The sequence below is a fragment of the Pseudooceanicola atlanticus genome, assembly GCF_000768315.1.
Taxonomy (GTDB): domain Bacteria; phylum Pseudomonadota; class Alphaproteobacteria; order Rhodobacterales; family Rhodobacteraceae; genus Pseudooceanicola; species Pseudooceanicola atlanticus.
Genome location: NZ_AQQX01000018.1, coordinates 1 through 49,341 on the forward strand (window position 1 = coordinate 1; position 49,341 = coordinate 49,341).

Genomic DNA, 49,341 nt, shown 5'->3' on the forward strand with positions numbered 1-49,341 from the left:
TTGGCGCAGACTCTACATTAAGGTGAGGGATTTCGCGGGGGGCAGGTCACTCGCAATAAACGGTGTAGATATCTACGCCGTCGAACCGTTCCGGATAGTTTTCTGACAGCATCCGTTCATATTGGGTCAGATCAGTTGGGCGGCGGGTTCCATCGATAATCCAAATCACTTGACCGTAGAAATCTGTGCGCTTTCTTACCTCATCCGACTTGATAGCAGAGTGCTGGAACTCGATCACAAGGTCATAGGGTGTTTTGATATCCGCAATATGAAGCTCGCCAGTTTCATCGCGAGCTGGCACCTCTTGCCAGTCGGTAAAAAACCGGTTCTTCCAGTCGCGATGCCACTCGGTTTCGTTTTCCCACCAATGATCACAATGATGGCGGCCTTTGTGCGCCCAATGCCAGACCTTCTTGGTACCGCATCGAGCTAGCATGGCGGCATTGCAGCCTGGGCAGTAGCCCAAGGCACCAGGCGTCGCCTCAACTCGTTGACCATTCAAAAGTGCAAAACGCATTCCGATCACGCCTAGTTCAAATCTGACTTTACGTTCTGGTACAACGTCACTAACTCGGCCATGCCCATGTCTAAGATTGGCTCATACATAAAGGAATTGAGATGTATGTTTGCTGGCGTGATTAGATTGACCCGGCGTAGAAGGCCTATTTTTTCAGCTTCGTTATTAAACAAGTCTTTGAATTTCTGAAATATTTTCCCTGTTTGTTTATTCGAAACATCATATTCAGCCTCCGCAGAACGGATCTTTGCGACCATGTATCGCTCGGCTCGCATTCTGATCGCGATTGACAGAGCGATCTTGTGCTCAAGATTGATGCCATCGGCAACTTTTTCACACTCATCGGCGGTCGCGAAAAGATGCTCAATAACTGGCTGCGTCAGATCAACATCGGGGAATGTACACCCGGCCAAATGGCGTTCGAACACGTCCTTGTAATCCTCGATGGTGAGGGCTTCCGTTTCATCTTTGAAGTGGAGCATCCTGGTAAGCTGCAGGTAGTCAGCATTAGGATTCCCATCGGCATCTTTGGGGCCAAGCGTGTATTCGATTAAATTACGTAAGAACGGTATATAGGCAATTAGAACTGACGGTTCGGCCAACCTGCCTTGCCACTTACGAAACGGACTCTGGATGTCCGTCCGCTCGAATGGCTCAAGCTTGATCCCGTCATCAGATCGAAACGCCAGCCGACACTGATGTGCTGGACAGATATCTCTGCTTGAAACTGTTCGAAGGAAATCGAAGTTGTGAGTCAGAACGATGGCAAGGAAATTAGTGTCTTCGGTCTTGGTCACATCCTCTAAGAAATCAATGATCGCGAACTTGTTTTTGTAGTCAAACGAGTCAGAAATGTCGTCAAAGACAAAGAGGGTCTTGGTGCGGTTCTTCCATCGCACGAACACCTCATACATGATATCAAGGATGTAGAGTGCGCGACTTTCACCTGTGCTTAGCGCTCGGAGCAGCTCTTGCTTTTCGGATGAAGCGTAACGCCTCTCTTCACCTGAATCTTTGATGATGAAAGCAATCGAAGGAGCACTTCCTTTGAGGATCGCATCGGCCTTATTTTCAACGGAAAGTTCAAACGGCAGGTAGAGAAAGCGACGATTGAAGTCTGCCACTACAGCGTCCCAATCACCTCTGCTGCTGTCCGCGTCTGCGATGATTTCAGCGAGAGCACTTTGACCAGCTCGATACTCGGATACGAGCGCTTTGTATTCATCAAGTGCAGCCCGAAGATATTGCATCCAAAGGTCACGTTTCAGGCCCTCCCGGTCGTTGAGCATGGGCAGAAGGTGTTTGTTATCTGTGATATAATCTCGGAAAGCCTGCAGCTCCTTGTTTTTGAGCTTTGAATTGAATGTGTCAAATTTCTTCGCCACCGCCTTATCGTTCAAGACGCGAAGCTTCTCCTCTTCGATTCGCTCGCGAAGAGATTGGTCCGATGAAACCTCTTCCTTCTGATCCGTTTTTTCATCCGCCAAGCTGATGCTGTGTCCAGCGTTAAAAAAGTTGTTCGCTTCGAGCTGCTGCTGAACCTGGGCGACATTGTGATACTGAAAATCCCTTCGAAGGATTGGCGATTGTTCGGTTATCTCGTCATACTTTTGCGCAAAGTCTTCGACCGCAGCCGCCACATCTTCACTGGCAAGGAATTGCTGAACTTTTGGGTCATACAGGATTCTGTAGTCGGCTTTGCCGAGGTCCGATTGATGAAGTTCGTTGAGCTCGTCCTCAATCGCAGAAAGTGCCTCATAGTAGCTGCGGCCAAATACATCCTCTATAATCGGGTCTAAGTTTTCCCGTGATCTTTCTCCAAACCCCGCAGCGTTCCTGAGAGCTTTGTCCAAAGCCTTCTTTGCTTCGCCAATCGACTGATGGATTCCCTCGTACTTCGCTCTGAGTTCGGCGTTCGCAAGAAGAGTGGACACCTGACTTGAAGAGAATTTGTCATCGTAGGATTTAACGACGAAAATTTCCTCTTTCTTAATGGCTTCGCCATTCAGGGTGATCTCACAAGTAGGTTCGCGATTCGGGAAGTGCAGGTCCTTCGGCGAATTGCCTTCCGAAAGGTCCATCATTGTCTTCGCAAGCGATGTTTTCATAACACCGTTTGGAGCGTAGATCGCGTAGCCTTTGTGCTTAAACTCCAGCTCTGCCTCGAGTTTTCCAATTCCATAGCAATATCTTAAATTTATGTTCAGCTTGTCAGCCACGACATTCTCCAAATGATCTCTGCGCCCCAAAAGGCCATTGCATTTGGCCCTAGCGGCTCAGAGCATGCAAGGAAACAACCTCTGCTTCCCACCGCTCATGCCTGAATTATCCTTTCAACCAACGTTGGAAGAATTTGAGGAACAAGCTTCGAACTGGCTGCATCCAACTCCAAGAGCGGCTTCGACAGGTACGGATGAAACTTCTCAGACATGAAGTTACCTGCTCCCGCGAACAGATCAACGGGTTCGCCAGATCGAATATCTGCCAGCACTGAGCGTAGATCTGGTGTTTCGTCCCCGGTCTGCACCATCAGAAACCCGTCATGCTGTTCGACCAAGAACCCCATACTTCTGAGCGCTAGCGCCAAGGTTGACGTCTTAACCGTCCCAGCCCGGGTTGCAATGATCGATGCATGCTCGCCAAGACTGTGGATGTTCTTGGTCCGGAACCCGAGTCGCTCATAGTGGGCGCGCGCTTCGTCAAGCATCGCTAGCGAAACCGGCTCCATGTAGGGTGGACTGATATCCCCCTCCAGCACGGTGAACATCCGGTCTATCACCTCGTCATGAATGTCCCCCGCATCTCCGCCGAAGACAGGAGGCACACCGGCCTTCGCGGGTTTGACCACGATGACCTTTTCAAGATCATGGATCTCTTGAACCACCCAACGCCGCCCAGAAAATATCAGCAGCATCCCAGGCGCAAGAACATTGTCGATCGGCAGGGTTCCAAGATCCCGCCCCTCTGCAACCAAACGGAATTCCTCAGGTGTCTGGAACACCGCATAGAAGCTGTAATGCTCAACCAGCTTTTCGCCTGTCGGTCCCAGAAGTAACAGCCCGCTCCCGGACTGTTCGATCAAGCCGGTTTCTGGATGTCCAATTGCACGCAACACATCTGCGAAGACTCCGGTCGTGACCTTTCGGAAGGGGCCTTCGCGGCAGAGCACGTTGTATACCACACTTGCGGACGCACCGCCGCGCTGCGCGATGACTGACAGTATCTGATGGACGAGCGTCGAGAGATGAAGCGCCTGCGGTTTTGGTGGTTCGCACCAGCCTTCAAGCAACAGGTCTATCATCGCGATGGACCTAATCAGGCCGAGGCGAAGACGATCCACGAAACTGCTCTCCGGCGTCAATTTGGCTTCGACAGCGTACTGCCTGAGAATGGCCGGTTGTCCTTCACGCCGGCCTGACCGGCCAAGCCGTTGTCGCAAAGCCGCAACGCTGAATGGCGCACCGATTTGAGCCACGCAGGTCACGTCACCGATGTCGATTCCAAGCTCAAGCGTTGACGTGCATACTGCGGTTGTCGGTCTCGCAGGGTCCTTCAAGCGCCGCTCAACGAAGTCACGGTGTTCTCTGGAGAGGCTCGCGTGGTGGGGATAGAATTCCTGTGGCAGGTGCTCCCGTTCGCAAAGCTCCCGCAACCGATCTGCGTAAATCTCGACCCGTTGGCGCGCCCCGGCGAAGACCAGGTTGTCACTGCCTCGAAGATGCTTGAACAGATGGGCTGCTATGGCGTCAGTTGCGGATGGACTATTGTCATCTTCATCGCCTGAGAGGTAGCCGCGAAGCTGAAGCTTCAATTCAGCTTCGCCGCCATTTGCTTCGATCAGCTGGACAGAGCTTGCTGCGTCAGGGCGAAGATAGGCCTTGGCGAGGTCCATGTCCCCCAGCGTCGCTGACAGACCTATCCGACGGACTGGACGCTTTATCGCAAGCTCGAGCCTTGTGAGCAGTGAACGAAGCTGAACACCGCGTTCGCTGTCCAGGACTGTGTGCAGTTCGTCGATAACGACCGCCCGCGTGGCCCCAAACAGGCGAGGGATTTCCAAACCGCGACGAATTAAAAGCGCCTCAAGGGACTCTGGGGTTATCAGCAGGATCCCTTTCGGAGATTTCAACGCCCGCGTCTTGACGGATTGCGAGACATCCCCGTGCCAGGGAATAACCGGAAGCTCTGCTTCTTGGCACATGCCCTCCAGCCGCATGGCCTGGTCCGTGATCAAGGCTTTCAGCGGACCGATGTAGAGCAGGTCGAAGCCGGTGCCGTCGGACGGCTCGTCAAGCACCTGTGAAATCAACGGCAGGAACGCCGCCTCGGTCTTTCCGCCCGCCGTGGACGCCGCAACGATCAAATCGGTATTGGTCTCGCAGATCGTCCGGATGGATCGCGCCTGGATGTCGCGAAGTTCGCGCCATCCTTGCTGGCGTATCCATTTCTGCACAGGTCTCGCCAGTTTGTCGAACGCACTGCTCATCGGCGTCAGAGCTTGAAGCTGATCAGATCATCGTCACCGGGGTCTTGGGCACCAGTCGACTCGTCTACCTCGGTCATGTCTTCGCCGAGGTCTTCGGAGACTTCGATCTTTTCGATCAGATCGCTCCACTCGACACCGGGGTTTTGCTCGAGCACGGAAAGCAGGTTCACGAAGGCCGTCACCGTATTGCGCGGGGTGCGGAAGTAAGCTTCACCGATCCGGTCCGAGCAATGCGCCATGAATGCCTCGAGTGCGGCGTCCGGCAGAACACTGGCATCGTCCTGCATGATCCGCCGGACATTGGCCAGAAGTACGAAAAGGTCTTCAGGGGTCAGGCTGGCGAGCCGGACAACCGGTCCTGAAAGGTCGACCAATCCGTCTCGCGCGAAGGTATTTTCGGCCAAACGCGACTGAAGGGCTTCGTAGCTATAGAGCCCACGACGGGTGTTCATCAGAAACTCCGGGGTTCCACCCATGAGAAATCCGAGGTTCTCGGCGCTACCCTGCAGCACATCGTTCAGGATCCGGAGGATCTGTTCATAGTTTGCATTGCGGGCCTGCGACGAGGTGAGCTTGTAGAGGTTCACCATCTCGTCGAGGCCGACGAGCAAGCCTTTGTAACCGGCCTCGCCCACAAATGCCGACATAAGCTTCAGATGGTCATAGACACTGGCGTCGTCGATGATCGTTCGCACACCAAGCGCTTTGCGCGCGTCGGTGCGTGTCGCGAACTCGCCGCGCAGCCATCTCAGGGCTGCGGATTTCAACTCGTCGTCGCCGGTCTCATGGCCTTCCCAATATCGACGGATGACTTCGGCGAACTCAAACCCTCCGGTAAGTTCTTCAAAGTGGCCAAGGCGTTCACGAATGACGGTCCCAGTGGGCAAATCCCGTTCTTCAGCATCTCGGTGAGCTTGGCTGACAAACCGTTCCACCACGCTGGCCAATGCCCCGCCATCGGGCTTTGTCCGCGTCGAGAGGTTTCGGGCCATCTCCGCATAAAGCCCCCGAGCTTGTCCGCCGGTCGCGTGAATGCGGCGATCCGGCGCCAGATCCGCGAACATCACGACCAGGCCTTTCTCCAAGGCCACGAGGCGAATCAGGTTCATGAAGAACGTCTTGCCCGATCCGTATTCCCCGATGATGAACCGGATCGCCGATCCGCCATCTGATATCCGGTCCATGTCCTTGACGAGCTCTTCAATCTCCCGGACGCGGCCGACCTGAATATGGCGCAAACCGAGCTTGGGCACGACCCCGGCCCGAAGCGCCTGTACGATTGCATCGCGTTCACGTGGTTTCAACTTAGACATCCCTGCCCTCCGCACTCATCTTTTCTTTTACCGCCTCCGCAATCTCCGGAGACACGTCATATCCATCATACTCGTCGAGAAGCGCTTCATCGTAGGTCTCAAAAGCCCATTCATTCACGACTTCCAGTGCCCCGGACGCCATCAAGCCATGCGAGGCGCAGATCGTCTCGAACTCCGTTTCAGACCAATGCTCACGAGTAACTAGTTCGAGGACAAGGGCGCCGTGTTTCGAGTCAAGCCCCGCCAGCTGGCTTTGGCTGGCGGGCCCGGACGCACCACTTTCTTCCTCTTCGACGTCGAAAATCTGCCCAAGGACAGACGACACGCGCTCAGTGTCCGAACGGATTGCTGCGATCCGCGACGCGTCGAGTTTGGGTCCGCTGGCTTTTTCAAGCTCGGGTATCGCTTCGCCCGGGCGACCTGGTTGCGACGCACGAACAGTGCGGGGACCATCCGAAACTTCGCCAGCATGCAGGTCCGAGTAGGCCAGCGCAGGATCAAGGCCCAAAGCCTTGTAGACTTTCTCGATGCTTGCGACTTCGTCGGAGTGAATAATGCCATCGGCATGTGCTGCACCAACCAGCGCTGCCCGCATGGCGGCCTGGTTGTCTTGGCCCACCTCCTTCAGTTTCCGTCGCAGAAGCGCCATGTCCGGTGGCACGGCTAGGAACCATTCAAGGTTTGCACGCAGCCTGCGGCGTTCCTGATCGCTGAGGGTCGCGGCAGAAACCTGATCTTCCAACGCCCTGCGTTCAGGCTCCGCGATGCGACCATCCGCATGGACGACGAACGACCCAAGTGCCAATTCGATCAAGGCGCTTCGATAGCTGTCGGAAACTTCCTCCAGTCTTTCGATGGGTTCACCCAGACTAAAAAGCACAACGGGCTCCTCCGCCTTGGGCGACCGGAGAGCAAACCGAGGGTCGGGTGCCAGACCGAAACCGAGGCGCGCGAGCGCGTCGGCGGCTCCAGTCATTTGCCGTTTCCCGATCTTCTCGTTCGTTTCTCCCTCCAGACGCCCGATCACCTCCTCAAGCGGCACCAATCCCCCCCGATCGACAATATCGCTTGCCCAAGATTTCAAGTGGTCCATTTCCTCTGATGGGAAGGCATCCCACAGTTCAGAAGGCAGCAAGGCATGCGCTTCAACGCTTCCGCGACCATCAGGATTTCGGCCCAAGAAGCGACTGAGCTTGTCGAGATCGTTCATCACCTCGTCAGCCAACTCCTGGGCAATCTCGACCGGTTTGCGCAGGCCGGAAATATCCGGGACCGGCTTGCCATCAACGGTTGGGTTGGCAGATCCCTGAAACTCGCTGGAGGCGGCGCGATAGGATGCCGTGAGTGATTTCCGGGGTTTTGTCACTTTGAGCCCATCAGGAAAACGCCGATCAAACCGCATACGGAAAAGAGCGGCGAACTCGTCACGGCACCGCGTCGCGGGAGTTCTCAGATTTGTTTCCGGATGGCAGATGAACCAACTCAGCAACCAGTCAGCCGTCAGGTTCTCGCCTTTGTCGATCTGGGCTCCGATTGCGTATTTGAGTGAGAACGGAAGTTCCCAGCCCTGCTTCTCGAAAATCGGCTCGATAGCGTCAAGGTCGGTTTCGGCAATCATTGCGATATCGAGGAACTCGCCCAAATACCGCCTGACGGAATGGTTATCAGGGTAGAGTGACTGCAGCCGCCGAACTTCCTGGACGATCTCCTTTGCATCTTCGTTCGACTGATCGACGAAGAAGCGACGCTCCAGCCCGTAGAAGTACAGGAACATGTAGCCGGGGTTATAGGAGGCGTCGCTTCGCCCAGTTGCCAACCACTCCAAGTAGGTTGCTCGACACTGGGGTGAGATATCCGAGTATCCGGGCCAATACGGCATGCCATCGCCAGCCTTGTCCCTGCCCGAGCGCGCGACCGGCAGGGATGGATCGATATAGGCTCGGCATTTGTCGCGATACCCGTAAGAGTTCAGCAAGGGAGGCGTGCCAACATAGACCATCCCGCCGATGTTGCGACCGGCGACGCTAGCTGTTTCGCTAGAGGGGACCCACCCGCTTTTCTTTGTTCGGGACGACCTGCTCGATGCAACTCGCCCAGATTGTTTTCTTTCAGCGGCTGCCGCAAGAGCTGGCGCCGCAGACTTTCCAGCGCGAACGATCTCAGCGTAGTCCTGCTTCGGTGGGGAATAGGCTTGAGTCGCAGCCGATGCTCTGGAAACATTGGCTTCGCGAGTTCGTTCGCGTTCACGCTCGACACGTTTTTCATATGCATTTGGAGGCGCTACCAGCGCTGAATTCGTTTCTGTTGTTTCCGAACTCTTTGCGCCGCCATTTGTAGCGGCAATTTTTCTAGATCGCCGCCTTTCTTGCCACCAAACCAAAAAGATGGGCGCTCCCAATGCAAAAAGAACTTGGCTGCCGTCCGACCATGACTGCAATGCAAGTGCAATAATTAACAAAGCAGCAAAGAAATAAATCGCTAAAAAAAATGTAACGCGAAAAACCTTCCATACAAGACTCATCAATAAAATCTCCTAACTGGCCAGTTCGATCTCAAGAGAACGGCGCCCGCCTCTCAACCTCTAGGCGATTTTTCTCTGCTAGAACAATCGAATCCCCAGTGGGGGTGCACATTTCACCAGTTTTCGAAGAGGTCAGGCGTGTTCGTGTCACGCACTCGGCTCAAACCTTCGCCAACATGCAAACATGGGTGCTTGATCCTATACAATCCCTTCGCGCCCTCAAAATGAGCGCTGCCACCATTGGGCATACGGACCGTGACCACGTCTGCACCGCATATGGGGCACTGATGCCGGAAACTGCGCTGGCGCTTTGCATTCGAAGAAGACAGTAAGACCCAGCTTTCTCGAACGTCGGTAGTGCCACCATTTGGCAAGCGCCGCGAATGAGCTCGCCGTCGAAACCAACGAGGAACCATCAGACCACTCCCCTTTCCTCAATACTACTCCCAGACATCCCTTTTCTGACATAGAAGCCGTTTGGGATCGCCTCCTGGACGAGCGGTACATGCGAAATCAGACCCACCGCACGGTTCTGTCGGACGATAGAGTTGAGGACCTGTAGGACTTGGTCGAGCGTGCCGGACCCGTTTTCGGTGTCGAGGCTTCCAAACCCTTCGTCGATAAAAATCGTGTCGAGCCGGACCTTGCCGCTCGCCGCTTCGACCACGTCGGCAAGACCCAGTGCGAGAGCGAGTGCTGCAATGAACGTCTCGCCGCCTGAGAGTGTGCTTGTAGCGCGTGATTTCCCGGTGTGCGCGTCAAACACCTGTGTTCCAAGGCCTCGCTTACCTCGCCCTCCATTCTCCATCTCGCGCTCAAGACTATACTGATAGTTTGTCATTGGGCCGAAGCGTAAGTTTGCCGCTTCCAGAATCTGGTCGAACATCGCGCCTATCGCGAATGTCTCCAGGGTCAGTCTTTGCGAGTTCTGCCCGTTCACCAGCGCAGCTAGTCCGCGCAGCGGGCCTGATGCCGCTTCGGCTTCGTCAAGCTTGCGCAGCGTCTCTTCAATCCCCTTTCTAAGCCGATCCAAATGATCGACACGGGTCTGGGCGGCGATGCGTTCTTCGGTCACCCTGCCGAGTGCCTCAGCATGGGTCTGGTGCGTTTCCCGCAGCGCTTCGATGTCAGGCCGGGGCATGCCTTCAATCGCAGAGGTAGCATCTGTGACTGCATCAGACGCACTCTTGTGCTCACGCCGGTAGGTCTCGACCGTTTCTCTATCTTCATTGAGAGTTTCGATGGCTGACTTGAGAGACTGAAAGGCCTCTGCTGTGAGGCCAGCTCCAGCCAGTCTCGTCCGGAAGACCTCAACCGCCTTTTGATGGCGCGCCTTACAGTCCACGAGCGCCTTATTTGCGCTTTCAATATCCTTATCCGCGCCGAGTGCCATTTCGCGCGCGGATTTCAGCGCTTTGTCTGCCGCGATCCGCGCCGCCTGAAGTGACTCCAGCGACTCGGTCACCTTCTTCAGTGTGGCCGCGAGCGCCGTGACATCGCGCAGGTCCTCAGGCACCTCGGCAAGCTTGCCGTCGCGAGTCGCCTTGGCCTCAGTAGCCTTGTTCCGCCGCTCATCGAAGCTGTCCCGCAACTCATCGCGTTTCCGCTCCAGTTCCTCGACCTGCCGTCCCAGTTCCTCAATCCCGGCCTCCGCGGCAAGGATGTCGACCCGGGGACCAAGCGCTGCGAGTGCTGCGTCCTCACGACCGATCTGCGCCGCGATGACGTCCGCACGCGCCTCTGGCGGCTCAAGGGTGGACAAGCGTTTCCGTCGCTCGTCAAGCGTCGCTTGCACGCCGACCAGTGCTTCGCCGGCTTGCCGGGCTTCGCGATCGGCGGCCAGCCATGCTTCTCGTGACTCTCGGAATGCCTTGTCCAGGCCGGCACTACCGATCTCGCCAGTCGCCGGCGCAGGATGTTCGGTTGCGCCGCAGACCGGACATGGCGACCCTGCTTCCAATCTCGTCGCGAGGTGAAGCGCCTGTGCTGCCGCTAGATCCCGTTCGGCCGTCTCATAATCATCTCGCGCCTTCTCGGCCTTTCCGGTCGCAGCTTCCGACGTCCGCAGTTGTTCTGCGACAGCGTCCTGAGCCGTTGCGACATCCTGCAAAGCGCCCTCGTAGGACTTGGCTGCCAGATGCCGTTTTTCGAGTTCTGCGCGCCGATCCGCGATCTCGGCGCGCTTCGCCTCCGTTTCGCGCGCAGCTTTTAGCTCTGCGCTTTTCGAGGTGCGCTTCTCCTGCAGTTCGGTCAGTTGTGCCTTTGCTGCCTGAAAAGCGTTGTCGGCGTCTCGCTGCTCTTTCAGCGCGGTTTCGACTGCCTTATTGCTATCGGCCGCTGCCTCGAGGATTCGACCATACCTCTCCAGTTCATCACTTCTCCGGCGCAGGGTTTCGACCTCATCGGCACGATCGTCCTCGCGCCGGAGCGCCTCTGCCGCCTTTTCTGCTTCTCTGGAAGCAAGCTCGCTGGCCTCGTCAGCCTTCTTGCGCGCACCCTCGGCTTCACCAACCTCACGTTCGGCATCCCCTACTCGTTCCTCGACATCGATCAGACCGCGTGCGCGCTCGGCTTGTCGGACCTGCTCAGAAAGCGTCTCGACATCGCCCTTCTGCGCCTCAAGTGCGCGAAGCCGTTCGTTCATCTTTTCGGCCGTCGCGAATTTTTCTTCGATCGCCTCCGCCTGACGCACTGCTTTCTCGGCAGCTTCCGCCGTCGCCTTCCCGGTTTCTTCGTTCGCGCGTAGCTCTGCGCATTTCCCAGTTGCGGCTTCGATGCCCGAAATCAGTGCATCAGTGCTTTCGAATCCTTCTGCGGCGAGCTGTCTGGCGCATAGCGCACGTTCATCCCGCACCTGCCGTTCAGCCTCATCGGCTGCCGACTTGAGATCGGCCATGAGCTTCTCGTACAGCGAGACATCGAAGAGTTCTCGCAGGATTTCGAGGCGCTCTTTCGTCTTGGCCGAAAGGAATTTCTCGAAGCGCCCTTGCGGCAGGAGGACGATCTGGCGAAATTGCTCGGAGCCATATCCAAGCATCTCAACAACAGCCGCGTCGACGTCGCGCACCTTCTTCTCGGCCAAGATCTTGCCCCGTGCCGCATCTGTGATTGCGTCCAGCGCCATTCCGGTCGCATCGAACAGGTAAGCTTCGTGTGCGCTCCGCGTCTCGCCTTCACCGCGTGCCTTGGGCCGCATCTGGTCGGGTCGGCGAAGCACAACATATCGCCGCTCACCAATGTCGAACACGAACTCCGCCTCGGTTATTATATCCGGATCTGCGTGATCCGAGCGCAACGAAGGAGCGTCTTGCTCTGCCTTCGCCGCTTCGCCAAAGAGCGCAAAGGTCATCGCGCTGAAGATGGTCGATTTACCTGATCCTGTTTGTCCGTAGATGCCGAAAAGACCCGCCTCGACGGCATCCCGAAAGTCGATAACCACCCGACCTGGATAGGGACCGAACGCCTGAAGTGTTAGCCGAACCGGTCTCATTGGACATCCTCCGCCTCACACAGGCGACCGAGTGCCGACGCTACGACCTCCAGTTCCTTCTCTGAGAACCCTTCGTCCCGCACGTGTTCAACGAAGTCGCCAATGACTTCGACAGGGTTCGCGACCGCCAGGGCACGTCCCGTTAAAGACTTTACTTCTTGCGCCTGTTCATCCCGCTCGTAGATAAGTTCACAGGCGTTCGGGAACACGTCGCGGATGCGCTTCATTCCATCGATCACAGGCGCATCATCGGTAAGCACGGCTTTGATAAAATCGTCAGATCGATCTGCGAGGAGAAGTTCTGCGTGACGTCCCTTCAAGACGCGCACTTGGCGAATGGGTGTGAAAGGAATGATCTCAATCGTGGTTTGCCCGACTGCATCGATCTCGACGAGGCTCATCGACTTCTGGCAGTCAGATTCATCAAACCCGAAAGCTAATGGCGATCCCGAGTACCGGATATGAGGGGCACCAACCGATTGCGGCCGGTGCAGATGGCCAAGAGCCACATAGTGGGCACCCTCGAACACGGCCGAACTGACGGTCTCGATGCCGCCGACCCTAGTGAGAGGTCGTTCACTTTCGCTGCTCGAAGCCCCGGCTACGAAAGCATGCGAAACGACGACCCAACGCGTACCATCGGGAATGTTACGCCGACCGCAAGCCACCTGAGCGGCGAGAACGTCCTCGGGCGCGTGGAGAGCTTCGTCGGAAAAACATTCACGGGCGGCATACTCGTAGGCGAACGGCAACCCCGTGAACGCCACAGGTCCGTGGGCGTCCGTAAGTAACAGCGGCTTCTCGTCCGCACTGATAGCCCCACGTATCAAAGCGCGTCGTGTGTCTGTCATGATCGCCATGGATGCGATTCGATCACCAGAGTCGTGATTGCCGGCGATCATCACCACGGCCGCGTCGGTCTCTGAGGCAACGCGCGCCAAGAACCCATTGAACTGTCGCACGGCAGACGTCGGCGGGGCAGCCCGGTCAAAAATATCTCCTGCAATTACAAGAACATCAACGTCGCGAGAGGTGATCGCCGAAACGATCTGGTCGAGAATTGCTGCGTGATCGGCATCAAGAGGAATCCCGTTGAACTGACGCCCGAGATGGAGGTCGGCGGTGTGGAGAATCCTCATGGCAATAACTCGTATATTTTTTATTCGTATATTTTCTAGATGGACATACAGGCCAGAGTCAAGGTAGGGATGCGCACATGAAGCTCGACGACCTCAAACATGCGCAGAGAGAGCGCCTGATCTTTCTGGACCGCTGCCTGACTTGGCGGGGTATGGCAAACCGCAAGGATCTGATCGACCACTTCGGTATTTCGACCGCGCAGGCAGCGCTGGACTTCCGTGTCTATCTTGGTCTCGCGCACAGTTCACCGCCGACCTATGATCCGGTGCGAAAGACATACATAGCTGCGAGCGAGCACGAGGCATTGGCACCATCCGGCCTGACCGAAGCATTCGATATCTTGGCGGGCGTCGATGAAGACACGCCTTCGTCCGCGTTGCCGCGACCGGAACGGAAGGCAGATCAAAGGACCATCGCGTTTCTTCATCAAGCAATCAGGTCGGGGAACGCCGTCCACGTCCGATACACATCAATGTCGTCCGGTGCCGACGAAGGGCAGTGGATCGCACCGACCCGCTTCACGTCCGATGGTGAAAGCGTGCACTTGCGTGCCCACAGTTTCAAACGCGGTGAATATCGGAACTACCTCCCGATCCGCATCGATCCTGACAGCTCGTTCGAGGAGAAACCCATAGACAAGCCTCTGCCGGAGGACGTGGACTGGAATACTCGAGCAATCATTTGGCTGCGACCAAAAACAGGACTTTCAGATGAGCAAGCAAAGGTCGTCAGACGTGAATTCGGCTTTGAAGGCGAATGGCTCCGTGTCGAAACCAGAAAAGCGCTGGAATTCTTTTTTGATCGTCGATGGGGGTTGGATACCGTAGGTGCACGGCTTGAGCGCGCGAAAACGGACTACGAACCAATATGATAACTAGATCCCTTCTCGTACGCCGTTCTTGCTCCGCTCCATAGTTGCCTCTAACATATCGAGACCATCGACGGCGGAACGCATCTGCGCCTCACCCACGACGCTCGTGGTCTCGGCATCCGCGACCGGGCCCTCAAAATCCATCTCCATCTGCCGCTGTTCCTCAGCGATGACGGCTTGAACGACGGGCGCGGTCTTCTTTGGCACGACATGCGCTGACGGCTGACCTGCAGCAGCCTGGTCTGCTGCCTCGATATCGGCCTCGGATCCGCCTGACCCTTTCGCTGGCGGCGTCATCGGCATGGCGCGCATACTCAGCGGCAGCGTACCCTGTGATCCGCCTCCCCCCGGCTCCGGAAACGGCAACTCGCCTGTCTGCGCCGCGTAGATCGCCTTGAACAGCCGGTCGTCGAAATACTGGATCCGCTTCGCCCGGACCGGCATTTGCGCATCGATCACCATGACGATCTCGTCGAGCGGCAGGCGGCGGGCCTCATCTTCGGGTAGCAGAGAGCTCTCTTCGGTCCGTGTGGACTGGCTGCGCCCTTCGAAGGGGTTCTTGCCGATAGACTGAGAGCGCGTGATGACGGTTTTGGTGGTCTTGCCGACCGCCTTGCTCAGCTCCTCGACGGTTTTTTCATCCGAGGGCGTAAGGTAGAGCTTCACGCCGGCGTTGCCTTGCAGAGCGCGGCGGGTGTTCTCGCCGTAGATTTCATCGAGGGCGGGGATGGTCTGGGTGACGACGGCCAAATGTCCGCGATAGGTCCGCAAGGTCTCGATACTCTCGACCACAATGGGCATCTTGCCGAGGCGGTTGAACTCGTCCAGCATGATCATCACGGGCCAGGGTTCGTCAGGTCCGGGGTCTTTCTCCTGCATGGCGGAGAGGAGATCGGAAAAGAACAGCCGGATCAGCGGCGCGAGCGGCTTCACCATCAGCGGCTGGACCACAAGATAGACCGAGAAGGGTTTCTTGCGGATCGTGCGGAAATCAAAGTCCGACACCGCCGTCGCCTCATCGATGGCCGGGTTCTGCCATTGATCGAGCCCCGAGGTCATCAGGAGCGAGACGTAGGACGTCAGCGTGTCGTTGTTGGTCGAGGCGAGCCGCGTGAAGATCAGCTTGGCGGCCCTGTTATCGACCTCATGCCCCCGCGCGGAATACTCCTTCTGCTTGTTCCCGCCCGAGGCAGCGATGCGGTAGATTTCGCCCAAGGTCGGGCGCTTGCGCTGGAACGCCAAGAGCCCTGCCGCGACGAAGAGATCGATCCCGCCTTTGAGGAGGCCCTGCACCCGGTCGTTGTCGCTTTGCAGGAAGAGCGTCGCAAGAAGCTGCAATTCCATCTGCTGGCGCGCGGGATCTTTCAGTTGATAGATGCGCAGGAGCGGGTTGTAGCGATGCGTGCGCTTGCCCTCCCAATCGGTGGGGGCAAAGCGATAGACCTTGTCGCCTTGGGCTGCGCGGTGCCGGGCCGTGGCCTCGAAACACTCGCCCTTCACATCGAGCGTCACGGCGGAGCCCTGCCAGGTCAGCAGGTTCGGAATGACGAAGCCCGTGGTCTTGCCGCGGCCCGTGGGCGCCACGATCAGCGCATGCGGGAAAACCTTCGAGCAAATGTAATTGGCGCGAGAGCCAGGCGTCCCCAGCTTGCCGAGGATGAACCCGGTCCCGGGCGCCCCGAAAAACCCATTGGCCTTCATCTCGCGCGCACTCTGCCAATGCGTCTGGCCAAACCGTGTGAGGGCCGATCCCGAGAGGGCGAGGCTCAGCATCAGGCCGGCGGCGGCAAAGCTGCCGATGATCAGGTGAATGAGTTGGGCATCCTCCGGGCGGCGGTCCAGGATCGCCATGTAGTTCTGCGCGATATAGGCAAAGTCGATCTCGGCCCCGAAGCCGAGATCCTGGTAGGTCAGCACCGCCGAGGCGATGGTATAGCCCATGGCCCCACTCACAAGCGTCACCAGAAGGACGCCCGTGGCGATCCGCGCTTTTCCCATGGCGGCGCTCAATGGACCTGTCCCCGCTCGGTCTCGCCATCCACGTCTGTCGCGCGGTGTTTTTCGTATTCGGCATCGGCGAGTTCATCGACCACCTGGCGCAAGGCCTCCGTGTTGGCCGTGGCGGCATCGGATTGCAGATAGACCTTGGCGACATAGAGCCGGTCGAGACGATCCTCGAGAACCTTGTCCAGCGCATCGGCATCGCCGGATGTGAGCCGGTCGAGTTGGCGCACGTCCAGCACCCGCGCGATCTCCTCGCGGAAGGCGTCCCGCTCCGCCTCGGTTTCGAAGGGCGCGGACAACTCCCCTGCCCGCTCATGGTCCAGAACACGCGCGATTTCGTCTGAGAGGCGGCCGGATCGGTCAGACAGCGGTGCAGTTTCATCGCGGGCCGCGAGGATGTCGTCGCGCGTGCCAACCCCAAGTCCGTCGCGCAACTCGCTTTCGCGGCGGACCTGATTGATGGCCTCCGTGTCCCGTATCTCGACGACAGCGGCATAGGTCGCGCCGAGCCCGCGGGCGAGGTGGGACGGCATGTCCGGATAGCGCTCCCTGAATTCATCCGTGACAGCATCTGCAACGGGCGTGCGGATATCGCGTCCCTCCATGATCCGGTCGACCTCGCGGGTGATCTCGCTGGCGCGGGCCGCATCGGTAATGGTCTCCCTGTAAGGCTCAGACCGGTCAATCACATCGCCGGGGCGTGCGAGCAGATCCGGGTGTGCCTCGAGATATGCACGCTGCTCCGTCTCAATCCGGCGCTCTGCCTTTGAGACCACCTCCCAGTCCCGGTCTTCGATCCGCTGCGCTGTCAGGCCCTCTGCGCGCATCTGCTGACGGATTGTCCCTTCCATCGCCCGGACCGCGTCCCGGTGATAATGGAACCGCTCGCTGATCGGTTCCGCTTCCATGACGCCATCCCGGCGCAGCACGTTCTCGCGCTCCAACAGCGTGCCAAGTTCCACATGCACGTCATTCAGGATGTCACGCGCCTGTTCCAGATCGGCGCGGCGCTCGAGGTTCAGATCGCGCGCCTCAGCCACCTTGGAGAGATCATCTGCGATCCATTGATGCTCCAGCGCGGCATTCGCGGCCCCGGTCTCGATCCGCGCCACCACTTCCGATGTGCTGATCCCGGCGCCCCGTAGCGCTGCGTCGATCCGAGAGCGCAGGCGCGGCTCTGTGAGGCGCTCCAACTGGCTCTCTTGGATGTTTGCCTCGGAATAGACCCCGCCCTCCGAGGGCGCCTCTGACAACGTGCTCGAACGCAATCCGAGCGGCTGCATGTGCTGGACCTGCGTCTGGATCTCGATAAGGCGCTTTTCCAGCACCGGACGTTCCGCATCGGACTTCTCTGCGATCATGCCCTGCACCCGCGCGAGCTTCTCCGCATAGAGGCTTCTCAGATCCTCGAAGCTTTGATCCTCGGCCATATACACATCTCCTGTTCGGTCCACCTGCCCGCCGCGCGCCAGCACCTCGCCCGCGCGAAATAGCGCCGCCGCGATATCCTCGCGGGCTTCTCGCGAAGCTTCCGTGGCGAGCGAGTGGTAGACAGTTCTGGTATTGGCGATCTCCGCCAGCGTCCGCGTCAGGTCGGCCCCCACGCGCGCGCGCTCGCGGGGCGCGCGACCCTCGTCTTTCGCCGCATAGACCTCGCTGGTCCGGGCGGGGTAATGCACGACACCACGATCCACCCGGCGCGTGGCCTCCAGGCGCACGCCATACTTTTCTGCCTCCTCGACCATGGCGAGGCGGAAGTCGTCATAGTTGAACCGATGGTTCCGCCCCAGAAAAAAGAACTCGCCTTCCTGCGAGCGGCGGTTCAGAACCAGATGCGCATGCGGGTGATCGCGGTCCTCATGCACCGCAATGATGTAATCGAAATGCCCCTCATCGGTCTGGAAAAACCTCTTCGCCACGCTTTCGGAAATATCGCGGACATCCTCACCGCGCGTGCCAACTGGGTAGGACATGAGCATGTGGGTGGTCTGGCCGAGCTTGGGCTTGAAGCCCGCGTCCCACCGCTTGGCAAAGCGTTCGGTGAGGTCTTTGATGTCCTTCGCTTCGAGCTTCGCCTTGCCATCCAGAAATCCGCTTGAGTCCACGATATGGGTGGACTTGGTGGTCAGATACTCGAGCTGGTTCATCAGCTGCGATTTGGTGTGCGTTCCCCCGCCCCGGATCGCCTTGAAGACCGCTGGCCGGTGCCCCGCCGCCGCACGCACAAGCTGGCTCTGCTTGGCTACGTGCAGCCCCTGCATCGAGCCCCGGATCCGGCTCCAGCCATCCCGGAAGACCTCGCCCGTGACGGCATCGACAGCATCATTCAGCCGCATGCGCAAACTCCCTCAAGGCGGCCGTGGCCTCGAGCTGCATCGCGTCTCGACGGCGGCGCAGAAGCAGGTCAATCTCGTCAGCGGAATCCAGAATGAACCGCGCCAGCCCGCGCAGCTGCGCGAGGCGCAATTCGGAGAACTCGGCACTCGTGCCCCCCACGGCCCCCTGCCCCATCCGGTTGGCCTGCGTCATCTGTTTGGCGATCTGCGCGACCCCATTGCCGACCTCGTGCAAAGAGGCCCTGTATCGCGCCATCTCGGCCGCCATCTGCGCATCCGGAACGAACACCCCGCCTGCCGCCTGAATGAGCCGCCGCAGTCCCTCAGCCCGGCTCTCGATCCCGGCCTTCGCCAGCACCGCGTCGAGCGCCTCAAGCTCCGAAGCCGTGACCTTCACACTGACCGCGGAGACCGGGATGGCTGCATCCGTCTGGCGCTCGGCATCGGCCTTGAGCGTGTACTGGATCGCCCGCGGCGACACGCCAAACCGCTCGGCCAACACGGATGTCGACACACCTTCCGCAGCCTCGCGAACGATCTCCATGCGGTTCGCATCTGTGAGACGTTTTGAACGAGACATGCGAAGAAAGACCCCCTATTTCCTGCCAACTTCCACCAAGGCTGCCCCCACCTTACGATAATATACCAAACAGTCAATTGTATACTTACGTCGCATTCAGGCTCAGGCAGCCTTGGTGTCCGCTTCACGCCGCGGCCCGCAGGGACGCGGCTCTGCCGCCCTCACCACCAGCACAGCCTCCAGCTTCAAAGGCCCCTTCTCCAGCACCGCCCGAGGCTCTGGCCGAACACGCATGTGTTCGGACGGAACCGCGGGCGGGCGCAAACCCCACCGACAGGGCGGACAGGCAGGGTCAAGGAGGGCCAGATTTGGGCCCCCAAATCTCTGCCGCAAAAACCGGGAGGCCCTGGCCGATAGGTTTTTGTGGATGGCCCCCTTGAGGCTGGCTGGCCGGTCTGTCGCGGCCTGATCATTCTGGGAGGCGTGCGTCCGTTGAACGCGCAGCGACCGGCACTTAGGGGAGATCACTGTCGGCGATCACCCGCGCCAGTGACGGCATCCCTGGAACAGGGACAGGGCCGCCTGATGGCGGCCCATCCTCGTCAGAGGATTTAGTCCTGCGGATCCTTCGCGCTCGGCGGGAACATCACCAGCTCCGAGACCGCGACCGGGAAGTCGAGCTTGAGGCTAAAGAACTCCGAGCCGTCCCCGTTGCGGGTGTTGCGGAACATCGCGCCCACGCGCTGAAAACGGGTGCGCTCCTGGCCATCGGTGTCGGTGAACTTGACGGGGACGGTGGCGACGTAGTGGTTAGTCATTTGGGTCTCTCCTTGTTGCGATGGGGATCACCCGGCACGGGGGCAAGAGGCCCGGTCGCAAGCGCAAATGCGGAGGGTCCGTGGCTACGCCGTGGAAGCCGTATTTGTGCTTGCCGGAGCGAAGCGGAGGGCACGATTGGGCCGACCCCGTGCGATCCGCATCAATGAGCAAAAAGGAGTGACCCGAATTTGTGCCACCACTTTGAAGCCGCCATCGAACCCGTCGATCGTGACCGAAGATGGCCTGGTTCGTTCTGATCCAATGCATCTGGATAACGATCCGTCACGCTCGCGATGCGGCGGGTCAGCGTTCTGCCGCGCGCGAAGGTCCGTCGTCTGGGTCGGTTGGGCGCGTATGCTATCGGCACCAGGGTTGAGGGCGTGGGGGACAGCTGGTGCGTCCACATCGGTACGGCACGGCCAGACCTTCAGCAATGAGCGTGCTGCCGACGTCCCGACCGTCAACGAACAACGAGCCGCAGAACCGCCCAAAATTGCACTGATCCGTACCCTCTGTCCCGGGCCGGCAGGAACAGGCCACGCGCTCAAATTCAATTGATGTCGCGCCCCGCACTAATTGACCTAGACGCGCAGTCGCGCGCTCCCCAACCTCACGCTCTGCAGTGCAGGCGGGTTTCCATGTCTCAGGCGCGTTAAATCCGACGAGACGCACGTTCGCTGTTAGGCCTCGAACATCGACCGTATCACCGTCAATGATCCGCACATCGCTGGCGCGAAGCGACCGGTCCTGTGAGGCGGGTCGCTCTGTTGACGGCGCGACCAGTGACAGGAAACGGGTAGCCATCCAGCCCGTACCAAAGTTGGATCGAATTTGTGTCCACTGCCCTTCTTCTCGAAGCTTTTCAACGCGGCCCCCCTCGCTCAAGACACCCATCACGGCATTCGAAGTAGACGGTCCAGCACGTTGATTGACACGCGTCCCTGTCACATAGACGTAAGCGGCGTCGGCAGTTTGCGATGAGGGAACCGCTGACGGACTGTAGGGTGTGGATCGCGAGTTCGATGATTCAAACAATGATCCAACCAATGCGAAGAATCCGACAGCGATCACCAACGGCACCATGATTTGGCGTTGAGCCTTGCGCACGGCACGCCGAGGTGCATTGATCGCGCGGGTCACGGAGACCGGACGGGGTCTCGCCTGAACGCTTCTGGTACTATGCTTCGGTGCTGGTTGAGAAGTCCTGTCGTCGGCCGCTGCCCTTTTCTGTGCCGGATTCTCCCGTTCCAGTTTCAGGACTTTGTACAGGCTGGCATACTGAGCTTTGCTCAGGCGCGTCTTCGTTCCATACCGCTGAAACCGTTCAGCCATATTTGTAAGGAAGGACACTTCCCAATCGTTTGCCTGACCGGACCGCAAACGCGCATCAATACGCGATTGAATCTCTTTGGTGCGTTCCGGAGAAAAAGGCATCTAGGAAAAACCTGGGCGAGTGTTGATCTGTGGAACAAATGTCTTCTGCCACACGGCCACACTAAGCTGTAATTGCATAGAGATACCATCCAGCCATTCCCGAAACCAGATTGGCCGGACTACAAACACCAAGCCTGTCGATGCCCATTGTTGGAGTTAACTGCGACACCGCCGATGTTCGCACACATCTGGGAAAACGACGAAAGGGCCGCCCGAAGGCGACCCTCTAAACTCACGTCTCCGCGGTCTTCTTCGCCGGGTCCGCAACCCGCATGACCGTCAGGCCTTTCGCTTCCGCCTTCTGCCCGAGGTTCAGCGCCACCCCGTTGCCGCCGAAGAGAACAACCCCCGTCGCCGCGAACTTATCGTCCAGCATTTCGTCGTTGCACTTGAACGGTGCCGCCCGCCCATGCGCGGACCAGCGCGGATCGAAGCGCGCCTGTGCTATCCCGCGTGCTCGGGCCCACCGAGCCGCGATCATCTCCGCCCCGTGCTTGCCACCCTTGTGGCAGAGGAAGATCTCCTGATTGCGGTTCTGCCTGATCCGTTCGCGAACCTTGTCGAGCGTGTTGAAGATCACATCGACATCGGTCCAGTCGGTGGCGCCCGAGACAATCAGGGGAACCCCCTCGACTTTCGACTTCTCGGCAGTCTCGCGGTCGTGCTGCTCGAGGAGCTGCCGCGCCTCGAAGACCGCCCCGGTCTCTTGCGCCCGGACGCTTGCGCGCGACCCAACTGCCGGGATGAAGGCGTGACCCGTCTCGATCTCGTAGCATTCCGCCGCCGCCTCGCTCATCACCTCGATGGCGCTGACGATCTCGCGCAGTTGCAGGAAGCGGGCCTGCGCCTCTTCGAGCGCGGTCTCGGCGATCTCCGATCCATCGTGGGATTTTGCCAGTGCGCCGATCTTGTCGGCGGTGCGGTCGACCTCCTTGCCGAGCGCCACCTTGCGCCGCTGCAGGATCGTGGCGAGCCCATGGGCCAGCGGTTCGATTTCTGCCTCAAGGCCGGTCCCGCGCAGCGGACCGAGCAATGCCTCGAAGCTCTCGCGGATGATGCGGTCGGTCAGGATGTGATCTTCCGGGATCGGCAGCTGTGCGTCCTTCTCGGTCAGTCCGAAAAGCTCGATGGTTTCGTAGGTGTTCGCTTGATCGTATGCCATGTCTGTTCTCCAGATTTCGGTTGTTCGACCACCACGTGAGTGTGGTGGCATGGCCGAATGCCTGGTTTCCGAATCTGCCCGGGTCAGGGACGGCGCAGCCGCCGGCTTGCCGGGCGCAAAAGTTTTCCGTGCGCAACACACGACACATGCGCGCCCTCACCCACGGGACCGCCCCGCGTCACAGGCCCGGCCTTCGCCGAAAAGTTTTGCGATCCTTGACGCGGGCTGATTTGGGGGCCATCCGGAGGATATGCTTCCGCACTCATGTGTGTGTGTTTTGACGGTAGGTTTGCCCGACCCGAGCAGGCAAACGGCCCGACCGGACGCGGGAGACGGATGAAGCGGCGGGATCGTTTTGCCCCGCAAAACAGACCAGAGCGCAATCCGGCGGAGCGGCCGGGGAGGGACGTGCTCGCGAGGCGGGCAAACCGGGATGCCAGGCGCAACGCCGCGGTGAGGCCGCATGGCCGAATGCGCGACGGACCGAAGGGCCGTTCTCCCCTGCGACACGCGAAGCCAAGATGGGGAGGCTAGAAGCGTTAAACCAAGGTTGATGTACAGGAAACTCCCCTGCCAACTATACTAAGTTCCTATCAGAGCATGCGACATGGACAGAAAGCCGACCTTCGCGGCGACACATCGTACCTGTGCTCTAGATTCTCTGTAAAATACCAAATCGGCATGTCTGTGAGGTAAGTCTTGGGTGTAATCCGGACTGGACGGCGATATATAGATATTATGCCTGCCGATTTCTCTGCCTTATCGCCCTCCGAGTTCGAGGCGCTTTCAGCCGACCTTATCGGGCGCGCTCTTGGTATCCGCTTCGAGCAATTCGGCGAAGGAGCTGATGGTGGAATAGATGGACGCCACGCGCCGGAGGCGCAAAGCCTGACGATCCTACAAGCTAAGAGATACGAGAGATCTGCTATCTCAGCTTTGAAGCGTGAAATGTCGAAGGAGCGCGCGAAGATCGATCAGTTGGCGCCCGATCGCTACATCCTGTCAACGTCCGTAGCGATGACCCCACAAAGGAAGCAGGACCTCGTGGAGATTTGCGGCCCCGCCATTCGATCTCCGGGAAACATCTTCGGGCGCGAGGATCTTGAGGCATTGCTGCGCGCGCATCCTGACATCGAGGAAGCTCATCCCAAGTTATGGATCCCCGCGAGCGGGCGTACGCTGAAGCGAATGCTTCATGAGACGCTGGATGAGCGCGAGGGCCACCTGAAGCCTCCTTCGGTCCTTCGAGCGTTGCTTCCAAAGCCAGGGATCGGCGGAAAGGTGGAGTCAGAGGCGGAAACGCAACGGGATACCCTGTTCCTTGTCGGAGCGCGCCCCGACCACGATCACTTCATCCTTTGGCTCGGTCCAAAGCTCGAAGCGCACGGATATCGCGTTTTTTCCGAGATCCTGACTCTCGAGCCTGGAGACAGATGGCACAAGGAGATTGGAGTGGCGTTGGAGCACCGCGCTGCGAAGGTTCTGGCAGTGGCGGGCGCGGCCACCCGCGCCAACGACGACGCGATGGACCTGATCGACAGGGCGAAAACGCTTGCTGCAAGTTTTGGCGACACTCGCCTGATTATCCCGTTACGGATCGAGGAGGGGGCCAAGATTGATGGCCTCCGCGATGCGACGCCTGCCGATTTCGCGCGGGGTTGGGCAGAAGGGCTTTCGAAGCTTCTGGAGACGCTGCGTCGCCAAGGCGTAACGCGCCGACGCGAGCACATCGCGGTCGCAGCTCAATGGGACAGCTTCCGCAAGCGTGGTGCTGTTCCGCTAGTGCGCGAGCCAGAGTCCTTGGTCTCGAATTGGATTCAGATCTTGGAAATGCCCGATGAACTCCACTTCTACGAGGCGGCAGGAGCGGTCCAGACCGACGTCCTCAAGAGGCGGGTGCGAGGGCTGTCGTTTCCCGCCGTCGCGCATGAGCGAGGCGTGATCACCTTCGCTGCGCCCCCTGATGTTGGGGAAAGCCTCGAAGGCGTAGCGAAGTTGCGCCTACGGACTTCTGTGCCGGTTGTCGATGCGGTAGAAAAGGGTATGCCTGAGATAGGCGTCGCGGGACGTGATCTGTCGAACATGCTCACGGGCCTGTTGCGCGATGGATGGGAACGGCACTGCAGGAATATTGGCATGGTCGCCTATGCGTATTCCAACGGCGATGGTTTCCATGTGTCCCCTAACCAGGTCGCGATTGGTGAGCGGGTGCCCTGGGGGCGACAAGGTGAGCGCCGGTCGTCGATGCTGCGCAACATCGCCCGAAAGCATGTTTGGTCCTATGGGGTGACGGCGATTCCCCGAAACTGGCCTTTCTGGCACTTCCGTCTGAAAGCGCGCGTCCTTTTCGCGATGGATAACAATACGGAGCAGGGCGAACGCATAGATGATCCGAAGAAGATGCATCGCCTTCGCAGATCGGGCTGCAAGGGTTGGCGCAACAAGCAATGGCACGGACGGCTTCTGGCATTCCTTCAGATCATGTCGGGTGACTCAGCCTACATTCGGGTTCCGCTGGCTCCAGGCCAGGACATGCTTCTTTCCTCTGAGCCCCTTCTCTTCACGTCGCCGGTCAGTACAGCTCTTCCTGACGTGGGCGACCCGGATGCCGAGGAGCAGGACGAAAGCACGCTCGGGCGGCCAGAGGCTGACGACGACGATGCTGAGCCCGAAGGAGACGGTAAATGAGGTTTCCCGAAGCAAGCTTGATCGTAGATCACTTCGATGAGCCAGAACTCGACTTCCGCCATGACCAGAGGAGCCACCACCCAAAGGACGGCCTGTTTCTCTATGGACCTCATGACGGCCCTCGGAAGCTTCGAGAAGTCCGAATTGGGGTTGTGGGAACGTCGGACGGGATCGGACACTTCCGATCTTGGAGCCGCCGGCTGCTTTCCGGGATACCGGTGCCGCCTCCGGGGCCGACGGAGAAGAAGGACCGTCTTCATCTCGCGGATTTCGCCGGGCTCGAAGAGACATTCGGCATTACTTTCGATCCAGATCGGCTCAGGTCCCTGACGGTCGAGTTTGACGCCATCGAGCGGGCGACCAGGGTGCAGAACATGCACGAGGCCGTCGATGCGGTCGCCCGTATCTACACTGAGCGCGTCCACAAGTTCAGGCGCAACGAGGAGGGTTCGATTGATGTATGGATGTTCGTCGTGCCCGAGATAGTCTACGAGCGCTGCCGTCCGGAATCGAGGCGGACCGGTTTGACCCTGGTCGCTGGAAAAACGCCCAAGAAGCAGCGCGCAAGGTCACCCCAGTCGTTCCTTTTCATGGACGAACGGTTCGATCCGCGCATTGAGGACGTGTTTGACGACATTCCCGACTTCCGTAGGCACATCAAGGCGACTTTGCTCTCGATCGCGCCCTCTCAGATCCTGCGCGAGTCGACCCTTGAGCCGACAGCGTTCCTCAACAGTGCGGGCTATCCGAAGCGAACCACCCAAGACCCTGCGACAGTGGCGTGGAACATCGCGACGGGGCTTTACTATAAGACACAGGACCGTCCACCCTGGCGGCTGTCGAACGTGCGCGAAGGAGTATGCTACATCGGGATGGTCTACAAGAACCTCCCAAACAACCGCGATAATCACGTCTGCTGCGCGGCGCAGATGTTTTTGAGTGAAGGCGATGGCGTGGTGTTCCGCGGCGCGAATGGCCCTTGGAAGACCGGCAAGTACGAATACCATCTAAACGCTGACGCCGCGAAAGAACTTCTAGAGACTGTGATAGAAGCGTACCGGGATCTGCACTCCGAGCCGCCCAAGGAACTCTTCATCCATGGGCAGGCGTCATTCAACGACGAGGAGTGGCAGGCCTTCTGTCAGGCGGCTCCGAAGGGGACGAACGTCGTCGGTGTACGGATCAGACCTACGGGTGGTGACGCAAAGCTCTTCCGTGCAGGCGACTACCCCGTGATCAGAGGAACGGCTCTAAGTTTAGACGAGAAGAACGCCTATCTTTGGACGAGCGGCTACGTCCCGCAGCTGGATACGTATATCGGGCCTGAAACACCCAACCCGCTTATGGTGACGATCCTGCGCTCAAAGCATCATAAGCCAGAGATGCGGACGGTACTTGCTGACATCATGGGACTGACAAAGATCAACTACAACTCGTGCAACTTCAACGATGGGTTGCCGGTAACAGTCCGCTTCGCAAAGATGGTCGGAGACATCCTTGTGATGGGTTCGGCGCGGGAGGGCGGACCGCAGCCATTCAAGTACTATATTTGACCGGGCTGTTTTCGGGTGTGTGTTCGGACGCGGGGCAGGCCGTTCTAAGGGCTGCCGCCATCTTATGTTTTGGGGCCGTTCGCAACCTGAACGCGCCTGGCAAATCACTAACTGACCTTACTTTCATGCAAATGGACATTGTAAGAGGGGAACCGTGATCCCACGGCTCCCCTTTCGGTGCGGATCGTCTAATCTCGCGCGTTGGTCACGCGACCAGCGACAGCCCTGCGCCTGCGTCCTGTGGCTGCTCACCGCTGTCGATGAACGGGATGATCGAGAAGGTCTGCCCGCCGCGCTGCTCTTCGTTCTGCACGGCGTTGACGCGCAGGTCACCGTAAGGCGTGTTGATCAGCAGCGTCAGGTAGTCATTGCCCGTGCGGCTGCTTTTGGCCATCCACGCCGAGCCGACGCGGATCGGTGTGCCCCGGGGCGAGCTGACCTCGATCCGGTAATCGGGGTGGGTCTCCTCGGTTTTGTAGCTGTTCTCGATCAGGATGAACTCCAGATCGAACATCATGTTGGCGATGTAGCCGGCGAAGGCGTTGTCGGCGTCCATGGCGGTGAGCTCGCCCGAGATCGAGCCGGATTTCATCAGGCCGTTAGAGACCAGCGCGATGATCTCGAATGCGCCGCTTTGGGTCGCGCGCGCTTCTTTCGTCTGTACCGCGTTGACCCGGAAAGGGCCGAGGCCGACATCGATCTGCATCGAGATGTAGGGGTTGCCGCTGGTATTGCCGGTTTCGTTCCAGGCCGTGCCGATGCGCACCTTGCGGCCCGACTTGTTGATCGCCGTCACGTCATAATCCGGGCTGCGCGCGGACATCTTGGCCCGTGCCTCAAGCTGGATGGCGATGTCAAATCGCGTCGAGTGGATCATGCCGGTGTATTCGGCGGCGGCGGTCTCGACATTGCGGGTGAGGGTTCCTGCGAACATGGGATGGTTCCTTTTGGATTGGCCGGTGCCTGACGTTCTTGCCAGCGCATCCGGGATTGCTTTCTCGACCCCTCCTGGGATCACAAACCAGAAAGCTTGCTTTCCTTTCAGCCCCGCCCACGGGTCAGAGCTGCCGTCCGAGTGGGCATGCCCCCGCGCGTTCGGGTGCTGCGCCCCTCCCCTGCCCGTCTGGTCTTGATTGGCTACCCGGATTTTCCGCGCTGTCCTTCGATTGCGCGATGAAGAACTCCGCCTCTTTTCCGTTCAACCGGTGCCCGCTCCGGTCGGTCAGGCCGATGCAGCTACCGTTCGGCACAAAGGTGATGAGGTACTGACCGAGCCGGTCCTTGTGGACAACGTAGCCGGTATTGGCCCAGTGCACGGTCTGACCGGCATCGACGGCCGCCTTGATGTCTTCGAATGTCATGTGATCCTCCTCAAAAAGATTGCTGGGGAAACGACGCAAGAAGCCTGATCTTCCGACCGGGCTTCTATGCAGCATTCGTTTGGCAAACGACCGAGAGCTGTCAGGCGCTTTGCGTGGCTTGCGTCGCGCGCGCCGCCATCCAATCTTTCAGGCCGAGAACCGTTCTTCCGGCGGCCACCTCGAATGCCCAAGCAACCCTTGGATCGCCGCAGGGCTCCCCGCTGAGGTGCTGCTCGATATGGCCATTGGCCATCCATGGCTCAGGCTGTATCCGTCGCAGCCAGTCCGCCATGCTCGGAATGCGGCCCTGGCAGTCTTCGCGGACATGCTGCTCGCCGATCCAGCGCACGGGGATGTCCCGACCCGCGCTATTGGTCAGGGTCAGACCGAAGACACGTTCGGCCTCGAACAGGCCTTGAGCATGATGACGCAAGGCGCGGTGCGTGAAGAGGGCGAGGTGTTCTTTCGAGGCGTCGAACCAGTCGTGGATGTCCTGATAGTCAGATGGCACCCCACCGAATTTCCGGGCAGAGCTTTCAGCATGATGAAGCGGATGGGCCATCTCAAAGCCCGTCGTCATAGCTGTGCGAGCATTCAACGTAGCGGTCGGCGTGATCGAGGGTGATGCTGTCTGCTGCAATGTCCCAGGTCAGCGTGCCGTAGCCGCCCTCGTTGTTCTCGAACCCCGGATGATGGTGATAGGCGAGTGACCAGGCGAAATCGCCCACGGCGGTGACAAGCGCTTCCGGCAGTTGGACCTCCGCAGGCTGCACATTCACGTCCTCGACATTGCCGGAGTCGCCATAGCCTTCGTATTCGGCGGTGACCTCGTTGATGCCAAGCGCGCGCAATTGCACGATCAGTTCCGCTCGGGTTGCTTTCAGGGTGGTTTCGTGCTCGGCGCGCCACTGAGCCGCCATTGCGGCATAGTCGATCTGGGGATTGGTCATGGGTCTGTCCTCTTATCAGAAGTTGGGGGGCCAGGCGTCGCATTGGTCAGCGCGCGCCCGGAAAGCGCAGACCGGCCAAATCCCGATCCGCGACGCCCGACCCAAAGCCCGCTTTGGCTTTTCAGGCGGCTTGGTCTGCCGCGTTGCTGGTTCCCTGCCTCACAATCCGGGCCAGAATGCTGACCGTGTCGATCCCGTCCCCATGCGGCAGGAACACCCGCAGCTGGAAGGCAATGATCTCGGTGAAACACCCCATGGCCTTGAGGCCTTCGATCATGCCCTTGTCCGCACCGCCCAGCTCAAGGCGCATCTCGCCTGCGACCCGGCGACGGGTCAGCGTCAGACCCCGGCCCAGATCGACCGGCGTGGTGGTGCCAAGAGCCGCAGTCAGCATCTCCTGTGGCGTTTGCGGGTTAGAAACGAGGAAGCTGGCGCGCAGCGCGGCCGCCCCTTCCTCGCTCAGCGTGCGCCCGATCATGGCGGTCGCCCCGTCCGGCGTGACGCGGTAGATGCGTTCATTCGTGGTCGGGATGTCCTTCCAGATCGGCAACAGCAGCCCGGTCAGCAGGTAGAGCTTGGTTGTGGTGGTTTTTGGCAGGGACGCTGCCTCGGCATCCCAAAGCTTTGCAAACTCGGGCCTGTCGATGTCTTCCCAGGCCGAAGACGTGAACCGAGCCTCTTCGAGATAGCTAGACCCGTTTGGCCGCACCGCCTTGCGCATCAGTGTGACAATATCCTCGTCATACATCTGCATGGGGCGCGCCGAGATGAGCGCCGCGCGACCGGAGGCGCGATTGACCATCGGTAACTTGTCGGGATTGCGCGACATGGCCTCTTCGGCGTCCAGCACATACACTGGGTCGGTGACCTCCAGCCCGATAATCCGCGTCACGGCGCCGGATTTCGGGCAGGTCCAGAGATCCTCGGTGGAGACCTGTTCTATCTTGTCGCCGCGTAGGGTTTCCACGCCGAGATCGAGCGTGCCCGCCGCGCGCGCCCGTTCCGTCTGATCGGCAATCCGGCGCATGAACTCGGCAAAGAGTGCGTTCTGCATGTGGATGGGAAGGGCAAGCACCCGGTTGAGAAACCGCTGGATCGGGGGAAGCTCCTCAAGGAGCACCCCGTCCTTGTCGATCAGCCGCAGGGCGGTCCAGTCGGTGAAGCTCTCGTAGCTCATCGCCTCAGCGCGCCCGGCGGCAAGATCGGCGAAATACCCACGCAGCGCCGCTCGCGCGATCGGGCTTTCGAGATTGTCCTCCTCGCGGAACATGCCTTGCGAGCCGGTCTCGCGCTGACCCTTGGTCAAGGCCCCCAGCTGGTCGAGGCGCTTGGCTATAGTCGAGGTGAAACGCTTTTCGCCATGCACATCCGAGGTGCAGACCCGGAAGAAGGGCGCGCTGACTTGGGCAGAGCGATGCGTGCGGCCGAGCCCCTGGATGGCCGCATCGGCGCGCCAGCCGGGCTCCAGCAGGTAGTGCCGCCGCCGTTTCTGGTTCTTCGCCGTTTGCGCCGCATGATACGACCGGCCCGTACCGCCCGCATCGGAGAAGATAAGGATATCCTTATCACCGTCCATGAAGGCTTGGGTTTCGGATGAATTGCTGCTGGCGGCGCGCTTTTCGATGAAGAGATGACCATCCTCGGCCTTGAGGGGTCGGATGGACCGCCCCGTGACTTCTGCCACGGCCTCGTCGCCAAAGGCCCAGAGGATCTGATCCAGCGCCGAGGGGATCGGCGCCAGCGTCATCAACTCCATCATGGCCGCGTCACGCAGAGCGAGCGCCTCGCGCGAGACGACCAGCGCGCCAGTTTCATCCCGAAGCGGCTCAGCCACCATGTTGCCGTCGATCTCCACGAGCTTTTGGGCATGGATCGGAAAAGCCTGTTCGAGGTAGGCGAGAACATAGTCGCGTGGCGTCAAGGCACCCTCGACGAGTTCATCCTCCGGGTCCATCGTCTCAAGCCGACGCTTCAACAGGCTCTCACCCGTCGAGACCACCTGGATGACGCAAGCCTTGCCTGCCGCCAGATCGTCCGCGATGGCGTGGATGATGGTCGGGGCCTTCATGCCCATCAGCAGATGATTGAAGAAACGCTGCTTTGTGCTCTCGAAGCGGGACTTGGCCGAGGCGCGTGCTGCCGAGGCATTGGTCTCTCCCGAGGCATCGTTGACGCCGGTGGCTGTCAAAGCGGCTTCGAGATTGTGGTGGATTGTGCGAAAGGCTCCCGCATAGGCGTCGTAGATCTCGATCTGGGCCGGGGTGAGCGCGTGTTCGAGCACGTCATACTCCACGCCATCGAAGCTGAGGGCGCGGGCCGTGTAGAGGCCGAGCGTCTTGAGATCGCGCGCGACCACCTCCATGGCGGCGACACCGCCAGCTTCCATCGCAGAAACGAAGCTCTCGCGGCTTGGGAAGGGGTATTCCGGCCCCTGCCCCCAGAGACCAAGACGCGCGGCATAGGCCAGGTTGTGCACGCTCGTGGCACCCGTGGCCGAAATGTAGAAGACGCGAGCGCGGGGTGCTGCCAGTTGCAGCCGCAGGCCTGCAAGGCCCTGCTGGGAGGGTTTGACCCCCCTGCCCTGCTCGGACCCGGCCGCGTTCTGCATGGCATGGGCCTCATCAAAGGCCAGTACGCCGTCGAAGTCTTCGCCCATCCAGTCGAGGGTCTGGCTCAGTCGCGTGGTGCCACATTTGCCCGCGGACCGCAGCGTGGCGTAGGTGACGAAGAGGATACCGTCGCCCATCGGGACGGGCTGATCCGGTTTCCATTTTGAGAGCGGCTGGATGTCGGCTGGCGAGCCGCCGAGATCGGTCCAGTCGCGGATGGCGTCCTCGATGAGCGTGGCGGATTTGGAAACCCAGATCGCCTTTCTGCGCCCGGCCAGCCAGTTCACGAGAATGAGCCCCGCGCATTCGCGCCCCTTGCCGCAACCGGTGCCGTCGCCGAGGAAATAGCCAAGGCGATAGGCACGTGCGTCTGGATCATCATCGGCGCGCGTCAGCTTGGTCTGGTCGTCATCGATCGCGAACCGACCCGGCAGGTCGCGCCCATGGGCGTCATGCGCCATGATGATGGTTTCCAGCTGCGCCTCGGAGAGATGTCCCTCCTCGATCAACCGTGCGGGCAGGCGCAAGTCATCACTGCCCGTGTTTGAGGGCATGGGCGGGGCAACCGAGGCCATGGCGATGCTCTCGACGAGCGGCGTGGGATGTTCTTGCGCACCCGCGATCTCGATCCGCTGCGGACGGTAGCGCGCATAGATGTCCGAGATGGGCGTGTTGTCGCGCGGGATATCGAGGCTCTTGAAAGTGAGCGGGACAACGGCATTGGCCCGAGATTTGGAGGCGGCGACAGGCGCAGCAGCGGTCTTGCGCGGGGCAGATGATGGAACGATCGGTCGCGCATGAGGGATCGCTTCAGCCCGTTGGACGGGGCGCATCTCGGGCCGGGTCGCGGCAACTGCGTCGACAAAAGGAAGGGCTTCATCCAAGTCCCGGACACTGGCGCGGATCATTTCGCCGTCCTCCTGCACCTTGTCGAAGACCATCAGCTGGGTTTCGACAGAGGTGCCGAGCTTGCGATAGACCTGTCCCGGCATCGTCAGCGCCAATCGCGGCGTCAGGAGACCGCAGGCGCGGGACCAATGCGCGGCATCGCGTTCGGGCGTGAATCCCGGCGGCATGATCGCCACCAGCCGCCCGCCGGGTGCCAGGCGCTTTGCAGCCGCGATGAGATGCTTGGCGGCGATGTGCTTGTCTCGGGAGCGATCGACCGAGGAGGCGAAGGGCGGGTTCATCACCACGACCTCGGGTAGAACCGGCGTCTGCAGCAGATCATCGATATGCTCGCCGTCATGGCCTGTGACCTCGCCGCCGAAAACCGCGCGCAGGAGGCGCTGGCGAAAGGGGTCGATCTCGTTGAGCAGAAGCGTGGCACCGGCCCGGGCGGCGAAAGCAGCCAGGGCACCGGTGCCAGCCGAGGGCTCCAGAACGGTCTCGCCCTTGCGGATCGCCGCGGCCCGCAAAACCAGCGCCGCGAATGGCAGCGGCGTGGAAAACTGCTGTAGCCGGATCTGCTGCTCTGACCGGCGGGTTTCCGTCAGGAGCCGTGAGGCAAGTAGCCTTGCAGCGGCGGTGTCACCTGCCGCGCCGTTCCCACGCAGCAGCACCTGGACAGCCGCTGCCTGCATCATGTCATAGGCCATGCGCCAGTCCCAGGCGCCACCGGCATCGCTGCCATGAAACGTCTCGCGCATGATACGCGCGAGCGCTGAACTGCGCAGGGGCTGGTCATCGACCTCCGTGCCGATTTGCGCGAGGGCAGAGGCGAGATCGGCTTCGGAGATTGCGAGAGCCGGGTTGGCCGTTCTGGGTTTGGACATGGGGATTTTCCTTTGGATCAGGGTCTGAGTTCCAAAGGACAAAAAGCCCGCTTTCGCTTTTCAGGGTGACGTAGTCAGACCGCGCCGACCTCAAAGGCTTGGTCAGGACTTGGGTTCGACCTGCCGCTTCGCATCAATCAATGCCTGTGCGGCCTGCATCACCTGAACCTGAGATGTTCCCGAGCGTGCATCCTCCAGCGCGGCCTGCACCTGCGCGCAAAACCACGTGTCATAAGAATTCGCTTCAGCGGCCACGGAAATGCTCCTCGAGCCCGATATCCAGCAGCTTGCCGAGGTCATCGGGCATGTCTGCAACGCGCACAGCAATTGGGAAACGGTGCCCCGTCAGGTCAGGCGCGCATTGCTCCTCTAGACCGAGGTGCTGCCTATCCTTTTCCGTCTCATTCATTGTGCTTTCTCCGACCGCATTATCAGCCGATGCTACATCTTCGAGCGTGGCGTCGTAAATGATAATGCCAAAGGGTCATAGCAAGCTGGCCCACTTACCGATCGGGCACCGCTTCAAGGGATTTCTCGAACCGCTTGCCTGCCGCTGCAGCTTCTTTCAAGAGCGCGTCGAAATTGTCAGGTGGGTTGCCATCTTCCAGCATCCCTTTGAACGTCGCATAGGCATCCGTCTTGCTGCCATAGGCGCGCAGGGTCTTGTCGTCGTTCACCCATGCCACCACGATGACCTTCGCATCGCTGTTGAACCGGTAGAACAGCCGATACTGCTGGAAGAATTTCGCCCGGAACCAGTGCTTGCGGTGATCGCCGAGTGTGCCGCCTTGCCGGAAGGCGGCGGCACCCGGATCTGCAGGTATGGCCTCGGTGACCAGCTTGAAGATGGCGGCCAGCCGTTTCGTCGGGTTTTTCTTGTGCCAGGTCTTGGGATCGCGAGCCTTACGCGCCTCTACCTCCTCGACCAGCCCTTCGAGCTGGTCCAGAAAGAGTGGGTGCGCATAAATCGACCATCCATTCACGACAAGGGGCGCTTGGGCGGGCACGCTATCGCCGCTCATTCATCCTCGAGCGATAGCGGCGCATCGAGATCGACATCAACGTCTCCGACCAGTGCTGCAAGACGGTCATGCAAAGCCCCATCGAAAGCCCGAATGCGGTCCGGATGCGCCTTGATATCGGCCTCGACAAAATCGAGAAAGGCTCCGAGCACGGGATCTTCCTCGTCGCTGCGCACGGGCTCGATATAGACCCTGCCACTCGGCTCGGTGCAGTAACGAATCTGGTCGCCCTTGCCCAGCTTGAGCTGTTTGCGCACACCCGCCGGCACGGTCGTCTGATACCGATCCGTGAGTTTCGAGACATCTTGTGCGAGGGCTGTCATGGCAGTCTCCTGAAGAAAAGGGGCTTTGCTGCCCGCGATAGGTAATGCATTTGCATTGCCTTGTCAAGACAAGCCGCAGCATCTGCTGTCGCCGGGCAGGTCGATGAACCGTCCGGCGCAGGACCTAATTTCGCCCCGCCAGGAACTCCGCCAGCACCGGGCTAGCCGCACCTTTCGTGGAGCTGAGCAGCTCCGAGCCCGCAAGCGAGGCCTTCGACAGGCGTACGAGCCCACCAGTTTCCTCGATGCGGTAGCAGCGGCGCTTTTGCCGCCCACGCCTGTAGTGGGTCGCGGTGACAATCTGGCAGGTACTGCCATCGGTGAGCGTCACAGGGGTGGCGAGCTTGATCTTGTCGCCTTCCTCGTAGTCCGGGATCGCAGCCCAGTCCTGGCAGCGCTGGCGCCAGGCATGAGCATAGCTGTCTGGGTCTTTCAGCTCGGACAGCAGGGCCAATAGGCTCAGTGGCGCGCGGGATTCGACCGGTCCCGCGCTTTCCTCCATGTCCTTGTAGCCCCAGCAGCCGTCATCATATCGGGTAAGGAATACGGCGGCGAAAGTGATGGAGCCATCCGCATCGGTGACATAGGTCGTGTCTTCGACAGGGGTGCCGTCGATATTTGTGACCTTTGCCGCCGCGTACCAAGTCGAACCCACCTTGCAGGCTTTGACCAGTTCCGTCTTGCGCCTTTCGCCCTCGAAGGTGCACAGCCGAGCAATCTCCGCTTTCTCATCCGCGTAGGTCTGGACGCGGCCGTCGGTGTAGAAGAGCCAACCCATCACGCCGCCCTCCGGTCATCGATTTCCATCAGCGCATCGAGCGGCACGCGGTAGGGCTGCATGGCGTCAAAATCCTCGCAATTGCCACAGTTCTGCACGATCGCAAAGGTGTCGCAGGCATCCTTGAGGATGACCCTGAAGGTGCCACCGAGGCCCGAGGGCACTTCGTAGGTCCCGCCGATGAGATAGTCCGAGGCCCGGCGCACGAAGACGCGGATGCTGTGGCCATCGGTGGCGAGCCGGATGGCCCCTCGCCCCCGGTCGATGAGCACCTGCACGTCATCCAGGATGTCGGTGTAAAACTGGCCGGTCAGATCGCGAAACGCCATGCGGCGCTGCGCCATCCAGTCGGTGTCCCGAAACGGGTTCATGCCGTCGGCGAAGGCGAAGGAGGGATCGGCCTGCTCGGTGGTAACGATACGGGTGGTCGTGCCATCGATGCCGTTTGAGCGCAGATGCACACCATTGCCGACGATGAGGATCAGGGCCGGCCTGTCCACGGGCCCGTTCCAGTTGGGCAGGAAGGTCTTGCAGGCACGCGCATGTGCGATTTGCGCCGCAACAGCGGAGGCAGAGAACTTGAGAATAGCCATGGGGATGTCTTTCTGTTCGGTTTGGAAGGGTCGACCCGCGCGGGCGGCATGGTCCACGCGCGGGTCGCGTGAGGACTCAGGCCGCTTGCGCGATGTCGCCGTCAGGCTCCGGGGTTTCCGCCGCGGGCTCCGCCTCATCACAGGCGACACCGGCTGTCTGCATCATGGGCGGGCACCAGGCGGCCACGGCAGCGCGCTGCGCGTCCGTGAGCGTGGCGAAGGGCTCGGCGAAGAGCTTGTCACAAAAGGCGACGATCTCCTTCTTGCTCGACGAGGCCAGCGTCACCGCCTCCTGGGCGAGACCCAGATCCTCGCCGAGGATCTTCAGGAGCCAAGCCTTCTTGAAGCGGTTGAAGAGCGCCGCATTCGGCGTCCAGTGGGAGCGGATGTCGGGCATGATCTCGATCTCGAACGCATGCATCAGGCTGTCGCGCTGGCGGTCCCGCGCGAAGCAGGACTGCGTGGTGCTGGCCGTGGCATAGGCCACGAGCTTGGCCTTTTCGCCTGCCTCCAGCGCGCGAAACGCCGCGAACTGATCGGCGGGCGCGCGGGTGTCATCGAGCCAGGAGAGGTCCAGCGCCTCATGCGCCGCCGCCACCTGCTCGAGCGAGGTTGCGTCGATCTCGTCCATCTTGGCATGGCTGCGGTATTCCTTGCGGGCATCGATCTTGATCGCCTGCGTGACACTCATGCCGCTGGCCAGAACGTCGCTCACCAGCTTGAAGAGCGTCAGATCGAGCGTAGCTTCCGGATGCAGCGCCATCGCGGCCCCAAGCGCCATGGCTCGCTCGGTCTTGAGGTCCTCAGCCAGTGAGGCCGGATAGGTGATTTCGCCGGCGTCTGGGGCCTCCTCCCCGGTCGGGCTAGCCGAGGAGCCGCGCGCGCCCTCCTTTTTGACGGTGTCTTCCGGGCGGACGAGGCCAACATGGAGGGTCACCTGCCCGCCCGACCAGGACGCGATTACCCCAGACCGCGCGAGGTCCTCGGCGCTGTAGGCCTCCTGCAGGTCGCGGGCTTCCTCTTCCAAGGCGTCCACGCGCTCGTAAAGCGCGTTGTAGGCACCGTCCTCGAGCCCCTCATCCTCCATCTCGAGCTGCAGTTTCTCAAGCTCGGCGGTGATCTCATCGATGCGCTTTTGCGCAGCCTCATCAGGCTCGATCGGGCCGGGATAAACGCGGCCGTAGTCGGCCATGGTCGCGTAATCATAGCGGACCATGGCATCGGCCCAGGCAAAGCCCAGCTTTATGCGGGCCTCTTCGGCGGCGGCACCGAGCTTCTCGAGCAGGATGGTCTCGACCAGCGCGGCGTCTTCGAGCACGGAATGCTCTTCCAGAAGGTCAGCGGCGACAGCGCCGCCCCGCGCCTCGTAGTCCGCGCGCACGAAGGCCCCGATATCGTCACTGACCTGCACGCCGCGGGATTTGAGCGCCTGGCGGACCGTATAGGCCTGCAGGTAGCTATCTTCCTTGGTGAGCGCCTCGAAGACTTCGCGCTGCACCTCCTGGCTCGGATGCTCCGCAAAGGCCTTCATCGTGTCGAGCGTGATCGTCTTGGCCCGGGCCGCGGCGCGGATGTCGGGGTGGATTAGGCCATAGCGCAACCGGCCTTTCACGGCCGCCACCGTGGTGCCGAAGGTCTTTGCGATCGTCTCGGGCGTCTGGTCGTCGACCTCCATCATCCGCGCGAAAGCCTCGAACTCGTCGATGGCATTCATCGGCGCCTGGGTGATGTTCTCAGCGAGCGACAGGGCCGTGGTGACATCGCAATCCTCTGGCACAAGACGGCAGTCGATCTTGGCCTTCGCCGTGAAGCCTTTCGCGGCCCTGTCCGCGACCAGCTCCTTCAGCGCGGCATGCCGACGGCCACCGGCGAGGACAGCATATTTGCCGTCGAGCTTCTGGACCATGAGCGGCTGCAGGAGACCCAGAACGGCGATGCTTGCCTTCAGATGGGCGATGTTCTCAGGATCATAGGTTTCCGGCGAGTTGCTGCGCACATTGGCGGGATGTGAGACCAGATCGCCGATGGCGACGGAGACGGGTTTGAAGCTTGTGGTCATGGCGTTTCCTTTTCGGTGGGTTTGGAGCGGCCCGCGCATTCAGATGCGCGGCCAATCCCCGTCTTCAGGGATCACCACAACAAAAGGCCCACTCTCCCTTTGAGGGGTCAGCGGGCCTTCATCGCCTGGGCTGTCAGGAGGGGTGTCCCCTCCCCTACCAGTCGCGCGCCAGCATGATGGTCAGCACGCGCATGGTGGTGGCGGGATTGTCCGGGGCCTCGGCGCCATAGCGGAAGTCGGAATCCGCTTCGTACAAATCCAGTTTCCAGAACACGGTCTCGCCGCGGACCTCGACCGCCCCGAAATCATGCCATCCTTCGGGATCGTTCTCGGGCTCGAAGGTCTCGAACATGCCCGTGGCCTTCACCGCCTCGGCCATGAAGCCGTCACCGGCATTCATAATTGAGCGGGTGACATGCATGCGGCCCTGAATAGACTGGGCGGTTGGCACACCGAGGCACGCGAGCTTGCGAAACGCGTCGTTCTGCGCTGCGATCACACTCGGATCAGGGCGGTCTGTCTGGGGTTGTCCTGTCATGGACATGGGGTGCTCCTTTGAGAAGTTGAAACACCCTTCCAAAAGCCAGCTTTTTCTTTTTCCCCCTGGCGGCAGGACAGAAGCAGAAGGGGCCCTACCCGAACAATCGCTTGGGTCTGTAATTCGGGTTGGGGATGGTTTCGATCCAGCCGCCTTGGTGCTTGATGGTCTCAAGTGCCGCCGAGAGCGGATAAGCGCCCTCGGACGGGCTCCACCAATAGGCGCCGTGCTTGAAGGTGATGATCTTGCGGCGGCCGTCGTTGAAGCAGGCCACCCGCAGCGTCTTGGGTTCCTTACGTGACATGGGCGTCTCCGTTCTCCCTGTGGTCAGGCGGCCTTGGCTCGGCCCCCTGCCCTGCCCGCCTCCGATCTGGCGATCAGGTAATCACAGGCGCGCTGCGCATCCGCGGCGTGCTTGAAGATCGCACCCTTGTCCGACCGAAGAACGCGCAACCAGTTATGGAGGTAGGCAGCATTCATCTCGAGCGTATGCGCCGTAAAGCCGAGCGTCTGACCCAGGAACACCGAGGTCAATTCCGCGACGATCTCCTCGCGCGCGTAAGAGGTGTTGCCAAACTTCGAGAACCCGAAATCACGGTTCAGTCGATGCCGGGCCTTCGTGGCATGGGCCAGCTCATGCGCCCAGACCCCGTAGAAATTGCGCGGGTCCTGGAACCGCGTGATGGATGGCATGTAGACCTTGTCCACGGGGGGCAAATAGTACGCCTCCGTGCCCGTGAAGACGGTCGTGATGTCGATGGCATCGAAAAACGCCTGCATGTGCGGGATGGGCTCGGACGGCGGATGCTCGGGCGCGGGCTCCGGGTCTGGGAAGAAGCTGTCGGGCAGGCCATCGATCTGGCAGGCATTGAACACGCGGTAGGATTTCTGGAAGCGGAAGATGCGGGCTTCCTCGGAGCGATCATCGCCATCGCTGCGGTCGTCCTCGCCGCCCGCGTCTTTCCGGCTTTGGCCGTAATAGACGACGACAGAGGATTTCTCGCCCTTGCGGACCTTTGCGTCCAACGCATTGGCCTGAGGCAGAGTCATCCAGAAGGGAGAGCTGTGGCCCGCCATCACGGTCCGCATCGTCAGCAGGAAGTTGTTCACCCCCTGGTAGGGTTCGCCGCCCACGCGCAGGGGGCGTGAGCTGCCGCCTGCGGTCCAGGGCTTGCGCCACGGCAGGACGCCGCGCTCGATGATGCGGATGATTTCGTTTGTGATGACCTCGGAGGCATCGAATTTGGGCGTGGGGGATCGGGCCATGGCTGGCCTCCTTTCGAATGTTTGTGAGAGGGAGTGGTGATCAGATTGACTGACGGGGCCGCGGATCGTTGACGATCCTCGCGCCGAGCCGCTCGACCGTGTCGATGTAGGTGGTCAGCGAGACGCACCTGCCGGCACCTGAAAGGTCAGGATCGACAGATCTGTCCCGCGCCACCCGCGGCAAGTTCGCGAATGCGATAACATCGGTGACGGGTCGGATATCGATGAACGGGGTCCCTCGTGCGACCGCAAGAGCGGCCAAGGGAAAGCGTTCGATCGGCGCGAAAGTCGACACTGTGGTCCAGCCGAGATGAAGGAACGTCCCACCCTCCCCGCAGATCACATGCGCGTTTGGCAATAATGCCGCCTGCCTGAGGTAGCCAAGATCGCGCAGGACGGTCTCGCGCTCGAGTTGCCGCGATAGCGCCGTCTGGCCAGTTCTGCGCAGCTCTCTATGCCGCCACCAGGAGGCGGCGGTTGTGCGGAGCACGCGCAAGACACCTGTTTCCATTAGAATGCCCTTCATTAGGAAAGACAGACCGGAATCCGGTCCGGACCCATCCGAGGGACCCCAAAGGCCCTCATCCGTCAGTCACAAAACCCGAAGGACACTTTTACTTTTCAGCAGCCAACTGGTCCGGGGTAACGGCCGAGGGTCCGACACCACCGCGGACCCCAGTGACGGCATGCAGTAAGTGGCGGTTTCGATCCAAGATCGGCAAGCCATATCGGCAACTCCGGCCCGACTGCTGCAGTCTTTCTCATATTATCAATAGCTTATCTGACGTTCTCGATCGGCAAAAGCGCTCCAACGGTGACCTCTCAGGCCCAAAGATCAGGATTTGCTTCGTTCAGAGCACTGCAGCGTTACGGATAAGCACGGGAAACGAAGGCGCAGCGCCTCCTGTCAGCTTGAATTTCAGCGATGTTGCCGCTATATACCGTCAGTATCACCGTAGGAGCATAGATCATGCACATCACGAACTTTGCTGAAGCTGGGCAATTCGAACCGCGCAAGATCGCCGCGGTGCTACGCACATCAGCAGAAGAGATCGCATTGACCGTCGGCTTGGGCAAAGACGCGTTGCAGAGGCGAGCCCGCATCGGTTCGGACAAGACGCAGCGCCGCCTGCGCGAATTGGTAGAGGTGCTGAACAAAGTTGAGCCCCGCTTCGGCTCGGAACTGATGGCCTATGCATGGTACCGGTCAGAGCCCCTGCCCGGCTTTGATGGCCGGACAGCCATGCAGCTGGTGCAGGAAGGCAAAGCTCAGCAAGTTCTGGAATACATCGATGCGGTCGATGCGGGCGTCTTTGCCTGATGCCGCTGAAAGATGGACGCTACACAGGGCCACTCTATCGCGCCCTGAACCCGGTCTATGCGCGTGAACCTCTGTCCGGACGAGGCGCTGAACTCTATGGAGGGCGCTTTAACGCCAAGGGCACCCCTGCCCTCTACACCTCGCTGGATCCCGCGACCGCTCTTAGAGAAGCCAACCAGGTAGGCAGCCTGCAACCCACGATCCTGGTGTCCTACAAAGCCGACCTTGGGCCTATTTTCGATACCCGCGATCAGGACAAGCTCGAACGGTATGGTGTGACCGAGGCGATGCTTGCCGACTCTGCATGGCGCATGAAGATGCTCGATGGCCAATTGGTACCGACACAGGAGCTAGCACGCGCCCTTATAGCAGATCGGTTTGCGGGGCTTCTGATCCAAAGCTTTGCGAAGGGTGCGTCATCAACGGACTTCAACATCGTCCTGTGGGCCTGGACTGCCAACAAGGGTTCTTTGGAAGTGGTGGATGACGAAAAGCGGCTGTCGCGCATGTGAGTTGTGAGACTTGGTGCCGGATCTGTCCACCGCGGTGGACATCGGCGGGTCGGAGGTACATGGATTGACTGTGTAGTATCGCCCTAGTGGAATTTGGCTCTGTCGCTTTGATGCATGTGGCGAGACCGCGCGTCATTGGACTAGTTGATGGCCAGACGTCCACCGCGGTGGACACTAGGCGGTTTGCATAGCAGTTTTGGATAGACGCTTGATCAAAGCCACTGGATCAAACTGGTCTTGACGTTGGCCCAAGGTGATACTGTGAAAGTACGCTCCAAAATCCCTGATGCGTTGTCCAAGTTGTAGCATGATGAAGATCGCGCATGACGCTTTCTGAGCTCCTACTGCATTCTTGGCTTTCTCAAATGTTTCTGGGTGAATCCCCATCATGGGTGCAAGAGTTCGAGCATGGTTTTCAATGTCCAACCAGTCTCTAAGTCTCTCTGTGGAGAACGATGTCGCTTGATCGCAGACTGAGGTTAGCAAGTCTGGTTTCAGAGCTTCATTGCCTGTGTTGCTATCTAAATCTTTTTTTTCTTCTTCAGACATAGATTGGTGCCGGACAGTTTGTCCGTCATTGGCGGGCAACTCCACAGTTTCTGGTGGGTTATCTGGGGTATACAAAGTCTGGCATTCTTTGCCCGTGTCGGCGAGCAGCGCGTGGTATTCGGTAAGGCTCAGCTTCCTGCGTAGAGCTCTCCGTGCGTGGTTGATGAATGTGTTGCTGGGATCATGCTCTTCCAAATGGGCGAGCTTTGTCAGGATCTGTTTGCGGACAAATATCCGATCCCGCCGGTTATTTTCCATCTCATGTGCGATGGCGATAAGCTCGCTCGCACGTTGGAGGAGGGGGGTTAGAGACAGTCCATAGCTGATGCATTCCCCGCTGGATGAGCGAACGCGGTAGCGCTTTCTGTTCGAGCTGTCATTGCGTTTGATGAACCCGAGTTCGACGAAGCGGTTGATGTGCCTGCGGAGTGTCCGTTCGTCGATTCCGCCGACGCGCTGGCAAATCGAGTCGTTGGACGCGAAAACCGTTTCGCCATGGCCGGGCTTCAAGAAACTGAGCATGGCTTGAAGTGTTTGGATATGGCCAGGACGCAGACCGAATACGCTACGTGCATCTCTTAGTGCCCTGAAGATGGTCCAGATGTCGGTTTCAGCCGCAGAAATTGAGCCGCGTGATGCATCAGCATCAGCGGTTCTGATCGATAGTTTTGTAAATGCCATGGTTTCTTCACGACGACCGTTCGGCCCACAACTTCCCAGTCTCTTCCCGAGATTTCGCTCAGAAAAAGGCAATAAAAACCCGTCCACCGAATCGGTGACTCTTGACCGGTTTGCTGGAGGTTGCTACATCATGAGTGCTAATCGAATGATGAGGGCTCTCCAGGGGAAACTTTGGGGGGCTCTTTTCTTTCTGGTCTTCGCTTTTCTCCTCTGCTCGAGTTACTCTGTGTGGCTCGGGGCTTAGGACCCAGAGCCGCTCTCATTCCGCCACTGTTCGAAGAGCTTCAAAAGCGCTGCCTCCGCGCGCTCTTCGATCCATTGGCCGAATTCTGGGTTGTCCTTCTTGGTGATCTTGATAGCGATCGTTTTCTGGTCGACTGTCAGCGTTCCCACAGAGCTACCGTCCCCATCTTTGACAACGGACGTTAGGCTGCGGTTGGCTTGCTTCTTGTCGCTACGCGCCTTGTTCGAGCAAGCCGAGTAGACTGCCTGAAACTTATCCGCGCTTGGAGTGTCGTCGGGCAGGGCGGCGATCACCTCTTTGGCTGTGTTCACCAGATCTATCTTTTTCGACAAAGCGGCCAGGTCACCCCATTGCCGTCGTCCGATGCCATGTGCCGGCCCGATCAGCTGTACAAGCCCTTCTGGCAGTTGCTCTATGACGACGCGATGATTGGACACGCCCTGCCGTGTCAAGCCGAGAGCATCCTGAATGACGTTTGGCTTGTAACCTGATTCCTGCATCTCTTTGATAAAAAGAGATTTCTCAATGAAAGACGGGTCTAGTCGGAGGTTGTTCTCTTGGCCCTGTGCGATCAGAGATGCGTCGTCATCCAGGCTTCGAACGATCGCCTTGACCGTTCCGCCGACCATGCGGATCGCTGCGAGCCTGCGTCGTCCGTAGATGATACGGTATCTGTCCGGTTGCGCTGATGGACGGACCATAATTGGTACTTGTTGCCCATGCTTGCGAATGCTTTCGGCCAACTCATCAATACTGGAATCCTCCAGCACCAACCGATCGCGCAGACCATCCATGTCAATCTGATCGGGCTCGATGTCACGGATCGAATTCGCGGTAATCTCGCGCAAAGAGTCGCGCAATCCGCCAACAGATCCTGGCAGTTTTGCTGCTTTTGGCGGGGTAGGGGAGGGGGCCGCGCTCTCCTTCTCGTCCTTTGGAGGCTGATTGAAGATATTTCGGGCCATCAGCGACGCCCCCATGCCATTTGGATTGTCTGTTCCAACTCATCTCCAACGCCATTCACGCTGGTCAGAGCGCGATCAATCGTTTTTCTAATGAATTGGCTCGGATCAACTTCGTAGACGGTTTGCTGGGTCATACCGGCGTCCGAGATTGCTGTAGATTTCAGCATTGGCTCAGTCATGACCTGTCCGGCCAAGATCGATCTCAGGTAGCCCGCCATCTGGGTCTGAGGCCCGTCCGACGGCTCGTATCTCGTGATCAAGAACTTTACGAAGTCCCATGTAACGCGCCTGCCAATGGCTTCTTCGACAGCCTTTACCGTTTCCGAAGCAAGTTTCAGGAACTGGCTCATTGAAGCAATGTCGAGCATGCCAGGCACGACCGTTACTAGGAGTCCCGTCGAGGCTGCCAACGCCGTTAGGGTCAGAAAGCCAAGTTGAGGTGGGCAGTCGATCAGAACGATGTCGTAATTCGCCTCTACTTCCTCAAGCGCTAAGGCAAGACGCTCCGCAAATATGGGTTGCACCCGGCGGGCGAGGGCGTTTGCCGTCTCAGTTTCGTATTCCGAGAGCATCAGGCCCGCTGGGACCATATCGAGCTTATGGAAGTAGGTTTTTTGGATGACGGCTGAGAGCGGAACTTGTTCCTCATATCTCAGGGCATCATAGATTGTGCCGCCTTCGGCGAACTCGAGCTCTGGCCGAAAGCCGAAAAAGGTGGTCAAACTTGCCTGCGGATCGAGATCCAAGACCAACACTCGGTAACCTCGCAAAGCATACCGTTGTGCAAGATGGATCGTTGCTGTTGTTTTTGACGATCCGCCTTTGAAATTGACGACAGATATCACCTGGAGACGATCGCCTTCACGTCGACCGGGGCGGTAGCTTTCTGCGTTCTTTCCGGTGCGCCCCAGAATGTCGCGCAGCTTATCGATCTCTTGGGCTGTGTAGAACCGGTGTCCGCGGTTGTCTGTATGAACTTCCGGGAAGCTGCCGTCCTTGTGCCGGTTGCGCAGGTTAGATGTGCTAACGCGCAGGAGGCTGGCAACTTCGGTAGAACTGAATCGGCGCAGGGACTTTCGTTCTTCGGGCTCGAAAGCGATCTTCATCTGGCGATCCAAAGATTCAGCCAGATTGTCGGCAAATGCTCCGATGTCGGAAGAGCCTATGCCTTGCGCGTATCCAACGTTACGATCATCCATGTCCTGCCGCCCACTCTCGGCCTCTGTTGAGGCTCTTGGTCATTCTGACGGTGTACAGCGCGACTGACGCGTTTTACCGTCAGAATGGGAATGCCACGATCAAGTGAGTCCGGCAAGAAGAATCTAGATGTAGTGTGAAAGTTATCCACAGCACCAATACGTACAGTCACATCAAGATAACTGCAAGTTGTTGATTTTATGGTGATAAATCCAAAAGACCGTGCTTCAAGCCATTCATGGGGATTGTTTGGATGGTATTGGCTAAACCCATGCAACCAATGGCACAATTGACCTTCTGACGGTGTTTAGAGCGATAGATTCAGCTGTTTGAGCCTCTGCTAGTTACAGTTGGGAGTGAGCCGATTCTGATGAAATTAGGCCAAGCCGCTCCGCTCGTTCGAGCAACATTTTGACCGAAGACGGCTGCCAGCTGGCACGACCTCGAGGGGTCCGTTCGCGCATCGACTCTAGCCGATCGCAGATCGCCTGCAGCGTGATTTCGGGGTCCGCGCCTTTGATCGCTGCGACGATGGCCGGCAGGCGGTCATCGGTTTCGCGGCGTCCGGCGCGGCCAAGCACCTCGGCAGGAAGGAACCCGTCGCGCACATATGCCTTCACAGCGCGGAGCAGTCGGCCTTGTGTCCAATGGTGATCTGGGGGCAGGGGGGCATTGATAATTCGCAGCACGTCTTCCCAAGCCATATCGGGGCGCAGGCGGCGCACATGAGGCACCCAATCCTGCGCGGTCTCGTTCAGGCGTTCCATATAGCCGTCCTGCCGTGCCAGCCGCACCTTGCGCAGCGCGGCGGGATCCTTGGCGCGTAGCCCTGGGTTGCCGCCTACGCGCCCTTTGGCGCGCGCAGAGGCAAGCCCGGCCTTTGTGCGCTCGCGGATCAGAGCGCGTTCGAACTCAGCCGCAGCGCCCAGAACCTGCAACGTGAACTTGCCCTGGGGCGAGGCAGTGTCGATCGGGTCCTGGAGCGAGCGGAAGAACGCCCCCTTTCCCTCCAGTCTTTCGATCACCTCCAGCAAGTGCGACAGAGATCGCGCAAGCCGGTCGATCCGCACAACGACCAGCGTATCGCCGCTCTGGACGCGTTCGAGCACGCGTGCCAGCACCGGTCGCGCGCGATTGCCGCCCGAGGCGTGCTCTTCAAAGATCTCGGCGCATCCCGCAGACTGCAGGGCCTCAGACTGGGGCAGGGGGGTCTGATCCTCTGTGGAAACACGGGCGTAGCCTATCAGGGGCATGAAAACGGGCCGTTTGCAATTTTATGTATCATCAATAAACGACCGTTTGTAAGCGAATGCAAGGACGCTCTCTGTGGCTTGGTTCAACGGAAAGCCCTTGGTTTCCATAGGCTGAGCGCGATGTGAGAGCCCTCGCCGACCATCGCCCCCGCGTACTATATAAAGAGCGTGGGGCACTCCGACAAAACCCTTTGGTAAAGTGCAAAATTCTAGTATTTTGCACATATGAAGCCTAAAGCGCCTACGTTACATGATGATTTTGATGCTCTCTTCCTCGACGCTGAAGAGGTGGAACAGTCGTCAGAGGAGGATCTTTGGTTCCTGCCCGGTCCGATGGAAGAAGAGCCGGATTATCTGCCACCCGGACCACGGGCCGAACCGCGTGAAACCGAAGTCCTTGATGAATGGCGGAAAGCAGAGGCGGGTCTCGCCGCGCGTCTTGCCAGTGTAGCTGGTCGCGTCGGCGCGCTGGACGACCGCCTGAAGCGCGGCCCCGAAGGATGGCGACACAGGCTTGCCCTGATCGAGGCAGCTGACCTCAGCTGGTTTGTGGGTGATCGTATCGGCCCGGATCGCCTTGCTCTTTGGATATCCATGCGCCTATCAGGCGTTCAGGAGGACACCGCAGCACTCGCGCGTGTCGGATGGGCAGTTCGCCGTTTGAGCGGCGGGCCGGGGCCCGAGGTGGACCTTTCCGCTTTTCTCGACCGCCGCGATCCCGAGAACCTTGGTGATGATGCCGAACCTTTCATGAATCGTGCGAGCGGATGGCTGGATCTGATGGTGCGATCTGTCGATCTGCATCCGATCAGCCGCGCCTGCATGGGCTTCCACCTCTGGAACCTCGCTGGTCTCGGACAGCACGGAGACGGGATGGAGGCGGCAGTCACAGCCGCGAGGATTGCGGCCGGTGAGGGAAGGGGGGCGGTCTTTGTACCTCTGGCCATGGGCGGATCAGGGGGGCTGCGCGCTGGCGGCCCACCCGCTGATCGTCTGGCGCGTTGGCTCGATGGGATGATGACAGCATCCTTGAGCGCGATGCGGCACCTAGACGACATAGAGGCATGGGCTATGCGCGCAGACGCCGAAATGGCACTGCTCTCGGGCAAGACGCCACCTGCTCTCCGCGCCTTACTGACCGAGTGGCCACTCGTCTCTGCACCGATGACTCAAATCTTGACTGGCGCCAGCCGCGCCGCCGTCCAGCGCAACCTTGGCTGGTTGGAAGCGCGGGGTCTGATCCGTGAGGTGACCGGGCAGGGGCGCTATCGGATGTGGCGCGCAACGATATAGTAGAGAAACCTTTTTGGATTTAGCCCTTTGCTGACCCAGTTGGCGCGTAAACGTCTAGCATTGAAATCGCTATCCAATCCTCTGCTTCTCGCGGTTAAGTGAAAATTTAACCCTTGAACCTCTAGTTGCTAGACGTTTTAGCGTGGAATAAATCGATCTGACAGATCCGACACCGAAATAGAAACTGCGCGGAGCACGATACATGCTGACAAGACGACATTTCATCCAGACGACCGCCGCACTGTTCTCGGCGTCTATCTCGAGTCCGCTCCTCGCTGACACCTGGCCCACTGAAGCGGAAAAGGCTGCTTGGGATGCACAGGTTACACCGCCGGGCTACAACCCGGCCACATCAAACCCGTGGGGCCTGCATCCGCGCTTTCTGCCGCAGCGGGTTGTAGCTAAAGATGGTCTTGTGGCCGGAGACATCCATGTCGATGCTGTTGCGCGCTATCTTTACCATATCGAGGAAGGCGGAACGGCGATGCGCTATGGCGTAGCGATTGCTCGTGGCAAACTTTATGAGCCGGGCGTCTACACGATCAAGCGCAAGGTCAGGTGGCCGCATTGGCAGCCAACACAGAACATGATTGACCGCGACCCGGAGCTCTACGCCGACATCGCTGACGGTATGGAACCCGGACCTGAGAACGCGCTCGGGTCACGGGCGCTTTATCTCTATGTCGGGGACCGGGACACCTATCTGCGCATCCACGGTACACCACACCCGCGAAGCATCGGCGGCCGAGCAAGTTCCGGTTGCGTCCGGATGGTCATGGCGCACATAAATGATCTGTATCCGAATGTGGAAATTGGCTCGACGGCGTTCCTATATTCAGCCGAGGACAGCGTGACTCCGCAGAGTTGACCCAAGCCGCGCCGTCAATCCGACGCTCGAACGCGCCAATCAGGATTGGCGCGCGACGCAGATGGGATTGCCGCCTGCCGATCGCAACGGGACCAACGTCGTTTCAACCGGCCCACTATGCGCATACCAATAGCAGTTATCTTCGGAACGTAGCCGTGCCGTGTTGAGATCCTGGTCGGGCGCAGCGAGGGTTGCGACAGACTCTGGAATATTCCCGATCCTGAATGGATCGTTGCCTTCCTTCGGAGGTACCGCACAGCCAGCCAGGGCCAATGTTGCAACTGAGCTACCCCCCGAAATTCGGACACTGACATAAGCTATGATTTGCAG

General features: G+C 59.5%; 41 protein-coding genes. 7 read left to right on the top strand and 34 right to left on the bottom strand.

The annotated features are described in order from the left end of the window. Positions 1 to 46: 46 nt before the first annotated feature. The 7 genes from ATO9_RS24015 to ATO9_RS20975 form a co-directional block, all read right to left on the bottom strand. Positions 47 to 517, bottom strand: a complete 471-nt coding sequence (locus ATO9_RS24015) for a competence protein CoiA (protein ID WP_081979699.1) — start codon at positions 515 to 517, stop codon at positions 47 to 49. A gap of 11 nt (positions 518 to 528) precedes the next feature. Further along, the gene (locus ATO9_RS20950; RefSeq protein ID WP_043754170.1) at positions 529 to 2,736 is read right to left on the bottom strand and encodes a hypothetical protein; all 2,208 of its coding nucleotides are present in this window, start codon (positions 2,734 to 2,736) and stop codon (positions 529 to 531) included. Between the two features lie 95 nt (positions 2,737 to 2,831). Continuing rightward, the gene (locus tag ATO9_RS20955; protein WP_043754075.1) at positions 2,832 to 5,003 is read right to left on the bottom strand and encodes a DEAD/DEAH box helicase; all 2,172 of its coding nucleotides are present in this window, start codon (positions 5,001 to 5,003) and stop codon (positions 2,832 to 2,834) included. Between the two features lie 5 nt (positions 5,004 to 5,008). Further along, on the bottom strand, positions 5,009 to 6,316 hold the full coding sequence (locus tag ATO9_RS20960; RefSeq protein ID WP_043754077.1) for an ATP-binding protein: 1,308 nt from the start codon (positions 6,314 to 6,316) through the stop codon (positions 5,009 to 5,011). Continuing rightward, positions 6,309 to 8,837, bottom strand: coding sequence for a tellurite resistance TerB family protein (locus ATO9_RS20965; protein WP_081979700.1), 2,529 nt, complete (start codon positions 8,835 to 8,837; stop codon positions 6,309 to 6,311). Before ATO9_RS20965 ends, ATO9_RS20960 begins: the two co-directional genes overlap by 8 nt. 415 nt (positions 8,838 to 9,252) lie before the next feature. Then, on the bottom strand, positions 9,253 to 12,327 hold the full coding sequence (locus ATO9_RS20970) for an AAA family ATPase (RefSeq protein ID WP_043754081.1): 3,075 nt from the start codon (positions 12,325 to 12,327) through the stop codon (positions 9,253 to 9,255). After that, the gene (locus ATO9_RS20975; protein ID WP_043754083.1) at positions 12,324 to 13,466 is read right to left on the bottom strand and encodes an exonuclease SbcCD subunit D; all 1,143 of its coding nucleotides are present in this window, start codon (positions 13,464 to 13,466) and stop codon (positions 12,324 to 12,326) included. The genes ATO9_RS20970 and ATO9_RS20975 overlap by 4 nt, the downstream gene beginning before the upstream one ends. 77 nt (positions 13,467 to 13,543) lie before the next feature. Between ATO9_RS20975 and ATO9_RS20980 the strand changes: the two genes are divergently transcribed. Next, positions 13,544 to 14,338, top strand: a complete 795-nt coding sequence (locus ATO9_RS20980) for a BrxR family transcriptional regulator (RefSeq protein ID WP_043754087.1) — start codon at positions 13,544 to 13,546, stop codon at positions 14,336 to 14,338. A gap of 3 nt (positions 14,339 to 14,341) precedes the next feature. Here ATO9_RS20980 and ATO9_RS20985 read toward each other — a convergent pair whose 3' ends face one another. From ATO9_RS20985 to ATO9_RS21005, 6 genes are all read right to left on the bottom strand, one after another. After that, the gene (locus ATO9_RS20985) at positions 14,342 to 16,336 is read right to left on the bottom strand and encodes a type IV secretory system conjugative DNA transfer family protein (RefSeq protein ID WP_043754090.1); all 1,995 of its coding nucleotides are present in this window, start codon (positions 16,334 to 16,336) and stop codon (positions 14,342 to 14,344) included. Between the two features lie 8 nt (positions 16,337 to 16,344). Next, positions 16,345 to 18,678, bottom strand: a complete 2,334-nt coding sequence (locus ATO9_RS20990; RefSeq protein ID WP_043754093.1) for a relaxase/mobilization nuclease domain-containing protein — start codon at positions 18,676 to 18,678, stop codon at positions 16,345 to 16,347. After that, positions 18,665 to 19,258, bottom strand: a complete 594-nt coding sequence (locus tag ATO9_RS20995) for a helix-turn-helix domain-containing protein (RefSeq protein ID WP_043754095.1) — start codon at positions 19,256 to 19,258, stop codon at positions 18,665 to 18,667. The genes ATO9_RS20990 and ATO9_RS20995 overlap by 14 nt, the downstream gene beginning before the upstream one ends. Positions 19,259 to 19,809: 551 nt before the next feature. Further along, positions 19,810 to 20,016, bottom strand: coding sequence for a hypothetical protein (locus tag ATO9_RS21000; protein WP_007120662.1), 207 nt, complete (start codon positions 20,014 to 20,016; stop codon positions 19,810 to 19,812). A gap of 358 nt (positions 20,017 to 20,374) precedes the next feature. Continuing rightward, a complete protein-coding gene (locus tag ATO9_RS25080) occupies positions 20,375 to 21,451 on the bottom strand; it encodes an SH3 domain-containing protein (RefSeq protein ID WP_081979701.1) in 1,077 nt (358 codons plus the stop codon). 232 nt (positions 21,452 to 21,683) lie between these two features. After that, positions 21,684 to 22,613: a DUF2493 domain-containing protein gene (locus tag ATO9_RS21005; RefSeq protein WP_043754100.1), complete on the bottom strand. Its 930-nt coding sequence runs from the start codon at positions 22,611 to 22,613 to the stop codon at positions 21,684 to 21,686. Positions 22,614 to 23,351: 738 nt separating this feature from the next. On the opposite strand from ATO9_RS21005, the gene ATO9_RS21010 reads away from it, so the two are divergent. Both ATO9_RS21010 and ATO9_RS21015 read left to right on the top strand, forming a co-directional pair. Next, a complete protein-coding gene (locus tag ATO9_RS21010) occupies positions 23,352 to 25,301 on the top strand; it encodes a TIR domain-containing protein (RefSeq protein ID WP_043754103.1) in 1,950 nt (649 codons plus the stop codon). After that, positions 25,298 to 26,854, top strand: coding sequence for an argonaute/piwi family protein (locus ATO9_RS21015; protein WP_043754109.1), 1,557 nt, complete (start codon positions 25,298 to 25,300; stop codon positions 26,852 to 26,854). Before ATO9_RS21010 ends, ATO9_RS21015 begins: the two co-directional genes overlap by 4 nt. 205 nt (positions 26,855 to 27,059) lie before the next feature. Here the strand turns inward: ATO9_RS21015 and ATO9_RS21020 are convergent, their stop codons facing one another. The 16 genes from ATO9_RS21020 to ATO9_RS21090 form a co-directional block, all read right to left on the bottom strand. After that, positions 27,060 to 27,788, bottom strand: a complete 729-nt coding sequence (locus tag ATO9_RS21020) for a DUF736 family protein (protein WP_043754112.1) — start codon at positions 27,786 to 27,788, stop codon at positions 27,060 to 27,062. A 124-nt stretch (positions 27,789 to 27,912) separates the two neighbouring features. Next, entirely contained in the window at positions 27,913 to 28,215 is a 303-nt protein-coding gene (locus ATO9_RS21025) for a hypothetical protein (protein WP_028288606.1), read from the bottom strand. A 100-nt stretch (positions 28,216 to 28,315) separates the two neighbouring features. Beyond that, positions 28,316 to 28,777, bottom strand: a complete 462-nt coding sequence (locus ATO9_RS21030; protein WP_028288607.1) for a DUF6915 family protein — start codon at positions 28,775 to 28,777, stop codon at positions 28,316 to 28,318. Position 28,778: 1 nt separating this feature from the next. Beyond that, on the bottom strand, positions 28,779 to 29,165 hold the full coding sequence (locus tag ATO9_RS21035; RefSeq protein WP_028288608.1) for a DUF6878 family protein: 387 nt from the start codon (positions 29,163 to 29,165) through the stop codon (positions 28,779 to 28,781). Positions 29,166 to 29,286: 121 nt separating this feature from the next. Continuing rightward, positions 29,287 to 33,549 (bottom strand): strawberry notch family protein, encoded by a 4,263-nt coding sequence (locus ATO9_RS21040; RefSeq protein WP_043754114.1) that lies wholly within the window; start codon positions 33,547 to 33,549, stop codon positions 29,287 to 29,289. A 102-nt stretch (positions 33,550 to 33,651) separates the two neighbouring features. Continuing rightward, on the bottom strand, positions 33,652 to 33,804 hold the full coding sequence (locus tag ATO9_RS21045) for an antitoxin PaaA2 family protein (RefSeq protein WP_043754116.1): 153 nt from the start codon (positions 33,802 to 33,804) through the stop codon (positions 33,652 to 33,654). After that, positions 33,794 to 33,958: a hypothetical protein gene (locus ATO9_RS24635; RefSeq protein ID WP_009819683.1), complete on the bottom strand. Its 165-nt coding sequence runs from the start codon at positions 33,956 to 33,958 to the stop codon at positions 33,794 to 33,796. Before ATO9_RS24635 ends, ATO9_RS21045 begins: the two co-directional genes overlap by 11 nt. A 94-nt stretch (positions 33,959 to 34,052) precedes the next feature. Then, positions 34,053 to 34,571, bottom strand: coding sequence for a type II toxin-antitoxin system YhaV family toxin (locus ATO9_RS21050; protein ID WP_024099306.1), 519 nt, complete (start codon positions 34,569 to 34,571; stop codon positions 34,053 to 34,055). Then, positions 34,568 to 34,894 (bottom strand): type II toxin-antitoxin system PrlF family antitoxin, encoded by a 327-nt coding sequence (locus tag ATO9_RS21055; protein ID WP_005668772.1) that lies wholly within the window; start codon positions 34,892 to 34,894, stop codon positions 34,568 to 34,570. The genes ATO9_RS21050 and ATO9_RS21055 overlap by 4 nt, the downstream gene beginning before the upstream one ends. Before the next feature lie 124 nt (positions 34,895 to 35,018). Further along, a complete protein-coding gene (locus ATO9_RS21060) occupies positions 35,019 to 35,672 on the bottom strand; it encodes a DUF6927 domain-containing protein (RefSeq protein WP_024099305.1) in 654 nt (217 codons plus the stop codon). Next, complete coding sequence (locus tag ATO9_RS21065; protein ID WP_025042408.1) at positions 35,672 to 36,265, bottom strand: hypothetical protein; 594 nt, start codon at positions 36,263 to 36,265, stop codon at positions 35,672 to 35,674. The genes ATO9_RS21060 and ATO9_RS21065 overlap by 1 nt, the downstream gene beginning before the upstream one ends. A 76-nt stretch (positions 36,266 to 36,341) precedes the next feature. Beyond that, the gene (locus tag ATO9_RS21070) at positions 36,342 to 38,324 is read right to left on the bottom strand and encodes a ParB/RepB/Spo0J family partition protein (RefSeq protein ID WP_043754129.1); all 1,983 of its coding nucleotides are present in this window, start codon (positions 38,322 to 38,324) and stop codon (positions 36,342 to 36,344) included. 154 nt (positions 38,325 to 38,478) lie between these two features. Beyond that, positions 38,479 to 38,868, bottom strand: a complete 390-nt coding sequence (locus tag ATO9_RS21075) for a DUF3768 domain-containing protein (protein WP_043754131.1) — start codon at positions 38,866 to 38,868, stop codon at positions 38,479 to 38,481. Between the two features lie 88 nt (positions 38,869 to 38,956). After that, the gene (locus ATO9_RS21080) at positions 38,957 to 39,166 is read right to left on the bottom strand and encodes a DUF6330 family protein (protein ID WP_043754132.1); all 210 of its coding nucleotides are present in this window, start codon (positions 39,164 to 39,166) and stop codon (positions 38,957 to 38,959) included. Positions 39,167 to 39,189: 23 nt separating this feature from the next. Then, a complete protein-coding gene (locus tag ATO9_RS21085; RefSeq protein ID WP_043754134.1) occupies positions 39,190 to 40,128 on the bottom strand; it encodes an ArdC family protein in 939 nt (312 codons plus the stop codon). 40 nt (positions 40,129 to 40,168) lie between these two features. Further along, positions 40,169 to 40,654 (bottom strand): hypothetical protein, encoded by a 486-nt coding sequence (locus ATO9_RS21090; RefSeq protein ID WP_043754136.1) that lies wholly within the window; start codon positions 40,652 to 40,654, stop codon positions 40,169 to 40,171. Positions 40,655 to 41,098: 444 nt separating this feature from the next. Between ATO9_RS21090 and ATO9_RS21095 the strand changes: the two genes are divergently transcribed. Continuing rightward, a complete protein-coding gene (locus tag ATO9_RS21095) occupies positions 41,099 to 41,449 on the top strand; it encodes an MbcA/ParS/Xre antitoxin family protein (RefSeq protein WP_027264271.1) in 351 nt (116 codons plus the stop codon). After that, positions 41,449 to 41,961, top strand: a complete 513-nt coding sequence (locus tag ATO9_RS21100; protein WP_043754138.1) for an RES family NAD+ phosphorylase — start codon at positions 41,449 to 41,451, stop codon at positions 41,959 to 41,961. Before ATO9_RS21095 ends, ATO9_RS21100 begins: the two co-directional genes overlap by 1 nt. Before the next feature lie 174 nt (positions 41,962 to 42,135). On the opposite strand, the gene repC is transcribed toward ATO9_RS21100, so the two are convergent. The 4 genes from repC to ATO9_RS21120 all read right to left on the bottom strand — a co-directional run bounded on the left by repC (position 42,136) and on the right by ATO9_RS21120 (position 46,850). Further along, positions 42,136 to 43,191: a plasmid replication protein RepC gene (gene repC / locus ATO9_RS21105; protein ID WP_043754148.1), complete on the bottom strand. Its 1,056-nt coding sequence runs from the start codon at positions 43,189 to 43,191 to the stop codon at positions 42,136 to 42,138. 240 nt (positions 43,192 to 43,431) lie between these two features. Continuing rightward, complete coding sequence (gene repB, locus ATO9_RS21110) at positions 43,432 to 44,400, bottom strand: plasmid partitioning protein RepB (protein WP_223229246.1); 969 nt, start codon at positions 44,398 to 44,400, stop codon at positions 43,432 to 43,434. After that, on the bottom strand, positions 44,400 to 45,599 hold the full coding sequence (gene repA / locus ATO9_RS21115; protein WP_043754158.1) for a plasmid partitioning protein RepA: 1,200 nt from the start codon (positions 45,597 to 45,599) through the stop codon (positions 44,400 to 44,402). The genes repB and repA overlap by 1 nt, the downstream gene beginning before the upstream one ends. A gap of 342 nt (positions 45,600 to 45,941) precedes the next feature. Beyond that, the gene (locus tag ATO9_RS21120) at positions 45,942 to 46,850 is read right to left on the bottom strand and encodes a recombinase family protein (RefSeq protein ID WP_043754160.1); all 909 of its coding nucleotides are present in this window, start codon (positions 46,848 to 46,850) and stop codon (positions 45,942 to 45,944) included. 225 nt (positions 46,851 to 47,075) lie between these two features. On the opposite strand from ATO9_RS21120, the gene ATO9_RS21125 reads away from it, so the two are divergent. Both ATO9_RS21125 and ATO9_RS21130 read left to right on the top strand, forming a co-directional pair. Next, positions 47,076 to 48,143 carry a hypothetical protein gene (locus ATO9_RS21125; protein ID WP_043754163.1) on the top strand — a complete coding sequence of 356 codons (1,068 nt, stop codon included), beginning with the start codon at positions 47,076 to 47,078 and terminating at the stop codon, positions 48,141 to 48,143. Between the two features lie 202 nt (positions 48,144 to 48,345). Further along, positions 48,346 to 49,011, top strand: a complete 666-nt coding sequence (locus ATO9_RS21130; protein ID WP_043754166.1) for a L,D-transpeptidase — start codon at positions 48,346 to 48,348, stop codon at positions 49,009 to 49,011. 39 nt (positions 49,012 to 49,050) lie between these two features. Here ATO9_RS21130 and ATO9_RS24820 read toward each other — a convergent pair whose 3' ends face one another. Further along, positions 49,051 to 49,311 carry a hypothetical protein gene (locus ATO9_RS24820; RefSeq protein ID WP_081979702.1) on the bottom strand — a complete coding sequence of 87 codons (261 nt, stop codon included), beginning with the start codon at positions 49,309 to 49,311 and terminating at the stop codon, positions 49,051 to 49,053. Positions 49,312 to 49,341: the final 30 nt, after the last annotated feature.

Bases quoted from the DNA above. Each gene is read 5' to 3' on its own strand.
- ATO9_RS24015 (WP_081979699.1), bottom strand. From the start codon at position 517: ATGCGTTTTGCACTTTTGAATGGTCAACGAGTTGAGGCGACGCCTGGT.
- ATO9_RS20955 (WP_043754075.1), bottom strand. From the start codon at position 5,003: ATGAGCAGTGCGTTCGACAAACTGGCGAGACCTGTGCAGAAATGGATA.
- ATO9_RS20960 (WP_043754077.1), bottom strand. From the start codon at position 6,316: ATGTCTAAGTTGAAACCACGTGAACGCGATGCAATCGTACAGGCGCTT.
- ATO9_RS20965 (WP_081979700.1), bottom strand. From the start codon at position 8,837: ATGAGTCTTGTATGGAAGGTTTTTCGCGTTACATTTTTTTTAGCGATT.
- ATO9_RS20970 (WP_043754081.1), bottom strand. From the start codon at position 12,327: ATGAGACCGGTTCGGCTAACACTTCAGGCGTTCGGTCCCTATCCAGGT.
- ATO9_RS20975 (WP_043754083.1), bottom strand. From the start codon at position 13,466: ATGAGGATTCTCCACACCGCCGACCTCCATCTCGGGCGTCAGTTCAAC.
- ATO9_RS20980 (WP_043754087.1), top strand. From the start codon at position 13,544: ATGAAGCTCGACGACCTCAAACATGCGCAGAGAGAGCGCCTGATCTTT.
- ATO9_RS20985 (WP_043754090.1), bottom strand. From the start codon at position 16,336: ATGGGAAAAGCGCGGATCGCCACGGGCGTCCTTCTGGTGACGCTTGTG.
- ATO9_RS20990 (WP_043754093.1), bottom strand. From the start codon at position 18,678: ATGCGGCTGAATGATGCTGTCGATGCCGTCACGGGCGAGGTCTTCCGG.
- ATO9_RS20995 (WP_043754095.1), bottom strand. From the start codon at position 19,258: ATGTCTCGTTCAAAACGTCTCACAGATGCGAACCGCATGGAGATCGTT.
- ATO9_RS21000 (WP_007120662.1), bottom strand. From the start codon at position 20,016: ATGACTAACCACTACGTCGCCACCGTCCCCGTCAAGTTCACCGACACC.
- ATO9_RS25080 (WP_081979701.1), bottom strand. From the start codon at position 21,451: ATGCCTTTTTCTCCGGAACGCACCAAAGAGATTCAATCGCGTATTGAT.
- ATO9_RS21005 (WP_043754100.1), bottom strand. From the start codon at position 22,613: ATGGCATACGATCAAGCGAACACCTACGAAACCATCGAGCTTTTCGGA.
- ATO9_RS21010 (WP_043754103.1), top strand. From the start codon at position 23,352: ATGCCTGCCGATTTCTCTGCCTTATCGCCCTCCGAGTTCGAGGCGCTT.
- ATO9_RS21015 (WP_043754109.1), top strand. From the start codon at position 25,298: ATGAGGTTTCCCGAAGCAAGCTTGATCGTAGATCACTTCGATGAGCCA.
- ATO9_RS21020 (WP_043754112.1), bottom strand. From the start codon at position 27,788: ATGTTCGCAGGAACCCTCACCCGCAATGTCGAGACCGCCGCCGCCGAA.
- ATO9_RS21025 (WP_028288606.1), bottom strand. From the start codon at position 28,215: ATGACATTCGAAGACATCAAGGCGGCCGTCGATGCCGGTCAGACCGTG.
- ATO9_RS21030 (WP_028288607.1), bottom strand. From the start codon at position 28,777: ATGGCCCATCCGCTTCATCATGCTGAAAGCTCTGCCCGGAAATTCGGT.
- ATO9_RS21035 (WP_028288608.1), bottom strand. From the start codon at position 29,165: ATGACCAATCCCCAGATCGACTATGCCGCAATGGCGGCTCAGTGGCGC.
- ATO9_RS21040 (WP_043754114.1), bottom strand. From the start codon at position 33,549: ATGTCCAAACCCAGAACGGCCAACCCGGCTCTCGCAATCTCCGAAGCC.
- ATO9_RS24635 (WP_009819683.1), bottom strand. From the start codon at position 33,958: ATGAATGAGACGGAAAAGGATAGGCAGCACCTCGGTCTAGAGGAGCAA.
- ATO9_RS21050 (WP_024099306.1), bottom strand. From the start codon at position 34,571: ATGAGCGGCGATAGCGTGCCCGCCCAAGCGCCCCTTGTCGTGAATGGA.
- ATO9_RS21055 (WP_005668772.1), bottom strand. From the start codon at position 34,894: ATGACAGCCCTCGCACAAGATGTCTCGAAACTCACGGATCGGTATCAG.
- ATO9_RS21060 (WP_024099305.1), bottom strand. From the start codon at position 35,672: ATGGGTTGGCTCTTCTACACCGACGGCCGCGTCCAGACCTACGCGGAT.
- ATO9_RS21065 (WP_025042408.1), bottom strand. From the start codon at position 36,265: ATGGCTATTCTCAAGTTCTCTGCCTCCGCTGTTGCGGCGCAAATCGCA.
- ATO9_RS21070 (WP_043754129.1), bottom strand. From the start codon at position 38,324: ATGACCACAAGCTTCAAACCCGTCTCCGTCGCCATCGGCGATCTGGTC.
- ATO9_RS21075 (WP_043754131.1), bottom strand. From the start codon at position 38,868: ATGTCCATGACAGGACAACCCCAGACAGACCGCCCTGATCCGAGTGTG.
- ATO9_RS21080 (WP_043754132.1), bottom strand. From the start codon at position 39,166: ATGTCACGTAAGGAACCCAAGACGCTGCGGGTGGCCTGCTTCAACGAC.
- ATO9_RS21085 (WP_043754134.1), bottom strand. From the start codon at position 40,128: ATGGCCCGATCCCCCACGCCCAAATTCGATGCCTCCGAGGTCATCACA.
- ATO9_RS21090 (WP_043754136.1), bottom strand. From the start codon at position 40,654: ATGAAGGGCATTCTAATGGAAACAGGTGTCTTGCGCGTGCTCCGCACA.
- ATO9_RS21095 (WP_027264271.1), top strand. From the start codon at position 41,099: ATGCACATCACGAACTTTGCTGAAGCTGGGCAATTCGAACCGCGCAAG.
- ATO9_RS21100 (WP_043754138.1), top strand. From the start codon at position 41,449: ATGCCGCTGAAAGATGGACGCTACACAGGGCCACTCTATCGCGCCCTG.
- repC (WP_043754148.1), bottom strand. From the start codon at position 43,191: ATGGCATTTACAAAACTATCGATCAGAACCGCTGATGCTGATGCATCA.
- repB (WP_223229246.1), bottom strand. From the start codon at position 44,400: ATGGCCCGAAATATCTTCAATCAGCCTCCAAAGGACGAGAAGGAGAGC.
- repA (WP_043754158.1), bottom strand. From the start codon at position 45,599: ATGGATGATCGTAACGTTGGATACGCGCAAGGCATAGGCTCTTCCGAC.
- ATO9_RS21120 (WP_043754160.1), bottom strand. From the start codon at position 46,850: ATGCCCCTGATAGGCTACGCCCGTGTTTCCACAGAGGATCAGACCCCC.
- ATO9_RS21125 (WP_043754163.1), top strand. From the start codon at position 47,076: ATGAAGCCTAAAGCGCCTACGTTACATGATGATTTTGATGCTCTCTTC.
- ATO9_RS21130 (WP_043754166.1), top strand. From the start codon at position 48,346: ATGCTGACAAGACGACATTTCATCCAGACGACCGCCGCACTGTTCTCG.